At 61.2% G+C, this 56548-nt stretch carries 51 protein-coding genes, 4 tRNA genes and 1 riboswitch (2 of these 56 cut by a window edge); of the genes, 33 read left to right on the top strand and 22 right to left on the bottom strand.

What is annotated here, in order from left to right; translation table 11 throughout:
- On the bottom strand, window positions 1–308 hold the 5' end (the start) of the coding sequence (locus AA105894_RS10155; RefSeq protein ID WP_267311604.1) for a tetratricopeptide repeat protein. Its footprint begins 649 nt before the window's first position; the window shows 308 of its 957 coding nt (coding positions 1–308); the start codon lies at window positions 306–308; its stop codon lies beyond the left edge, outside the window.
- 193 nt (window positions 309–501) lie between these two features.
- On the opposite strand from AA105894_RS10155, the gene AA105894_RS10150 reads away from it, so the two are divergent.
- The 3 genes from AA105894_RS10150 to AA105894_RS10140 all read left to right on the top strand — a co-directional run bounded on the left by AA105894_RS10150 (window position 502) and on the right by AA105894_RS10140 (window position 3373).
- Window positions 502–576 (top strand) — tRNA-Gly (locus AA105894_RS10150).
- A 322-nt stretch (window positions 577–898) separates the two neighbouring features.
- Window positions 899–1828, top strand: coding sequence for a hypothetical protein (locus AA105894_RS10145; protein WP_188425505.1), 930 nt, complete (start codon window positions 899–901; stop codon window positions 1826–1828).
- Between the two features lie 33 nt (window positions 1829–1861).
- Window positions 1862–3373 (top strand): APC family permease, encoded by a 1512-nt coding sequence (locus AA105894_RS10140; protein ID WP_267311603.1) that lies wholly within the window; start codon window positions 1862–1864, stop codon window positions 3371–3373.
- 13 nt (window positions 3374–3386) lie between these two features.
- On the opposite strand, the gene AA105894_RS10135 is transcribed toward AA105894_RS10140, so the two are convergent.
- Window positions 3387–3461 (bottom strand) — tRNA-Thr (locus AA105894_RS10135).
- A 92-nt stretch (window positions 3462–3553) separates the two neighbouring features.
- Here AA105894_RS10135 and AA105894_RS10130 point away from each other — a divergent pair.
- From AA105894_RS10130 to AA105894_RS10120, 3 genes are read left to right on the top strand one after another with little or no spacing between them, the layout of a single operon-like run.
- On the top strand, window positions 3554–5029 hold the full coding sequence (locus AA105894_RS10130; RefSeq protein ID WP_267311602.1) for a paraquat-inducible protein A: 1476 nt from the start codon (window positions 3554–3556) through the stop codon (window positions 5027–5029).
- The gene (locus tag AA105894_RS10125; protein ID WP_267311601.1) at window positions 5026–6711 is read left to right on the top strand and encodes a PqiB family protein; all 1686 of its coding nucleotides are present in this window, start codon (window positions 5026–5028) and stop codon (window positions 6709–6711) included. Before AA105894_RS10130 ends, AA105894_RS10125 begins: the two co-directional genes overlap by 4 nt.
- 1 nt (window position 6712) lies before the next feature.
- The gene (locus AA105894_RS10120; RefSeq protein ID WP_267311600.1) at window positions 6713–7357 is read left to right on the top strand and encodes a PqiC family protein; all 645 of its coding nucleotides are present in this window, start codon (window positions 6713–6715) and stop codon (window positions 7355–7357) included.
- A 117-nt stretch (window positions 7358–7474) separates the two neighbouring features.
- Here the strand turns inward: AA105894_RS10120 and nusG are convergent, their stop codons facing one another.
- The 3 genes from nusG to AA105894_RS10105 form a co-directional block, all read right to left on the bottom strand.
- On the bottom strand, window positions 7475–8005 hold the full coding sequence (gene nusG / locus AA105894_RS10115) for a transcription termination/antitermination protein NusG (RefSeq protein WP_023979810.1): 531 nt from the start codon (window positions 8003–8005) through the stop codon (window positions 7475–7477).
- Window positions 8006–8016: 11 nt separating this feature from the next.
- The gene (gene secE, locus AA105894_RS10110; RefSeq protein ID WP_229719543.1) at window positions 8017–8301 is read right to left on the bottom strand and encodes a preprotein translocase subunit SecE; all 285 of its coding nucleotides are present in this window, start codon (window positions 8299–8301) and stop codon (window positions 8017–8019) included.
- An 86-nt stretch (window positions 8302–8387) separates the two neighbouring features.
- Window positions 8388–8464 (bottom strand) — tRNA-Trp (locus AA105894_RS10105).
- Window positions 8465–8648: 184 nt separating this feature from the next.
- Between AA105894_RS10105 and AA105894_RS10100 the strand changes: the two genes are divergently transcribed.
- Window positions 8649–8722 (top strand) — tRNA-Gly (locus AA105894_RS10100).
- Between the two features lie 62 nt (window positions 8723–8784).
- Here AA105894_RS10100 and AA105894_RS10095 read toward each other — a convergent pair.
- Complete coding sequence (locus AA105894_RS10095; protein ID WP_267311599.1) at window positions 8785–9336, bottom strand: cupin domain-containing protein; 552 nt, start codon at window positions 9334–9336, stop codon at window positions 8785–8787.
- A 335-nt stretch (window positions 9337–9671) separates the two neighbouring features.
- Between AA105894_RS10095 and atpH the strand changes: the two genes are divergently transcribed.
- The 5 genes from atpH to atpC are packed head-to-tail and all read left to right on the top strand — an operon-like array spanning window position 9672 to window position 14584.
- Complete coding sequence (atpH, locus tag AA105894_RS10090; protein WP_229719545.1) at window positions 9672–10259, top strand: ATP synthase F1 subunit delta; 588 nt, start codon at window positions 9672–9674, stop codon at window positions 10257–10259.
- Complete coding sequence (gene atpA / locus AA105894_RS10085; protein ID WP_188425509.1) at window positions 10259–11794, top strand: F0F1 ATP synthase subunit alpha; 1536 nt, start codon at window positions 10259–10261, stop codon at window positions 11792–11794. The genes atpH and atpA overlap by 1 nt, the downstream gene beginning before the upstream one ends.
- Window positions 11795–11803: 9 nt before the next feature.
- Window positions 11804–12679, top strand: coding sequence for a F0F1 ATP synthase subunit gamma (locus AA105894_RS10080; RefSeq protein WP_188425510.1), 876 nt, complete (start codon window positions 11804–11806; stop codon window positions 12677–12679).
- Window positions 12680–12705: 26 nt separating this feature from the next.
- Window positions 12706–14160 (top strand): F0F1 ATP synthase subunit beta, encoded by a 1455-nt coding sequence (atpD, locus tag AA105894_RS10075; protein ID WP_188425511.1) that lies wholly within the window; start codon window positions 12706–12708, stop codon window positions 14158–14160.
- A gap of 4 nt (window positions 14161–14164) precedes the next feature.
- On the top strand, window positions 14165–14584 hold the full coding sequence (atpC, locus tag AA105894_RS10070) for an ATP synthase F1 subunit epsilon (RefSeq protein ID WP_267311598.1): 420 nt from the start codon (window positions 14165–14167) through the stop codon (window positions 14582–14584).
- A 113-nt stretch (window positions 14585–14697) separates the two neighbouring features.
- Here the strand turns inward: atpC and queF are convergent, their stop codons facing one another.
- Window positions 14698–15168 (bottom strand): preQ(1) synthase, encoded by a 471-nt coding sequence (gene queF, locus AA105894_RS10065; RefSeq protein WP_188425513.1) that lies wholly within the window; start codon window positions 15166–15168, stop codon window positions 14698–14700.
- A gap of 29 nt (window positions 15169–15197) precedes the next feature.
- Here queF and rnd point away from each other — a divergent pair, with 29 nt between their 5' ends.
- Window positions 15198–16385 (top strand): ribonuclease D, encoded by a 1188-nt coding sequence (gene rnd / locus AA105894_RS10060; RefSeq protein ID WP_267311597.1) that lies wholly within the window; start codon window positions 15198–15200, stop codon window positions 16383–16385.
- Between the two features lie 203 nt (window positions 16386–16588).
- A complete protein-coding gene (locus tag AA105894_RS10055) occupies window positions 16589–17254 on the top strand; it encodes a GcrA family cell cycle regulator (protein WP_267311596.1) in 666 nt (221 codons plus the stop codon).
- An 82-nt stretch (window positions 17255–17336) separates the two neighbouring features.
- Here the strand turns inward: AA105894_RS10055 and AA105894_RS10050 are convergent, their stop codons facing one another.
- Window positions 17337–17852, bottom strand: coding sequence for a bactofilin family protein (locus AA105894_RS10050; protein WP_267311595.1), 516 nt, complete (start codon window positions 17850–17852; stop codon window positions 17337–17339).
- A 475-nt stretch (window positions 17853–18327) separates the two neighbouring features.
- Between AA105894_RS10050 and AA105894_RS10045 the strand changes: the two genes are divergently transcribed.
- The 3 genes from AA105894_RS10045 to AA105894_RS10035 all read left to right on the top strand — a co-directional run bounded on the left by AA105894_RS10045 (window position 18328) and on the right by AA105894_RS10035 (window position 22055).
- On the top strand, window positions 18328–19305 hold the full coding sequence (locus AA105894_RS10045; protein ID WP_267311594.1) for an adenosine kinase: 978 nt from the start codon (window positions 18328–18330) through the stop codon (window positions 19303–19305).
- Between the two features lie 326 nt (window positions 19306–19631).
- Complete coding sequence (gene typA / locus AA105894_RS10040) at window positions 19632–21455, top strand: translational GTPase TypA (RefSeq protein WP_188425518.1); 1824 nt, start codon at window positions 19632–19634, stop codon at window positions 21453–21455.
- Window positions 21456–21764: 309 nt separating this feature from the next.
- A complete protein-coding gene (locus AA105894_RS10035; protein ID WP_267311593.1) occupies window positions 21765–22055 on the top strand; it encodes a hypothetical protein in 291 nt (96 codons plus the stop codon).
- A gap of 284 nt (window positions 22056–22339) precedes the next feature.
- On the opposite strand, the gene AA105894_RS10030 is transcribed toward AA105894_RS10035, so the two are convergent.
- Genes AA105894_RS10030 through AA105894_RS10020 form a run of 3 tightly spaced genes read right to left on the bottom strand, consistent with a single transcriptional unit; the run spans window position 22340 to window position 25821 of the window.
- Entirely contained in the window at window positions 22340–23599 is a 1260-nt protein-coding gene (locus tag AA105894_RS10030; RefSeq protein WP_188425520.1) for a D-amino acid dehydrogenase, read from the bottom strand.
- A complete protein-coding gene (gene alr / locus AA105894_RS10025) occupies window positions 23596–24741 on the bottom strand; it encodes an alanine racemase (protein WP_267311592.1) in 1146 nt (381 codons plus the stop codon). The genes AA105894_RS10030 and alr overlap by 4 nt, the downstream gene beginning before the upstream one ends.
- Window positions 24742–24798: 57 nt before the next feature.
- On the bottom strand, window positions 24799–25821 hold the full coding sequence (locus AA105894_RS10020) for an NAD(P)/FAD-dependent oxidoreductase (RefSeq protein WP_267311591.1): 1023 nt from the start codon (window positions 25819–25821) through the stop codon (window positions 24799–24801).
- 149 nt (window positions 25822–25970) lie between these two features.
- A riboswitch (SAM-I-IV-variant riboswitch) is annotated at window positions 25971–26083 on the top strand.
- Between the two features lie 51 nt (window positions 26084–26134).
- Between AA105894_RS10020 and AA105894_RS10015 the strand changes: the two genes are divergently transcribed.
- The 5 genes from AA105894_RS10015 to addA all read left to right on the top strand — a co-directional run bounded on the left by AA105894_RS10015 (window position 26135) and on the right by addA (window position 34848).
- Window positions 26135–27160 carry a threonine aldolase family protein gene (locus AA105894_RS10015; protein WP_373316760.1) on the top strand — a complete coding sequence of 342 codons (1026 nt, stop codon included), beginning with the start codon at window positions 26135–26137 and terminating at the stop codon, window positions 27158–27160.
- Window positions 27157–27795 carry a trimeric intracellular cation channel family protein gene (locus AA105894_RS10010; protein ID WP_229719555.1) on the top strand — a complete coding sequence of 213 codons (639 nt, stop codon included), beginning with the start codon at window positions 27157–27159 and terminating at the stop codon, window positions 27793–27795. The genes AA105894_RS10015 and AA105894_RS10010 overlap by 4 nt, the downstream gene beginning before the upstream one ends.
- 125 nt (window positions 27796–27920) lie before the next feature.
- A complete protein-coding gene (tsaE, locus tag AA105894_RS10005; protein ID WP_267311590.1) occupies window positions 27921–28355 on the top strand; it encodes a tRNA (adenosine(37)-N6)-threonylcarbamoyltransferase complex ATPase subunit type 1 TsaE in 435 nt (144 codons plus the stop codon).
- Window positions 28352–31333 (top strand): double-strand break repair protein AddB, encoded by a 2982-nt coding sequence (addB, locus tag AA105894_RS10000; RefSeq protein ID WP_267311589.1) that lies wholly within the window; start codon window positions 28352–28354, stop codon window positions 31331–31333. Before tsaE ends, addB begins: the two co-directional genes overlap by 4 nt.
- A complete protein-coding gene (gene addA / locus AA105894_RS09995; RefSeq protein WP_267311588.1) occupies window positions 31330–34848 on the top strand; it encodes a double-strand break repair helicase AddA in 3519 nt (1172 codons plus the stop codon). The genes addB and addA overlap by 4 nt, the downstream gene beginning before the upstream one ends.
- Window positions 34849–35030: 182 nt before the next feature.
- On the opposite strand, the gene AA105894_RS09990 is transcribed toward addA, so the two are convergent.
- Window positions 35031–35297, bottom strand: coding sequence for a spore coat protein (locus AA105894_RS09990; protein WP_188425876.1), 267 nt, complete (start codon window positions 35295–35297; stop codon window positions 35031–35033).
- Window positions 35294–36298, bottom strand: coding sequence for a VOC family protein (locus tag AA105894_RS09985; protein ID WP_267311708.1), 1005 nt, complete (start codon window positions 36296–36298; stop codon window positions 35294–35296). Before AA105894_RS09985 ends, AA105894_RS09990 begins: the two co-directional genes overlap by 4 nt.
- Window positions 36299–36476: 178 nt before the next feature.
- On the opposite strand from AA105894_RS09985, the gene trxA reads away from it, so the two are divergent.
- A complete protein-coding gene (trxA, locus tag AA105894_RS09980; protein WP_025840568.1) occupies window positions 36477–36803 on the top strand; it encodes a thioredoxin TrxA in 327 nt (108 codons plus the stop codon).
- Window positions 36804–36836: 33 nt separating this feature from the next.
- Here trxA and hpnK read toward each other — a convergent pair whose 3' ends face one another.
- The 4 genes from hpnK to AA105894_RS09960 all read right to left on the bottom strand — a co-directional run bounded on the left by hpnK (window position 36837) and on the right by AA105894_RS09960 (window position 41096).
- Window positions 36837–37694, bottom strand: coding sequence for a hopanoid biosynthesis-associated protein HpnK (gene hpnK, locus AA105894_RS09975; RefSeq protein ID WP_267311587.1), 858 nt, complete (start codon window positions 37692–37694; stop codon window positions 36837–36839).
- 23 nt (window positions 37695–37717) lie between these two features.
- The gene (hpnJ, locus tag AA105894_RS09970; protein WP_127103072.1) at window positions 37718–39142 is read right to left on the bottom strand and encodes a hopanoid biosynthesis associated radical SAM protein HpnJ; all 1425 of its coding nucleotides are present in this window, start codon (window positions 39140–39142) and stop codon (window positions 37718–37720) included.
- 109 nt (window positions 39143–39251) lie between these two features.
- On the bottom strand, window positions 39252–40439 hold the full coding sequence (gene hpnI, locus AA105894_RS09965; protein ID WP_267311586.1) for a bacteriohopanetetrol glucosamine biosynthesis glycosyltransferase HpnI: 1188 nt from the start codon (window positions 40437–40439) through the stop codon (window positions 39252–39254).
- A gap of 54 nt (window positions 40440–40493) precedes the next feature.
- Complete coding sequence (locus AA105894_RS09960) at window positions 40494–41096, bottom strand: ABC transporter substrate-binding protein (protein ID WP_373316766.1); 603 nt, start codon at window positions 41094–41096, stop codon at window positions 40494–40496.
- A gap of 570 nt (window positions 41097–41666) precedes the next feature.
- Between AA105894_RS09960 and hpnH the strand changes: the two genes are divergently transcribed.
- From hpnH to AA105894_RS09940, 4 genes are all read left to right on the top strand, one after another.
- Complete coding sequence (gene hpnH, locus AA105894_RS09955; RefSeq protein WP_188425529.1) at window positions 41667–42854, top strand: adenosyl-hopene transferase HpnH; 1188 nt, start codon at window positions 41667–41669, stop codon at window positions 42852–42854.
- 154 nt (window positions 42855–43008) lie between these two features.
- On the top strand, window positions 43009–44301 hold the full coding sequence (locus tag AA105894_RS09950; protein ID WP_267311584.1) for a hemolysin family protein: 1293 nt from the start codon (window positions 43009–43011) through the stop codon (window positions 44299–44301).
- Window positions 44302–44367: 66 nt separating this feature from the next.
- A complete protein-coding gene (locus tag AA105894_RS09945) occupies window positions 44368–45633 on the top strand; it encodes a hypothetical protein (protein WP_267311583.1) in 1266 nt (421 codons plus the stop codon).
- Window positions 45630–46253, top strand: a complete 624-nt coding sequence (locus AA105894_RS09940; protein WP_267311582.1) for an ATP-binding cassette domain-containing protein — start codon at window positions 45630–45632, stop codon at window positions 46251–46253. Before AA105894_RS09945 ends, AA105894_RS09940 begins: the two co-directional genes overlap by 4 nt.
- Window positions 46254–46268: 15 nt before the next feature.
- Here AA105894_RS09940 and AA105894_RS09935 read toward each other — a convergent pair whose 3' ends face one another.
- Both AA105894_RS09935 and AA105894_RS09930 read right to left on the bottom strand, forming a co-directional pair.
- Window positions 46269–48275, bottom strand: coding sequence for a transglycosylase SLT domain-containing protein (locus tag AA105894_RS09935; protein WP_267311581.1), 2007 nt, complete (start codon window positions 48273–48275; stop codon window positions 46269–46271).
- A 181-nt stretch (window positions 48276–48456) separates the two neighbouring features.
- Window positions 48457–49242, bottom strand: a complete 786-nt coding sequence (locus AA105894_RS09930; RefSeq protein ID WP_267311580.1) for a uracil-DNA glycosylase — start codon at window positions 49240–49242, stop codon at window positions 48457–48459.
- A 51-nt stretch (window positions 49243–49293) separates the two neighbouring features.
- Here AA105894_RS09930 and AA105894_RS09925 point away from each other — a divergent pair, with 51 nt between their 5' ends.
- The 3 genes from AA105894_RS09925 (at window position 49294) to AA105894_RS09915 (ending at window position 52517) form a co-directional block, all read left to right on the top strand.
- Complete coding sequence (locus AA105894_RS09925; RefSeq protein WP_267311579.1) at window positions 49294–51099, top strand: tetratricopeptide repeat protein; 1806 nt, start codon at window positions 49294–49296, stop codon at window positions 51097–51099.
- Window positions 51100–51107: 8 nt separating this feature from the next.
- Entirely contained in the window at window positions 51108–52001 is an 894-nt protein-coding gene (locus tag AA105894_RS09920) for a 4-(cytidine 5'-diphospho)-2-C-methyl-D-erythritol kinase (protein WP_267311578.1), read from the top strand.
- 129 nt (window positions 52002–52130) lie between these two features.
- Entirely contained in the window at window positions 52131–52517 is a 387-nt protein-coding gene (locus tag AA105894_RS09915) for a hypothetical protein (protein WP_188425537.1), read from the top strand.
- On the opposite strand, the gene AA105894_RS09910 is transcribed toward AA105894_RS09915, so the two are convergent.
- From AA105894_RS09910 to AA105894_RS09900, 3 genes are read right to left on the bottom strand one after another with little or no spacing between them, the layout of a single operon-like run.
- Window positions 52514–53515 carry an SDR family oxidoreductase gene (locus tag AA105894_RS09910; RefSeq protein WP_267311577.1) on the bottom strand — a complete coding sequence of 334 codons (1002 nt, stop codon included), beginning with the start codon at window positions 53513–53515 and terminating at the stop codon, window positions 52514–52516. The two genes, AA105894_RS09915 and AA105894_RS09910, sit on opposite strands and share 4 nt — an antisense overlap.
- 20 nt (window positions 53516–53535) lie before the next feature.
- Complete coding sequence (locus AA105894_RS09905; RefSeq protein ID WP_267311576.1) at window positions 53536–54114, bottom strand: YqaA family protein; 579 nt, start codon at window positions 54112–54114, stop codon at window positions 53536–53538.
- A 48-nt stretch (window positions 54115–54162) separates the two neighbouring features.
- A complete protein-coding gene (locus tag AA105894_RS09900) occupies window positions 54163–54489 on the bottom strand; it encodes a YnfA family protein (RefSeq protein ID WP_267311575.1) in 327 nt (108 codons plus the stop codon).
- Window positions 54490–54585: 96 nt separating this feature from the next.
- Between AA105894_RS09900 and AA105894_RS09895 the strand changes: the two genes are divergently transcribed.
- The 3 genes from AA105894_RS09895 to AA105894_RS09885 form a co-directional block, all read left to right on the top strand.
- Window positions 54586–54990, top strand: a complete 405-nt coding sequence (locus AA105894_RS09895; RefSeq protein WP_267311574.1) for a hypothetical protein — start codon at window positions 54586–54588, stop codon at window positions 54988–54990.
- Window positions 54991–55134: 144 nt separating this feature from the next.
- The gene (locus tag AA105894_RS09890; protein WP_267311573.1) at window positions 55135–55950 is read left to right on the top strand and encodes a MetQ/NlpA family ABC transporter substrate-binding protein; all 816 of its coding nucleotides are present in this window, start codon (window positions 55135–55137) and stop codon (window positions 55948–55950) included.
- Window positions 55947–56548 carry the 5' portion of a methionine ABC transporter ATP-binding protein gene (locus AA105894_RS09885; RefSeq protein WP_267311572.1) on the top strand. 430 nt of this gene lie beyond the right edge of the window, so 602 of the gene's 1032 nt are visible here — the first part of the coding sequence; the start codon lies at window positions 55947–55949; the stop codon falls past the right edge of the window. The genes AA105894_RS09890 and AA105894_RS09885 overlap by 4 nt, the downstream gene beginning before the upstream one ends.

Genomic DNA, 56548 nt, shown 5'->3' with positions numbered 1-56548 from the left:
GACTGAATGGGCAGGCCGATCTGTCCGAGCTGTGCAGCCAGCGCCGCATTGGCTTCGACATCGACCTTGACCAGCTTGACCCGGCCGCCAGCCGCCGTGACGGCGCGTTCAAGAATGGGCGTGAGCTGTTTGCACGGCCCGCACCAGGGGGCCCAGAAATCGACCAGTACCGGAAGCTGGCGGCTGGCCTCCAGCACTTCTGGCATGAAGCTGCGCTGGTCGGCATCGACGATCATGGCGCCAGCATTCTGGGGGGCGCCCGTTACACCCTGCGGCTGGGGAGGGTTCTGCCCGATGATGTAATCCATGGATTCTCTCTGTTCTAAGGCGATGCCGGTGAGGGGCTTTCCGCCCGGTAAGCTTGGCTACAAGATTGTTCTGAAGCCCTTGGGAAGCAAGTCCGACAGGGCCTGACGCAGGGAAAGTGAAAAAAAACGCGTTTTTTGAAAAAACCCTCTTGCGCCATAACGCTGTAGGCAATATTAACCCGTCCAACGGAACGCGGGCGTAGCTCAGGGGTAGAGCACAACCTTGCCAAGGTTGGGGTCGTGGGTTCGAATCCCATCGCCCGCTCCAGACAAGACTTTCATTTGTCTGGAGCGGCGCTTCCGAAATCCAAGATAAAATCCAATACACCAAAACGAGTTGCAGTGATTACTTTCTCACTTTCGCGTGAGGCGGTTCCTGTATAACCCTTGCCTGTTAATGAACCTGTCTCCCTGTGCAGAAAATACCGCCAGGATAACGGTTGCGTTCATAAAATAAGAAATTAAACCGTTGCGAAGAAACAAAAGAACAGCACGGCGTAATTTTGAGACAAAATCCCACTTTTGCAAAAATAAGTCGTCCAGTCTTGGCTGGATTGCCTCGCTTCTTCGTGATCGCTTTCGCTTTTTGCATGACGATTTCGGCGCGCGCCTCTGATGACGAGCCGCAACCTAAACGCGAGCAATGGTATACTGGCTCGCTCATCTCGCCATCTGGTCCGCAATTCAAGGCGGGTGTGCTCGGGATCGAACCGTATCTTACCTATAATCAGGCAGTCGATTATCTCGGGGCCAACGGCTCGAGTGCGCCGATGGATGGTGGACAGAGAACCATCAGCAACTCGACCATGGTGAAATATGGTCTGACCGATCATATCAGCATCCAGATCTTCCCCGCGATCAGCTATGGCTGGAAGAAGCATGACGGTAATACGAGCGGGCTCAAATTTGGCGATATGCCTGTCGATTTCCTGTGGCGCTTCCTAGACCCTGATCCTAAACGCTATATTCCGGTCATGAGCCTTTTTGTCGGCATGCTCATGCCGACAGGCGATTACTCGCAGCTTGGCCGCAGCCAGGATGGTGTAGGCAATGGCGCCTATGTCTTTCGTACGGCCCTGGTCGAGCAATCGACCTATGAACTGCCCCATGACTATACGCTGCGTCTGCGCATGTGGGGCACATTCCGGCGTGCGGTTTCCTCCGCGCAGCTTCAGGACATGACGAGCTATGGCACGACCAAGGGCTTTGTCGGGCGCGGGCGCCCTGGTATGAACGGTCAGACCGGCTTTTCGCTCGAGTTCGGTTTCAACCAGCGTCTCGTGCTGGCGGTCGATATGGTGCGCGACTGGTCCAACGGGTCGCGGGTCTGGGGCTCCTATCGTGACGGAAGACGCATCGACCGTATCGGGGCCTCGTCAGGCGACTGGATGGTGGCGCCAGCCCTCGAATACAGCTGGTCACCACGCTTTGGCGTGATTGCAGGCGCCTCGACCTTTTTCGCGGGCCACAACACCAGTCTGACCGTTTCGCCACAGATTGCCGTCAACATGATGTTCTGACGGCGTCAGCCGCCGTTTGCCGGGCTTGTGGGCTTGCCTTGCGACAGGGAGCGCGTCACGCTTCCTTTTGTTCAAGCTCTTGAGGAAAACGGCATCATGGCGGCTGAAGGCAAGTCTCGCATCCTGCATCGTCAGCTCGGGCCGTTCAGCCTGCTGATGATGGGTATCGGCAGTGTGGTCGGTGCCGGTATCTATGTTCTGCCCGGTATTGCCGCCGCCCATTATGCCGGGCCTGCCGTCTCTCTCTCATTCGTTCTGGCCGCCATAAGCTGCGGCTTTATCGGCCTGTGCTATGCCGAGCTTGCTTCCGCCCTGCCCGAAGCCATGGGGGGTGCCTATGGCTATTCGCGCGCTATTCTGGGCATTGGCCCTGCGTGGTGGGTCGCCTGGATGCTGGTGCTTGAATATGCTCTGGCTGGCTCGGCCGTGTCGGTTGGCCTGACCGGCTATCTTTCCGGTCTGCTGGCATCCTGTGGCCTGACCCTGCCTGGTGCTGCCACCAATTCGACGGTCATCTGGCATGACGGGGGTTTCCACCTGGCTGGCCAGATTAACGCGGTCTCGCTCTGTCTGGTTCTTGTGCTTGGCCTGATCCTGTCTCGGGGCATTCGTCAGGCGAGCCGGGCGAATGGCGCTTTCGTTCTGCTCAAACTGGCCGTTCTGGTCGTTTTCGTCTCCGTAGGCTGGAGCCATGTCAGGCCTGCTCTGTGGCATCCTTTCCTGCCGCAATCCGAGGGCGGGTTCCATTTCGGTCTGGCGGGTCTGTTGCGTGCCGTCGCGGTTGTGTCCTTTGCCTATCTCGGGTTTGACTCGATCTCGATTGCTGCATCGGAGGCGCGCAATCCGGGACGTGATGTGCCTTTCGGTCTGATCGGTGCGCTGGCGATCAGTGCGGTGCTCTATGTGATGGTGTCGCTGGTCATGACCGGGCTGGTGCCGTTTCGCGCGCTCGATGTCGCAAGCCCTGTCGCCCTTGCCGTACAGGCCCTCGCCATGCCGTCTCTGGGATTCGTTCTGCAATTCGGATCGGTGATCGGTCTGGGGTCTGTGCTGTTCGTCAGTCTCTATGGTCAGTCACGGCTCTGCCATATCCTGGCTCATGACAGGCTGATCAGTGAGCGGTTCAGTCTGGTCGATCCGAAAAGCGGCGCACCGGTTCTGGCGATTGCCATGACGACGGCGCTCACGGCCCTGACCGCAGCCCTGCTGCCCATCGCGCTTCTGGCCGATCTGGTCAGTATCGGCACCATGATCGGCTTTGTCGTGATTGCAGTGGCGGTCATGAAGCTGCGTGGCGATGCCACACGCGCTCCGGCGCGTTTTCGCGTACCTTTGCCCGGTCTGCGCGTCGGGACTCTCTGGATCGGTATTGTGCCCGTGCTGGCGATCGTGACCTGTCTGGTCAATCTGACCACTGTGCTAAGTGATCTGGTTGCACAAAGCCTGAGAGGCGACTGGATCCCGCTCGGGTTTCTGGCGTTATACTGTATCGCAGGCTGGGTGCTCGGGCGTCGAAGCGCGAGGGCGATCCACAAGGCGGGATGATGCAAGGGGAAAGTGGTGCCGACACTCGGAATTGAACCGAGGACCTACTGATTACGAATCAGTTGCTCTACCCCTGAGCTATGTCGGCGTCCTTGGCGCGGTGCTATAGCCGAGACTGCGGGGGACTGCAACAGGGCAAACACCTATCTCTCAACGGAATCGTTCGCTACACTATGATTCATGTCTGATCGCTTCCATAAGCGTCTGTGGCGCAACGCCGTCACGATGACTTCTTCCGTGACGCCTTCTCCGACGCTGAAAGTCGTGGAGGGTGTGCGCGAATGCCCTTATTGCGGGCTTTTCCAGACAGTGCCGCGTCTCAAGCGCGGGCAGGTGGCCTTCTGCACGCGGTGCGATGCCCAATTGGCCCGGCGCAGGCGCACGGCGCCTATCGCTGCCCCCACGGCCTTCTGTCTTGCCTCGGCAGCGCTCTATCTGGCGCTTCTCATCACCCAGTTGCTGACCATCAATGTTCATGGTCGCGTGAACACGGTCACGATTCTGACAGGGCCGATCGAACTCGGCAGAGAGGGGTTTGGCGAAATCGGCGTCATTGTCGGTCTGACCACGCTGGTCATGCCGGGCATCGTGATTGCGCTCATGGGGGCCATTCTAATCGGGGCCAGCCGGCGGCATATGCCCGACTGGGCGCCGCGCCTCATGTCCTGGTACGACAGGCTGCGCGAATGGTCGATGATCGAGGTTTATATTCTCGGCGTGTTCGTCGCCTATACCAAGCTCATCGATCTGGCGATTGTCGATCTGCAGGCTGGCGTGTTTCTGATCGCGGCGCTCATGTTCACCATGGCCGCCACTGATTCCACACTCGACGTCGAGCGTATCTGGCATAACCGCGACATTCGCGAAGAGATGGCTGATGGTGAGGGACGTATCCTGCCAGTCGAGCATCTGACAGCAACTGAAGAATTCATGCCATCGCTGCAGCATATGCTGTCCTGCCATTCATGCGGGCTGGTCATGGCATTCGATCATCCTGTCTCGCGTGAAGGCGATATGGGCGATTGCCCGCGCTGCCATCAGATCCTGCGCCGACGCAAATCCAACAGCCTGACCAATGCCGCCGCCCTGCTGATGGCCGGGATTATCTGCTATATTCCGGCCAATCTCCTACCGGTCATGACCTATACGAAGATGGGTCAGCCCGACACCAGTACCATCATCCATGGCGTGATCGAGCTCTGGCAGTCCGATCTGATTCCGCTGGCGCTGCTGGTGCTTTTTGCCTCGATCACCGTGCCGGTGCTTAAGATCGTCTCTCTTGCCGTCATGGTTATCGGCACATGGCGCAAGCAGAAAAGGGGCCTGCGCAATCTCACCAAGCTATATCGACTGATCGATCTGATCGGACGCTGGTCGATGATCGATGTGTTCATGATCTCAATTCTGGTTGCGATCGTACATTTTAATTTTCTCGCCAATGTTCTCGCCGATCCAGGTGTGGTTTTCTTCACAATCGTCGTCATTGTGACGATATTTGCGGTGCATAGCTTCGACCCACGCAGCATGTGGGACGCCGCAGGGGAAAACGGCCCGGTTCCGGCTCCCGACGAGGCAAGACAAAATTCCGCACCGGGAGGGATCTCCGAGGGCGGTACTTCATTTCCTCCTCACGATATGGAGCCTGAGCGCGCGTGAGCGACCAAAACGATCAATCCCGTCAGAATTCACCCGCCCCCAAACAGGCCGGGGTCAGAAAGACGCGTTTCTCGGTCATCTGGCTGATTCCGATCCTAGCGATCGTGATTGCCGGATGGCTTGCCTGGCGGAGCCTTGCCAATCGCGGGCCGGACATCACCATCACCTTCGATACGGCTTCAGGCCTGACTGCGGGGCAGACCCAGGTCAAGAACAAGGCCGTGACGCTGGGTACGGTGCAGGACATCAGCCTGACGCCGGATATGCGCCGCGTGATCGTGCATGTGCGCATGAATGGCGATACCGAGGATATTCTGACCGATCATACGCGCTTCTGGGTCGTGCGCCCGCGTATCAACGGTGCCAGCATCACCGGTCTCGAAACGCTGCTGTCCGGGGCTTATATCGCGATCGATCCGGGCGAGAAGGGTGGTCGCTACGAGAGCAATTTCACAGGGCTTGAAGCGGCCCCTGGCGTGCGCTCGGACCAGCCCGGTTCCACCTTTATGCTGGTGACGCCTACGCTTGGCTCTATTGGTGAAGGGGCGCCGGTCTTCTTCCGTGACATGTCGGTGGGTGAGGTACTGGGTTACACCATGCCGCCGGGCGGCGAAGGCCCGATCATGGTCCAGGTCTTTGTCAAGTCGCCCTACGATCATTACCTGCGCACCGATACGCGCTTCTGGAATGTCTCTGGCGTTCAGGTCGGGCTCGGTGCAGGTGGGCTCAAGGTTCAGCTCACCTCGCTTCAGGCGCTGCTTTCGGGCGGTGTGGCCTTTGGTCTGCCGACAAGACGCCTCAAGGTGGATGCGCCCCAGGCGCCTGCCAATTCGGTCTTCAGACTATATGGCAGCCAGGCTGAGGCCGATAACGCGCGCTATCATCAGAGAATAAAGGCCGCCACCTATATCGACAGCTCCGTCAAGGGCCTCACAAGCGGGGCAACGGTCAGCATGTTCGGCATTCAGGTGGGCAGCGTGACCGATGTTTCGCTCAAGGTGAACGAAAAGGATGCTTCGGCCCGCGTCCGTGTCGAGATGGAACTTGAACCGGAGCGTGTCCTGAACACCGAAGACAGCTCACGCGATGCACGGCACAAGCTGCTTGAAGCATTTGTGGCGCGAGGGATGAGGGCTTCGGTCGAAAGCGCCAGCTTCCTGACCGGCGAATCGATGATCGGCCTGCAATTCGTCAAGAATGCCAAGCCCGAGAGCCTGACCTATGAGGATGATGTCGCCATTATTCCGAGCCAGCCTGGCGGTATCGACGGCATCATGGCCTCCGCGGCGACGACCATGGACAAGGTGGCGGCCATGCCGCTTACCCAGATCGGCGAGCATCTGAATGATCTGCTGGCACATGCTGATCAGCGCCTGGCGAGCCCGGAAGTGAAGCAGTCGATTGTCGCTCTGCGCGATTCGCTGCGTCATATCTCCGAGCTGACCCAGAATGCCGATCAGGGCATGAAGCCCCTGCTCAAGAAGCTGCCCGCCATGAGCGATGCGCTTCAGGGTACGTTGAAGAACGCGCAGGTGGTGCTGGCCAGCTATGGTGACGATACTGATTTCCATCGCGATCTGCAGGCCATGATCACCCAGCTCGGCCAGGCGGCGCGCTCCATACGCTTCCTGACCGACTACCTGAATCATCATCCTTCGGCACTGATTACGGGACGCCACTGACGTGAAGATACTGCTCTCTATCCGCCCGCATCGCGCCATGCGCCGTCCCGTCGCTGTTGCTGCCCTGTCGCTTCTGACAATGACGGGGCTCTCGGCCTGTGGCAGCGATCCGACACTTTACTCCATCGCGCCCGTACCCGGCGTCGCCCAGCAGGGCGGCCCGGTTGTAGTCGAGGTGCGCACGCCTGTCGTGACCGCCAGCCTCGATCGCGACGAAATCGTGCGTCAGGACAAGGACTACAAACTGGGCATCGCGAAGGGGAATGCCTGGAGCGAAGGGATCGGTGACATGATCGGGCGTGTTCTGACGCAGGATCTGGCGCAGCGCCTGCCGGGAACGACCGTTTTTGCCCAGAACGACGCGGTTTCGACCAAGCCTCTCGCTTTCGTCGAGCTGACGGTTACGGCCTTCAATGCTGATCAGCAGGGGAATGCGTCCCTTGTCGGATCGCTTTCGGTTCATGGCGAAAAATCCGGCATTGGTCCGAATCTCACGATTCCGGTCCAGCTGCAGACCCATCTCGAAAACAAGCAGGCCAACACGCTGGTGGCTGGTCTCAGCACCCTGACAGGGCAACTGGCCGATCTGGCAGCACAGAAGATCCGCGCCCTGCCGGTATTGCCAGTGCTTACCGCCACGCCCTGAGAATCTGCTATGGCTTCTCCCCTGTTTTCAGGGAGGAGTCTTTCGGGCTCTGCCAAACAGGCACAAAAAAACCCGCTTCCTTTCGGAGGCGGGTTTTTCTGGCTCAGAGCCGAATAATCAGAGCTTCTCGACCTGTGTGTAGTCGAGTTCCACCGGTGTGGAGCGACCGAAGATCGAGACGCTGACCTTGAGGCGCGAACGCTCTTCGTCCACTTCCTCGATGACACCGTTGAACGAGGTGAACGGACCATCGGCCACGCGGATCTGCTCGCCGATCTCGAAGGTAAGAGCCGAACGCGGACGCTCGACACCTTCTTCAGCCTGCTTGAGCATACGCTCGGCTTCCGCCTCGGTGATGGGCGAGGGACGGTTGCGCGTGCCCAGAAAGCCGGTGACCTTGGGGGTATCCTTGACCAGATGCCAAGCATCGTCGGTCAGTTCCATTTTCACCAGGACATAGCCCGGGAAGAACTTGCGCTCGGCGTTGATCTTGCGACCACGGCGCACTTCGGTCACGTCCTCGGACGGTACTAGAACTTCCTCGAACTGATCGCTCAGACCTTTCTGAGCTGCCTGTTCCTTGATGTGGGTGGCAATCTTCTTCTCGAACCCGGAATAGACATGCACGACGTACCAACGCTTAGCCATGGTTGTTCGTCTTAGCCTCCAATGCCAAAGAGTTCGCGCACGCCAAGCCCGATGACCTGGTCGACGACGAAAAAGAAAACAGAGGTGAGGGCGGCCATGGCCAGCACGGCGCCCGTTGTGACCAGCGTATTGCGGCGAGTCGGCCAGGTGACCCTGGTTGCTTCCGCGCGGACGTCTTTCAGGTATTGCACCAGATTGAAACGGATTGCTGGTTTTGCAGAGGGTTTCGGGGCGCCACCCTTAGAGGGCGAAGACTGCTGCGACCCGTTTTTGGGGGTAGTGACCGACACCGTCATCCTCATGTTTATCTGAAAGCCGCGCGTGGCGGAATACCGCGCCCGACTCCGCTCGCTGACTTTATCAGCCAGCGGCTGCGGCGTGGTGGCAGGGGCGGAGGGTCTCGAACTCTCAACCTCCGGTTTTGGAGACCGGCGCTCTAGCCAATTGAGCTACACCCCTAACGTCGTCCGCCTGGTCAACCATCACAGATGAAACATCCGGTCCGGTTGGGTCATGACGAGACCACTTGCGGCGTAATGCGGCGCCGGAGCGCTTAAGTCAAGAGATCATTTGCAGTTTTTCGGCCAAAACTGTCACTTGCCTCGCGCCGGGATCGGCGTTAGGGAGGGGTATCAGCTGAAGCGCGGGCGTAGCATAGTGGTAATGCAGTAGCCTTCCAAGCTTCTGAGGAGGGTTCGATTCCCTTCGCCCGCTCCAGCCGATCCTCTCCCAGAAAAAATTACGTCAGAGCGCCTTTGTTCAGGCGCGTGTTGGCGTACTCACTCTGTCAGGCAGGGTTTGTGGCTGGGCGTTGCTGACGCAAACTGCGTGATCATGAGCGCGACAGGCGCATCGCCCACATTGCCCGAGAGATGGCCGATATGACCGTCCCTGTCGGCTTTGGCGCCAACGTCCTCACTCAGCAGGGCGTCGCCCGGGTTCAGTTCCACCCGTGTGCCATCCATGCTCTGGACAAACCACACGCCCTGAATCGGGATGATCCATTGCACGCTCTCCGGCGCATGCCAGCCGCCCTTCCAGTGGGCAGGCTGCACACTGGTCACCATACGGGCCTGCCCCTGCTGCGCGTGATTGACCCATTGCGGGTCCGCATGGGGTGCCAGTTGCCTGAGAGTGAAATTGCGCAGTTTGCATTTTGTCAGATGGCTCACGCCCTGCTCATCGGTCCAGTTATCCCAGTAGGGCACACCTGCAGGTTGTTCCGGTGGGGCTGCGGCCAGCGCGGGTGAGGAGAGAATCGCCAGAGAGCAGACAAGCGGGGCGAGACTGCGTCGGAAGGGAATGAGAGAGGCGCAGGAAATGAATGACATAAGTGTCCTTGTTTTGAGCAGGGAGAAGCGCCCGGTTGTGGCAAAAACCGCCGCGAGAGTGCAAATCCGGAACAAAGCGCTTGCGGAAGGTCTGGTGAAGCCGGGAAGGTTTCTGTCCGTGGCCTGCTTTGCACCAGAGTGTCAGTTGCACAGGGCGCTAGACGCGTGCTAGACGCCCCGCGAGGCCTGATCCGTTATTGCGGAATCGGGATGAACAGTCTCGTTACCTGAGTCATGATCAATCGGTTGCATGAGTGGTGCGTTGGGGCAAAGCCCTGCACGGCTCCCCCGTTGGTCGTCAGGATGTTTGTGTAATTGGGGTGGGAACGCCAGACGTGACAGTGGTCGAAACAGCCGAAGCACCGCAGGTCAGCTTGGACTCGCCAGGAGGCGTGGCCCATCGCTACGCCCTGGCGCTCTACGAGTATGCCGAAGAGAAGTCGGTACTCCCTGAGGTGCTCGATCAGGTGCGTGCGCTGCGCAAGCTGATTGTGGAAAGCGCGCCTCTGCGCGACTTCCTCACCGACCAGAGTCTTGATTCCCGTCAGGCTGGCCAGGGACTCGGCGCCGTGCTGAAGGCCCAGGGTTTCAGCGAAACGCTTCAGCGTTTCATTGGCGTCATCGCGCGCAACCGTCGCGCCGCACGCCTCGATGATATTCTCGGTGCGGTTATCGCTCTTGACGCCAAGCGTCGTGGTGAGACCGTGGCCGAAGTGCGCAGCGCACAGCCGCTCAGTGCGGCACAGCGCAGCGCCTTGCAGACTCGCCTGGCAGAAGCGGGCTATGCCCGTGTGTCCATGATCGAACGCGTCGAGCCCGAGCTGATCGGTGGCCTTGTCGTGCAGATCGGCGCCAAGCTATTTGATACCTCCATTCGCGGGCGTCTGACCCGCATCCAGAATGCCATGAAGGGAGCCGCGTGATGGATATCCGTCCCGCAGAGATTTCGGACATCCTCAAGCAGCAGATCGCGTCCTTCAATGACGATGCGCAGGTCTCCGAGACGGGCACGGTCCTGTCGATCGGTGACGGCATTGCGCGCGTCTATGGCCTGTCCAACGCCATGTCCGGCGAAATGGTCGATTTCCAGACCACGGGCGACCGTGGCATGGTGCTGAACCTTGAAGAAGACAGCGTCGGCGTTGTCGTGTTCGGCGATGGTGATGGCATCCGCGAAGGTGACACCGTCACCCGTACGGGCGCTGTGGTCGAAGTGCCGGTCGGCAAGGGGCTTCTGGGCCGCGTTGTTGACGCGCTCGGCAACCCGATCGACGGCAAGGGGCCGCTGACCGACGTCGTCATGAAGCGCGCAGAGGTCAAGGCGCCCGGCATCATGCCGCGCCAGTCCGTTTGCGAGCCGATGCAGACCGGTATCAAGGCCATTGACGCCCTGGTGCCGATCGGTCGTGGCCAGCGTGAGCTCGTGATCGGTGACCGTCAGACCGGCAAGACCGCCATTCTGATCGACACCATCGTTGCCCAGAAGCCCGTCAACGCCACGGGTGACGAGAAGCAGAAGCTCTACTGCATCTATGTTGCCATCGGCCAGAAGCGTTCGACCGTTGCCAACCTCGTTCGCACGCTGACGGAAGAAGGCTCGATGGAATACTCCATCGTTGTCGCCGCGACGGCTTCCGACCCGGCACCGATGCAGTATCTTGCTCCGTACTCGGCCTGCTCGATGGGTGAGTTCTTCCGCGATAACGGCATGCATGCCCTGATCTGCTATGACGATCTGTCGAAGCAGGCCGTGGCCTATCGCCAGATGTCGCTGCTGCTCCGTCGTCCGCCGGGCCGTGAGGCTTTCCCGGGTGACGTGTTCTATCTGCATTCGCGTCTGCTTGAGCGCGCTGCCAAGATGTCCGACGAGTTCGGCGGTGGTTCGCTGACGGCTCTGCCGGTCATCGAAACGCAGGCAGGTGACGTTGCCGCCTACATCCCGACCAACGTGATCTCGATCACCGACGGTCAGATCTTCCTTGAGACCGATCTGTTCTACAAGGGCATCCGCCCTGCCGTGAACGTCGGTGGTTCGGTGTCGCGCGTCGGTTCCGCAGCCCAGATCAAGGCGATGAAGCAGGTTGCCGGCAAGATCAAGCTGGACCTGGCCCAGTATCGTGAAATGGCTGCGTTCGCTCAGTTCGCTTCCGATCTCGACCCCGCAACCCGCAAGCAGCTGGAACGCGGCGCCCGTCTGACCGAGCTGCTCAAGCAGCCGCAGACCTCGCCGCTCCCGGTTGAAGAGCAGGTTGTGGTGCTGTTTGCCGGCACACGTGGCTTTGTCGACGTGGTGAAGGTCGATCAGGTCGTGCGCTACGAAGCCGCTCTGCTTGCCGAGATGCGTGGCCCAGGCAAGGACATTCTCGACGCCATCCGCAATGATCGCCAGATCAAGCCGGAAGTCGAAGCCAAGCTGACCGAGCTGCTCACGGCGTTCAACAAGCGCTTCGAAGCCTAAGGACGGATCATGCCCTCGCTGAAGGAACTGCGCGCCCGGATCGCGGGCGTGAAATCACAGCGCAAGATCACGAGCGCCATGAAAATGGTTGCAGCGTCAAAGCTGCGCCGTTTTCAGAAGCATGCCGAGGCCTCGCGTCCCTATGCTGCTGCCATGCGTCGCATGCTGGCCGAGCTGGCTGTTGCAACAGCCGGTCAGGGCGAGTTGCCGATCCTGCTCGAAGGCGGCAAGGGCTCGACCCATCTCGTCGTTCTTCTGACCAGCGATTTCGGTCTTGCCGGTGGCTTCAACGCCAATCTGGTGCGCGCAACGCGTCAGATCGTGGCGCGTCTCGAGGCACAGGGCGAAACGGTGCGCATCCTGCCCGTCGGCCGCAAGGGCGGCGATGCCATGGCGCGCATCTTCCCCACCAAGCTTGTTGACCGTATCACGGGCACGGGCGGCCGCGAGGTGCAGTTTCAGGCTGCTGCCGAGCTTGGCGAGCGTGTGACGGAATTGCTGACCTCGGGTCAGGTCGATCGCGTGACGGTTGTGTTCAACCGCTTCGTGAACGCCATGACGCAGACACCGACAGAAGAGGCCCTGGTGCCCCTGACGGTGCCCGAGAATGACAACCAGACAGAATATAGCGCTCAATACGAATTTGAGCCCAATGAAGCCGAGCTGCTCGCTCAGCTTCTGCCGCGTAACATCCAGGTGCAGTTCTACGCAGCGCTTCTCGAAAGTGCAGCTGGCGAGCAGGGCGCGCGCATGACCGCCATGGATAACGCGACACGGAACGCAGGCAAGGCGATCGACGAATTGTCGCAGCGCTACAACCGCACCCGACAGAGCAACATCACCAAAGAACTTATCGAGATCATCTCCGGCGCTGAAGCCGTCTGAGACTTTTACGCAGGAGCCGAAATACGATGTCCGAAACTCTGTCGTCTGCCAGCAGCAACGTCGTGGGTCGCGTGACGCAGGTCCGCGGTCCCGTGGTCGATGTCCAGTTCGAAGGCACGCTGCCGCATATCCTCAATGCGCTGCACGTCCAGATTGGCGACCAGACCCTTGTGCTCGAAGTGGCACAGGAAATCGGTGAGCGCGAAGTGCGCTGCATCGCCATGGACAGCACCGATGGTCTGGTCCGTGGCAGTGCCGTCAAGGATACTGGCGCGCAGATCACCGTTCCGGTTGGTCCGGCCACGCTTGGCCGCATCCTGAACGTCATTGGCGAGCCCGTCGATGAGCGCGGCCCGGTTGTATCCGACAAGCATTATCCGATTCACCGCAAGGCGCCGTCCTTCGAAGACCAGGCTGCTGCGTCCGAAATTCTCGTGACCGGCATCAAGGTTGTCGATCTGCTCTGCCCTTACCTCAAGGGTGGCAAGATCGGTCTGTTCGGTGGCGCCGGCGTCGGCAAGACCGTTATCATTCAGGAACTGATCAATAACATCGCCAAGGCCCATGGCGGCGTGTCCGTTTTTGCCGGTGTCGGCGAGCGTACGCGTGAAGGCAACGACCTGTATTTCGAAATGCAGGATGCCGGCGTGATCAAGATCGGTGAAGACGGCTCGACGGCTGGCTCCAAGGTGGCGCTGGTCTATGGCCAGATGAACGAGCCGCCGGGTGCCCGCGCCCGCGTCGCCCTGTCTGCCCTGTCTCTCGCAGAATATTTCCGCGATGAGGAAGGCCAGGACGTGCTGTTCTTCGTGGACAACATCTTCCGCTTCACCCAGGCCGGTTCGGAAGTTTCGGCTCTGCTGGGTCGTATTCCTTCGGCCGTTGGCTATCAGCCGACGCTGGCCACCGAGATGGGCGCCCTGCAGGAGCGCATCACCTCGACCAAGAAGGGCTCGATCACCTCGGTTCAGGCCGTTTACGTGCCTGCCGACGATCTGACCGATCCGGCTCCTGCCGCGACCTTCGCCCATCTTGACGCCACGACCGTGCTGAACCGCTCGATCGCTGAAATGGGTATCTACCCGGCTGTCGATCCGCTCGACTCCACCTCGCGTTCTCTCGACCCGAAGATCGTCGGTGAAGAGCACTATCAGGTGGCCCGTGACGTGCAGCGTATCCTTCAGACCTATAAGGGCCTGCAGGACATCATCGCGATCCTGGGCATGGACGAGCTTTCGGAAGAGGACAAGCAGGTCGTGGCACGCGCACGTCGCATCCAGCGCTTCCTGTCGCAGCCGTTCCATGTGGCTGAAGTCTTCACGGGTTCGCCGGGCAAGCTCGTTGCGCTTGACGACACCGTGCGCAGCTTCAAGGCGATTGTGGCCGGTGAATACGACCACCTGCCGGAAGGCGCTTTCTACATGGTCGGCCCGATCGACGAAGCGATCGCCAAGGCCGAGAAGATGAAGGAGTCGGCGTAAGCCCATGCCGGTTCAGGTCGAAATCATCAGCCCGGAGAAGCTGCTCTTCCAGAAGGAAGTAGACATGGCTGTCATCCCGGGCGAGGAAGGCGATATCGCGGCCATGCCGGATCACGCGCCGATCATGCTGCTGCTGCGCGGTGGCGTCGTCAGACTCTATGAGAATGGCGTCGTTACCGAGCGTTTCTTCGTCTCCGGTGGTTTCGCCGATATCACGGCCGATCGCTGCACCATCCTTGCGGATGAGGCGCTTCCGATCGAGGATATCGTTCTGAGCGAAGCAGAGAGCCGCCTCGAAATGCTGGAAACCCAGCTGACGAATGTGGCCGCTGACGACATCGCCGATCAGGATCGTCTGTCTCGCAAGATTCAGGCGACCAGAGCGGCCATCGAGGCTGCCGAAGCGACCCACCCGCTTCACTGAGTTCTTGCAAAAGGCCGGTTCCCTCTCAGGGCACCGGCCTTTTTCATACCGGAAAGCGATTTTTTACGATCGCTTCCATTCCGCCCCCGTCCTGGGGGCGATGGTTGCGTGAGCTAGCCGCGACCGCGATAGCCGGGCACGTCCTGAGCCGGAATCCAGACACCCTTCGGTGCTTCACCCGTCTGCCAGAAAACGTCGATGGGAATACCACCGCGCGGATACCAGTAGGCGCCGATACGCAGCCATTTCGGATTCAGGATCTCGACCAGTTTCACGGCGATACTGACCGAGCAGTCTTCGTGGAAAGCGCCATGATTGCGGAAGCTGGTCAGATAGAGCTTCAGTGACTTGCTTTCGACGATCCATTCGTCTGGAATATAATCGATCACGATATGTGCAAAATCGGGCTGGCCCGTGACGGGGCAGAGCGAGGTGAACTCCGGTGCCGTGAAGCGCACGACGTAATCGCGGCCTTTATGCGGGCTCGGTACGCGTTCAAGCGTTGCGGTTTCCGGGCTATCCGGCTGGGTTGTCTGACGGCCGAGCTGGCTAAGCGCCGCCAGATCGTTCTCTGATGTGGTCATGATGGTCTGCCCTGATGTATGGAAGGGAAATGCAAGTGTCTCAAGCCGGTTTCCCAGCCCCAGTCATCGTGTCTTCTACAGAAGATTTGGCGCAACTTTGCGCCCGACTCAAGCAGGAGCCGTTCGTTACGATCGATACGGAGTTCGTGCGCGAACATACATACTGGCCTGAGCTTTGTGTGGTGCAGCTGGGTGGTGTGTCCGATGTGGCCGTTATCGATACGCTGGCGCCCGGGCTGGACCTCGCACCTCTTGCCGATCTGCTGGCGACAGAAAGCTGCGTGAAGGTCTTCCACGCAGCCCGTCAGGATCTCGAGATCTTCCTGCATCTCTTCGATGCGCTGCCCCGCTCCATTTTTGACACGCAGGTGGCCGCCATGGTCGGTGGCTATGGCGATCAGGTCGGCTATGACACGCTGGTCAATGCCATTACCGGCGCAAGCATCGACAAGACGCATCGTTTCAGCGACTGGGCAGCCCGCCCCCTGTCGAAGGCGCAGATCGCCTATGCAGCGGCAGACGTCACCCATTTGCGCAATGTCTATCTGACCCTGCATGACGAGCTTGAGAAGCAGAACCGCCTGCGTTGGGCCGACGCCGAGCTTGCTGTGCTGAATGATCCGGCAACCTTCCGTCCCGATCCGCGCCGCCAGTGGGAGCGCCTCAAGGCGCGTACCAATAACCGGCGCATGCTGGCCGTGCTGCGTGAGGTTGCCGCCTGGCGCGAGACCGAGGCGCAGGCGCTGAATATTCCGCGTCAGCGTCTGATCCGCGACGAGAGCCTGCTGGAAATCGCTGCTGTTCGTCCTCAGGATTCCGAGGCGCTGTCGCGTGTGCGTGGTGTCTCGCGTGGTTTTGCTGAAGGCAAGGCCGCACCGGGGCTGCTCGCTGCCATACAGACCGGCATTGATCTGCCGGAAAAAGACCTGCCCCGCCCGCCGCGCAAGTCGGATGGGGCCAAGCCATCTGCTGCGCTCGTGGCGCTGCTCAAGGTGGTGCTGGCCGCAAGCTGTGAGGCCAATCGCGTGGCGCCCAAGCTGGTCGCGACGAGTGATGATCTGGACAGCCTCGCTCTGGGCGAGACCGACAGCCCCGTCCTGCAGGGATGGCGTCGCGCCGTTTTTGGCGAAGACGCGCTTGCTTTGCTCAAGGGAGAGATCCATCTCGTGGTCGAGGGGCGCAGTGTTCGGCTCGTCAGGTCCCCCAGCGCGGCGTGAATGGGCATAAGTGGCGATGCCTTCTGCATCATGACAGCGGCTCGCCCCTCATTCTTTGGTAATTCGTGCGGGTTCAGATTGACTTGAGCAAGAGCTCCGTGTTTATCCGCCAGTCTCATCATAGAAAAATCCGCTTTACGGATTGAGCAAGTCGTAGCGACACCCTAGTTTTACGTCACAGGACTGAATGAGGAGCACGGGCGATGGAATGGACTGACGAAATAATCTCCCGTCTTCAGACGCTCTGGCAGGAAGGACTATCCACTGCCGAGATTGGCAGGCAATTGTCGATCACGAAAAATGCCGTTGTCGGCAAGGCCCATCGCCTGGGTCTGCCACCGCGCCCATCGCCGATCCGTGCGACGGCCAAGCCACGCAAGGACGCTGCAACTGAAGCTGCGGCCGCGCCTGTCGCCGACGAGACGGTAACGGTAGCTCCGGCTGCGCCGCAGACCGCGCCCGTCAGCGAGGTGAAACCGTCAGTCGCAGCTGCACCCGCAGCGCCTGTCGCTGCCGAGCCGGTCGCGCCGCCTGTTTCCAGACCGGAACCGGTTGAAAAACCCGCCGCAAGCGCCAGTTCTGCAGTGCCTGATAACGCTGCGCCTGCTGCCAGCAAGCCCAGCCCGACCCGCAAACCCGCCGAGGCCAAAACCATGTCGCCAGACCTGATGCTTCGCCCGCTTCTGCGCCCGTTGACGACAGAAACCTCACCGCGCCGCGGTCCGGCCTGCTGCTGGCCGAACGGTGATCCCGGCACGCCCGGCTTCCATTTCTGCGGTGCCAAGCCCGTTCCCGGCAAGCCTTACTGCGCCGAGCATTGCGCAATTGCCTATGTGAAGCTGCGCGATCGTCGCGAGAGCGTCGGCTGATCCTTCCAGCTTCAGGCTTCGTCCTATAAAAAAAGCCCGGTCATCAAGGACCGGGCTTTTTTGCATCTGGTCCCTTGCGGGCTCAGACGGAAGGGGTCGTTTCTTCCGACTTCTCGACAGCCGGAGCCGACGTTTCGAGCGAAGCGGGGCGCGGCGGCATGTCACCCGTGATCATTTCGAGATGACCCGTGATCTGGCCACCATCTTCGACCTGCAGGCGGCGGCAACGCGTCTTGCCGATCAGCTTGCCGGTAGCGCGCACGGTCAGATTGCCGCGCACGGTCAGCGTGCCGTCGATCGTGCCGGCCAGATCGGCATCTTCCACTTCGATCTCGCCGCGGAAAACACCGCCCGGTGCAACGGAAAGCTCGGCAGCCTGAAGCAGGGAGGCTTCAACCGTCCCTTCGACCACGAGACGCTCTGCGTCCTGAATCGAGCCCTGAACCGAGATGCCGCGTCCCACGACGAGCGTACGGCGATCAGAGGTTTCACGACGGCCACCGGGGGCCGCCGCAGCTGCTGCTGCGGGGCGTGCCGGAGCTGCCGGTGCCGCAGGCGTGGCGGGAGAGGGAGGGGTGGGGAACGGCGAACGACCCATCGCGGCAGAATCCTTGATTTGAGAGGCTGGTGAAGCGTCGGCTGCTGGGGCCGGACGCTCAGGAAAGAGCGAAGCGCTGCCCGAGCCGGGAGCAGTCGCTTTTTGACCAATACTGGCCGAAGCACCTGAAGATTGAGGAGCTGTATCTTCTGGTTTGCGTCGTTTGAACAAGAGAACCCCGCTGCGCGTTCAAAGAGGTGGCGGTTCGGGTGCCGCTGGCGGCTTGGGACAGGCGAGATGCCAGCAAAACAGCACCTCACGCCCTTACCCGGCTTACACGTTAAGATGCGCAAGCGACAAGCCGATAAACGGCAGGTTTTCGCGGTTTTTGACCCTGACCGAGTCTTGTGTCATGGCCTTTGGCGAAGAATGCCGAACCTGTCGTTCACGCAGCGTTACGATCGCGATTGATCATGTTGATTTCATGGCGTGAATAAGGGTTCTTCCGCTTTAATTCATCTCTTCTGGAGACTTCATGACTGCGCCTGCTCTTGATCTGCTCTGCATCGGCAATGCCATTGTCGATATTCTGGCCCCGGTTTCCCAGGAGACGCTGACCGCGCTCGGTTCGCCCCTGGGCAGCATGACCCTGATCGATGCCGCCCAGGCTGCAGAAATCGAAGCGAAGATCACGCCTGAGCAGGTTATGGGTGGTGGCTCCGCTGCCAATACCGCCGTTGTTGCCGCCAGTCTTGGCGTCCGCGTGGGCTATCTTGGCAAGGTTGCCGCCGACGAAGCCGGCCTTGGCTATGCCAGAGACCTGACCGCGCAAAACCTGCTTTATCCTTCTGTTCCGGTCGAGGGTGCAGACCGCCCGACGGCGCGCTGCATCATTCTGGTCACCCCTGACGGGCAGCGCACCATGCATACCTATCTCGGCATCTGCACCGAGTTCGGGCCTGAAGATGTCGATCAGCAAGCTGTCTCCAGCGCTGCCGTGACCTATATGGAAGGCTATCTCTTCGACAAGGATCGCGCCCAGGCCGCCTTCATCCTTGCCGCCGAGACTGCTCACAAGGCAGGGCGCCGCGTCGCGCTCACCCTGTCGGATACGTTCTGCGTTGCCCGTCACCACGATGCTTTTCGCGCTCTCGTGGCTGGCCATATCGATATTCTTTTCGCCAATGAAGCCGAGATCTGCGCCCTCTACGGCACCAATGATTTCGATTCCGCCTCGGCCCAGGCAGGCGCCGATGCCTCCCTCGTCGTGCTTACCCGCGCCGAGAAGGGCGCTGTTATTCTCTCCGAAGGTCAAAGGCTCGTCGTGCCGACCGAACCGGTCAAGGTGGTCGATACCACGGGGGCTGGCGATGCCTTTGCTGCCGGTTTCCTTGCCGGTCTTGCTAAGGGGCACAGCCTTGAGGCCTGCGCCAGGCTCGGCAACCAGTCGGCCGGGGCTATCATCACCCGCATGGGCGCCCGCCCTGCAGAGGATTTCGCGCTCAAGGCGTGAGGTCTTCATGGGGCTCTGCCCCATCCCCCGCCAAAGGGCAGTCGCCCTTTGGAAACCCTTTTGAAATCAAGCGGGGATGAAAGGAGCTTGCTCCTTTCCGGGGCGCGGGGCAGCGCCCCGTATACCTTGCCCGCTGGAAGTCCAGCCCCTCGAGCAGGCACGATTTTACCATGTGATGCCTGAAAAACCCGTCTTTTCGGAACCTTTCATTGCACTCTGACGGGAAATTGTGCAGAACACGGCCATTCTGTCAGTCCCGGCTTTGTGTCGTTCCCAGGGAGCGATCCGGCAGGGCGTGACCCTGCAAGCCCGATCAGGACCGCTTCATGGAAATCCGTAACATCGCCATTATCGCGCACGTCGATCATGGCAAGACCACCCTTGTTGACCAGCTTCTCAAGCAATCCGGCTCGTTCCGCGAAAACCAGCATGTTGCTGAGCGCGCGATGGACAGCAACGACCTCGAGCGCGAGCGTGGCATCACCATTCTTGCGAAGTGCACCTCGGTCGTCTGGAACGAGACGCGTATCAACATCATCGATACGCCAGGCCACGCCGATTTCGGTGGTGAGGTCGAGCGTATCCTGAGCATGGTGGACGGCGCGATCATCCTGGTCGACTCGGCTGAAGGCGCTCTGCCGCAGACCAAGTTCGTGCTCGGCAAGGCGCTGGCCCGTGGCCTGCGTCCGATCGTGGTCGTGAACAAGATCGACCGTGGCGATGCCCGTCCCGATGAAGTTCATGAGGAAATCTTCGACCTGTTCGCAGCTTTGGGCGCCGACGAGCATCAGCTCGACTTCCCGATGCTGTACGCTTCGGGCCGTCAGGGCTGGGCCGATCTGGAAATGAACGGCCCCCGCAAGGATCTGTCCCCGCTGTTCGACCTGGTGCTGCGCCACGTGCCGACGCCGGGCCTCGACAAGGAAGCCCCTTTCGGCATGGTTTCGACCATTCTCGAGAGTGACAACTTCCTGGGCCGCATCCTGACGGGTCGTATCGAGCAGGGCCGCGCCCGCGTGAACATGCCGGTGCGCGTGCTGCGCCCCGATGGTACGATCGTGGAAACGGGTCGTCTGACCAAACTGCTGTCGTTCCGCGGTCTGGACCGTGTGCCGGTGGATGAAGCCGAAGCCGGTGATATCGTGGCTGTGGCCGGTCTGTCCGACGCAACCATTCCCGACACGATTGCAGACCCGGCTCTCGATGCGCCGCTGCCCTCCACCCCGGTCGATCCGCCGACCCTGACCATGACCTTCCGCATCAATGACGGCCCTCTGGGCGGTCGTGAAGGCAAGAAGGTGACGTCGCGCCAGATCCGTGACCGTCTGTTCAAGGAAACCGAAGGCAACGTTGCCATCAAGGTGACCGAGAGCGCCGAAAGCGAAGCCTTTGAGGTTGCCGGCCGTGGTGAACTTCAGCTTGGCGTGCTTATCGAGACCATGCGTCGCGAAGGCTTCGAGCTGACCATCGGTCGTCCGCGCGTTCTCTTCCGTAACAACGAAGAGACTGGCGAGCGTGAAGAGCCGTACGAAGAGGTTCTGGTCGACGTCGACGAGCCCTATTCGGGCGTGGTTGTCGAAAAGATGTCGATGCGTAAGGGCGTGATGCAGGACATGCGTCCGTCGGGTGGTGACAAGGTTCGTCTGACCTTCCTCATCCCGTCGCGCGGCCTGATCGGCTATCACGGCGAGTTCCTGACCGACACGCGCGGCACAGGCATCATGAACCGTCTCTTCGCGGGCTATAAGCCCTATGCAGGCACGATCGAAGGCCGTCGCAACGGCTCGCTGATCTCGGCAGAAGACGGTGCGACCACGCAGTATGCCCTGTTCTCGCTGCAGGATCGCGGTACGCTTTTCGTCGATGCTGGCGAGAAGATCTACACGGGCATGATTCTCGGCGAGCATTCGCGTGAGAACGATCTCGATGTGAACGCCGTGCGTGAAAAGAAGCTGACGAACATCCGCGCCGCCGGCAAGGACGACGCGCTGCTTCTGACCCCGCCGCGCAAGATGAGCCTTGAGCAGGCCATTGCCTATATCGAAGACGACGAGCTGGTCGAAGTGACGCCGACTGCGGTGCGTATCCGCAAGCGCTACCTCGATCCGAACGAGCGCAAGCGTATGTCCAAGGTCAAGTCTGACGTCTGATAAGGACATGTATCCTGACCGGTTGGCACCAATCGGTCAGGCGGCATTCTGACAGGACGACAAGGCCGGTTCACAAACGAATCAGCCTTCAAAAAGGGTCACCGGCAGCGGTGGCCTTTTTTATGATCGTGTCGCGATTAAGGCGAATATGCGCCTTTACCGTGCGATTACATTCATTTTATCTAATTTCTTTCGAGACGATTTGAGAAAATACTGTTAGCGTCCACGAGGTCATGAGTTCAGACGGCCCTTTTCTTCGGACTGACTGACGCCTGTGATTATGTGAATTCGTTTTCTGGAGCTTGTTTCATGCTCGTTTTCAATCGTCGCCTTCTCACCGGTGTTGCCGCTCTTGCCATGACGCTGAGCGTTCCTGCTTTCGCTCAGGACGCCGCTCCGGCTGGGCAGGCTCCTGCCGCTGCTGCGCCGGCCGCTCCTGCAGCTCCGGAAGCCACCGCTCCGGCTCCGACGTCTGAAGCTGCTCCGGCGGCATCGACCGACGACAAGGCTGCCAAGCACAAGCATAAGGGCAAGCACAAGCACAAGCACCACAAGAAGGGTGCAGAAGCTGCCGCCGAGAAGGACGCTTCCGGCAACTGATCAGTCCTGAGACTGGTTACGGAAAAGGGGCCGTTTTCGGCCCCTTTTTTTATGCCCGATGCGCCATGTCCCGAGAGGTATGAGGCGATGGCCCACAAGGCCTGCTTCAGCTTGTCGGTCAGGCTGCTGGAAATGCACCAAAGCTGACGGCCTCCTGTAACGAAAGACCGAGCAGAGCTGTTTGTATTGTGCAGTCATGCCGCCTGAAGATCGGATCGCGATCTTCAGGTTGGGGTGAAGGGGGCAAGCCCCCTTCCGGGTTCAGGGCAGAGCCCTGAAGCACCTCAGGAAGTATAGCGATCCAGCGAGAGATCGAGCGCCGGGATATCCGTGCGTTTGCCGCTGATGCGGTCGGCCAGGATACGGCCCGAGCCACAGGCCATGGTCCAGCCCAGCGTGCCATGACCCGTGTTGAGCCAGAGATTGCTGTAACGGCCGGACGGGCCGATCACAGGCGTACCATCGGGTGTGCAGGGGCGCAGGCCGGTCCAGTAGCGGGCGCGGCTGAGATCGGCGCCGCCATACATCTCGTTGAAAGAGAGTTCGAGCGTTTCGCGACGATCCTGGCTCAGCTTGAGACGCCAGCCAGTCAGTTCTGCCGTGCCGCCGATACGGATACGGTCGCCAAGGCGGGTCATGGCCACCTTGTAGGTCTCGTCATTGACCGTCGAGGTCGGCACGCGGCTCTCATCGGTGATCGGCGCCGTGAGCGAGTAGCCCTTGACCGGATAGACCGGCAGGTCGAGCTCGATCGGCTTGAGCAGACGCGGCGAATAGCTGCCAAGCGCCAGCACATAGGCGTCGGCAGTCAGGCGGCCAGCGCTGGTGCGGATGCCATAAATGGCATCGCTAGCTGCCTCGATGGCCTGGATTTCGGTGCGGAAGCGGAAGCTCACGCCTTTTTCCGCGGCCATGGCGGCCAGGCGCTGGGTGAAGAGATAGGCATCGCCCGACTCGTCGCCCGGCAGACGCAGACCGCCCTTGAGCAGATGACGGGCGCCACCCAGACCAGGCTCGTATTTCAGCACCTCGTCCATGCCCAGAAGCTCATGCGTTACGCCGCTTTCGGCCAGCAGACGCATGTCTTCGTGAGCATGCTCAACCTGCTTGTCGGTGCGGAAGAGCTGGATCAGCCCCTTCTGGCCATCATCATAGGTGATGCCGGTCGAGCGGCGCAGTTCGGCCTGACAGTCGCGGCTGTATTCCGCAATACGCAGCATACGGCTCTTGTTGATGTCATAGGCATGATGCGTGCAGTTGGTCAGAAGCTGCGTCATGAAGCGCAGCATGGGCGCGTTGACAGCCGCTGCGCGCACCACGAGCGGCGCATGTTTCTGGAACATCCAGCGCGCTGCCTTGAGCGGCAGGCCCGGCATTGCCCAGGGGGTGGAATAACCCGGCGAGACCTGACCCGCATTGGCAAAGGAAGTTTCGAGGCCGACACCGGGCTGGCGATCGATGACCTCAACCTCATGGCCCTGTTCGGCGAGATACCAGGCAGTAGTGACGCCGATCACACCGGCGCCCATGACGATGATCTTCATTGTGAACTCTCAATGTATTCACGATGGAAGCGCTTCCCGAGACTGGTCAGCAGCTCATATCCGATCGTATCCAGCGCTGAGGCCAGTTCGTCCAGCGGACGGTGGGGGCCGATCAGCTCGAAACCCGTGCCGGGGGGCAGATCCATATCTCCCAGCGCGGTGACGTCCAGCGCCATGCAATCCATCGAGATCCGCCCTACGACAGGGAGCGAAATCTCGGGTCTTGCAGGCAGGACCGCGCTGGTGAGGCCACCGGCGCGGCGATGAAAGCCGTCGGCATAGCCGACGGAAAGCGTGGCAATACGTGTCTTCTGTGTGGCCACAAAGCGGGCACTATACCCGACTGCAGTCTCTGGGGCGATCCACCGATCCTGCACCAGCCCACCCAGCATGGTAACGACCGGGTGCATCGGGTTGGGAAGGGCAGGGGTCGGGTTGCCGCCGTACAGCGCGTAGCCAGGGCGAACCAGAGAGAAGTGAAATTCTTCGCCCAGAAAGATACCGCTCGATGCCGCCAGACTGGCAGGCAGGGCAGGGAGCTTGCGCCGCAGCGTTTCGAATGCCCGGCGCTGCCCCTCATTGCGTGACGAGGTAGCATCATCCGCGCAGGCGAGATGACTCATGACGAAGGCGATATCGAGCGCATCGGGCAGATCCTCTGCGCAGAGCGTGTCGAGATCCCCTTCCGAAAGACCGAAACGCGACATGCCGCTATCAAGCTGAAGCAGACAGGCTGCCTTGCGCCCTGTTTCCCGGCAGAGCGCCGCCCAGCGCCGCGTCTGGTCGAGGCTGTTCAGGACAGGTGTCAGGCCCGAGGCAAGAAGAAGCGCTTCGCTGCCCCGGGGCGGACCGTTCAGAACGCAGATGGCCGCATCTGCGGACAGGAGCGGACGCAGACCCAGCCCCTCGTCAACCGTTGCAACAAAGAAGCGACGGCAGCCCGCACGGTACAGGGCCGGGGCGACACGCGCCACGCCCAGCCCATAGGCATCGGCCTTGACGGCAGCGCCCACGGCAATTTCTCTGCCCACCTTCTGTTGCAGCAGAGCGTAGTTCTGCTTGAGGGCATCAAGGTCGATTCGCAACCACCCTCCGGCGCGCTGTTTTGCGCCTGCTTCCACCTCGCTCTGCTGTACTGTCATCAGGGTCTGCGTCTTTCGATCATTTCGGAATCATTCTAAACCGCGCCCTGCCGTCGCTCAAGAGCCTGCGGGCACACCCTTGCTGGTGGAATATTCGAAATGCAGCGCCTGGTCAGGATGAACGATGGGGTGGATGGCATGAGCGGCCATCGCGCCCTCGCTGAAGCCCTGTAAAATCAGTTTGAGCTTGCCGGGATAGGTCGCCACATCGCCAATGGCAAAGACGCCGGGCAGGCTGGTTTCCATGGTCGAAGGCGTTACCGGCAGGGTGCTGCGGATTGTGTCGATATTCCAGGTGGCAATCGGGCCAAGATCGGTCGAAAGCCCGTAGAAAGGCAGCAGCGTATCCGCCTCGATACGGCGCACCTGCCCGTCGAGATCGATCACGTCGACGGCTGACAGGGCGCCATTGTCACCCTGAAGCGCATGAAGCTGATAGGGCACCACCTTCTCGATGCGGCCTTCTGCAACCCGAGCCTCGATCTGAGCCAGTGTTTCCGGCGCCCCGCGGAAGCGATCGCGGCGATGCAGCAGATAGATCTTTTCAGCGATATCCGAGAGCGACAGCGCCCAGTCGAGGGCAGAGTCGCCACCACCAGCCACGACAATGCGCTTGCCGGCAAAATCGGCGCGCTTGCGGACGTAATACTGAACGGCTCCGCTGGCCTCGTAGGCGTCAAGCCCCTCCAGCGGCGGGCGATTCGGCCCGAAAGCACCGGCACCGGCTGCAATGATGACAGCGCGTGCCGTCACGACCTGGCTCTTGTCCGTCTCGAGCGTGAATGCACCACGGGCGCCAGAGAGCTTCTCGACACGCTGGCCAAGCAGACGCGGCACAGCGAACGGGGCGATCTGGGCATCAAGCGCCGCAATCAGTGCGCCGCCTTCGATCGAGGGATGGCCCGGAATGTCATAGATCGGCTTCTCAGGATAAAGCGCCGCACATTGGCCACCGATCTCTCCCAGAGCGTCGATCAGAACGCAGGAGAGTTTGAGCATCCCGCATTCGAAAGCCGCAAAAAGGGCGGTCGGCCCTGCACCGATAATGGCGACATCGATGTCGAGAGGAGTCTGGCCCATAAGCGCGTTCAATCCTGTCTGTTATGTCCTGTGTTCCTCATAGCAGCTAACAGAAACCGCGAGGCTCGCCCAGAGCCGGAGGATGGCTTGCGTTAGCGCCTGTCGGACAGAAGCACATTGCGCGACACTCATGGCTTTGATACGAAAGCCGCCAGCATCAAGAGCCGACAGGTCCTGTCGGCGCCAACCTGCTCCCGGGCAAGGTGGTATCTCCGGTTTCCGCCGGAGAGATGTGGCCGCTCCGGCAATCTCGGGACACGCCACACCCCCCTTTCGCACGGAGCCCCTGTACGTCCAGAAAGGACCGATCATCGTGGCCCAGCAATTTGCCAGTGACAATTATGCCGGTATCTGCCCCGAAGTCTGGGATGTGATGCAGCAGGCCAATGCGGGTTCAGTGCCGGCTTATGGCGATGATGAATGGACAAACCGCGCCTCTGACAGTTTCCGCGCGCTGTTCGGCACCCAATGCGAAGTGTTCTTTGCCTTCAACGGCACGGCAGCCAATTCGCTGGCGCTGGCATCGCTCTGCCAGTCCTATAACAGTGTCATCTGTTCATCTTTCGCCCATGTCGAAACTGATGAGTGTGGTGCTCCTGAATTTTTCTCCAATGGCTCCAAGCTGCTGGTGGCCCGTACGGACCACGCCAAGCTGTTTCCGGAAGACATTCGCGCTCTGGCGACGTGTCGAAGCGATATCCACTATCCCAAGCCCAAGGTCGTGACGATCACCCAGCCGACCGAGACGGGTGAGGTCTATTCCCTGGCGGAGATACGCGCCATTGCCGATACCTGTCGCGAACTGGGGCTGCGTCTGCATATGGATGGCGCCCGCTTTGCCAATGCCTGCGCCGCTCTGGGCTGCACGCCCGCTGAAATGACCTGGCAGGCAGGGGTGGATGTGCTGTGTTTTGGCGGTACCAAAAACGGAATGGCCGTTGGCGAGGCGATCCTGTTTTTCGACCCGGCCCTGGCCGAAGGCTTCGATTATCGCTGCAAGCAGGCCGGGCAGCTGGCATCGAAAATGCGCTTCATCTCCGCACCCTGGGTTGGTCTGCTGGAGAGTGGCGCCTGGCTGCGTAACGGCCAGTACGGCAATGACAGCGCCAGAGCGCTGGCGGAGCGGATCACGGCAGTTCCCGGTCTTACCCTGATGTTTCCGGCACAGGCCAATGCCGTGTTTCTCAAGGCACCGGAAATCGTGCTCGAAGGGCTGCGCGAGCGGGGATGGCGTTTCTACACATTTATCGGTGGGGGGGCGCGCTTCATGTTTGCCTGGGATGCCGCCCCCGAACGCGTGGCACAACTCGCCGCCGATATCGAGGCGCTCGCCGCGTGAGTCCTGCCACTCTTGCCAGTATTCATGCGCTCTCGGCATCGACATTGTCCGATCTCGATATGGCGGGCACGGCTGTGTTTGCGATTTCGGGCGCGCTTGTTGCTGCAAGGGCAAGGCAGAACATGGTCACCTTTGCCTTCTTCGCGGCCATGACCGGCGTTGGAGGCGGCACGCTGCGCGATCTGCTGATCGGCGCGCCGGTATTCTGGATGCATGCCACGGCGCCGATTGCCGTCTGTCTGGGCATCGCCCTGCTGGTCTGGTTTACGCCTCATCGTGTCTGGCATGAGCGCGCCATCGACTGGTTCGACGGGCTGGGGCTTGCCTCTTATGCTGTCTATGGCGCCGCCAAGGCCACAGCCTACGGCATTCCGTGGCTGCCAGCGGCCATCATGGGGGTGGTCACGGCCTGTATGGGCGGCATTATCCGTGACGTGCTGGCAGGTCTGCCCTCCATCGTGATCCGGCCCGAGCTCTATGTCACCGCCGCAGCCCTCGCCGCAGGGTTATATGTTGGTCTGGATGCTGTCGGTCTTCCTCCAATCGCTGCAGGCGCGATTGCCGTAGTGCTGGGCTTCTGCCTGCGCGGCTATGCCATCCTCGGCAAGGTCGACCTGCCCGCCTATCGCCGGTAAGGGCTTTCCCTTCGGCCCTTTTTTGAGGTCCTTCCGGTCAGATCTGCCAGAAGCGTCAGACATATCGGGCTCGCTCGCTTGTCAGACCCCTACCCATCCAGATAGCCGGGCTTTACACTGTCAGTATGAGCCAAATCGACCTGCCCGATCAGCCCGCCACCGAAGCTTTCGCCGCCCGTCTGGCGGGTCTTGCGCAGCCGGGGGATGTGATCGCGCTGCATGGCGAGATGGGCATGGGCAAGAGTGTGTTTGCCCGGGCCTTTCTGAGAGCACTGGCGCAGGATCCTGCACTTGAGGTGCCCAGCCCCACCTTTTCGCTGGTCCAGACCTATGACACAGCCAAAGGCGCTGTGGCGCATTTCGACCTCTGGCGTCTTGATGGGCCGGACGCTCTTTGCGAGCTCGGCTGGGACGAGTTGCAGGAGGGCATCATGCTGGTTGAATGGCCCGAACGTGCAGAAGACGAACTGCCCGATCATGCACTGCATCTCACCCTGACCGAAGGGGAGGCAGAAGAGGCGCGCAGGATGACCATCAAGGGCTGGAGCGACAGGCTGTGATTCTCGCGACCATCCCCGCAGACCGTTCCTTTCTTGATGACGTGGCACGACGCTGGCTTGAGGGGGGCGCGGCTCAGGACGATGCCAACGCGCTGCTTCTCGTGCCTGGGCGTCGTGCGGCACGCAACCTCACCGAGGCGTTTCTGCGTTGCCTCGATGGCAAGGCGGCCTTGTTGCCGCGCATCCTGCCAGTGGGCGATGTGAGTGAAGACGATCTCGCGCTTTCGGGTGTGGAAGCGTTTTCCTTTCCTGCCGCGGTTGATCCGCTGCGTCGTCTGTCGGTTCTGGCGGCGCTGGTTCTGCGGGCGAAGGGCGTATTCAGCGCGGAACTGACGCTCGAACAGGCCTGGCCTCTGGCCTCGGCTCTGGCGGAGTTGATGGATGATGCCGAGCGTGTGGGGGTCGATCTGCGCGAGCGCCTGCCCGATGCCGCCGAGCCGCGCTTTGCCGATCACTGGCACAAGACGCTGCAGTTCCTGCATATCGTCACCGAAGCCTGGCCCGCCTGGCTGAGCGAAACCGGTCTGATGAACCCGGTGGCGCGTCAGGTAGCCGTGCTCCGGGCGCAGGCCGAACGCTGGACGCAGGCACCCCCGCAGGGAAGGCTCTGGGCTGTCGGGTTCACCGATGGCATGTTTGCTGTCTGCGCCATTCTTCGCGCCGTGCTTGATGCGCCTCAGGGCTGCGTCATCCTGCCCGGTGTCGATCTGGATCTGCCCGATACGCTGTGGGCAACCCTGCCGGAAAGCCATCCGCAATCGGGCTTTCGGCGTCTTCTCGATGATCTGGGTGTTTCCCGTGAAACCATCACACTCTGGGATGACGGGGTGTTACCGCAAGGGATGGTTTTTCGCGAAGCCATGCAGGACCGCATAAAGCTGGCAAGCCTGATGATGCGCCCCATGGAGGGACTCTCTGCCTGGGGCGAAAATGCGGCATCTCTGCCTCTGACCGGAATCACCCGTCTGGATGCGGCAGATCAGCAGCAGGAAGCCGCCAGCATCGCCATGATCCTGCGAGAGGCAGTCGAAACTCCCGGCAGAACGGCATCGCTTGTCACCCCGGACCGCGCTCTGGCCAGACGCGTCGCGACCGAATTGCTGCGCTACGGCATCGTGGCGGATGACAGCGCAGGCGAGAGCCTCGCGCTCAGCCCGGCTGCGATCCTTCTCCGCCTTCTGGCTGAGGCCGCTGCCGAAAATCTGGCGCCGGTGGCGCTTCTCGCTCTGCTCAAGCATCCGCTCGTGGCGCTTGGCAGCACACCCGGTAATTGCCGGGCAACGGCGCGCCGTCTCGAGCGTCTGGTGTTGCGCGGGCCTGCACCACCACCGGGCATGAAAGGCCTTCGTCAGGCGCTTGATCGTCAGGACCAGAGCGAGGCCGAGAGTGCCGATCGCCCCGATCAGGCCGAGCCGCTCGATCTGTTTCTGGATCGTCTCGACGCGGCTGTCTCGCCCTTGCTGAATTGCGGCGCCCTGCCTCTGCCAGAACTGCTGACACGCCTCATCAGGGCGGCGGAAGCTCTGGCCAGCACGCAGGAGCAACCGGGTGAAGAGCGTCTCTGGATGGGCGCAGAAGGCCATGCCCTGTCACGTCATCTGGTCGGTCTGATGACGCATGGCGCAGTTCTGCCGCCCCAGAGTCTGGTGGGACTGCCCGCATTCCTGCTGGCGTCGATGGCCGGAAAAATGGTGTTCGGTCAGCGCGTTCTGCAAGGGCGCGATGGCGAGGCGCTGCATCCCCGCGTGTCCATTCTGGGTGTGCTTGAAGCGCGTCTGCAATTTGCCAATCTGGTCATTCTGGGTGGGTTGAACGAGGGCATCTGGCCCCCCGCGACCGATCCCGGGCCGTGGTTGAGCCGCCCCATGCGCATACGCGCCGGCCTGCCTTCGCCGGAGCGGCTGATCGGCACCGCAGCGCATGATTTCACCACGGCCTTTCTCTCGGGTGAGGAAATCGTGCTGTCGAGTGCGGCCAGACGCGATGGCGCCCCTGCCGTTCCGGCGCGCTGGCTGGTGCGTCTCGAGGCGCTGCTCGAAGGGCGAGGGCAGAAGCTGCGCGCCCATCCCGCCCTGATCTGGCAGGCCGCCATGGATCAGCCTGCAGGGGCAGCGCGCCCCGTGCTGCCGCCCGAGCCTCGCCCGCCCGTCGCCCTGCGTCCGCGACGGCTTTCCGTGACCGAAATCGATTCCTGGCTGCGTGATCCTTATGCGATCTATGCGCGTCATGTGCTGAAGCTGAAGGCACTGCCCGCGCTGGAGGAAGCTGCTGACCGCTCCGATATCGGTGTGGTGGTGCATGACGGGCTCGATCGTTGGCTGGAACAGGGACAAAAGGGCGGCAGGGCCTTGCATGAATGTCTGCTTGCGGTGCTCGAAGCCCGTGAGTTGCGCCCGGCCCTGGCTGCCTGGTGGCGCCCGCGTGTGTTACGCATTGCCGACTGGGTGTGCGAACGCGAGGCACTGCGTGAGAAACCTGCCATGCTGAAAACCGAGCAGAAAGGCACACTCACCCTGACGCCGCCTTACGCCCCGTTCCGGCTGACGGCCCGCGCCGATCGGATCGAGATCGGTCAGGACGGACGCGCCACGATCATCGATTACAAGACGGGCTCTCTGCCCAAGGTCAGCGATGTGGAGGCCGGGTGGAGTTCGCAGCTTGTGCTTGAGGCGGCCATGCTGCGTCTGGGTGGATTTGCCGGTCTGCCGGCGGCGGAGACCGCCTCACTGCTTTACTGGCGTCTGACGGGCGACCGTCATCGCGGTCAGGAGCTCAGCGTGCCGCGCAAGCCCGAAGATCTGGAGCCTCTTGTCGATTCTGCGCTCGACAGGCTGCGTCGACGTGTCGAGGTATTCGATGATCCTGAGACGGCCTATCGTTCTCATCCTCACCCCGATTATGTGCCGCGCTACAGCGATTACGCCCATCTGGCCCGTGTGTCGGAATGGAGCGCCGCGCGTGAGGAGGGCGGGGAATGAGCGATCTGGCAAAGCTGAATTCGCAGGTCATTGCCACAGCCAATAATATCCAGAGACAGGCTTCCGATCCGCTGGCATCGGTTTTCGTCTCGGCTTCGGCGGGAAGTGGCAAGACCAAACTGCTGATCGACCGGTTGTTGCGCCTGATGCTGCCGGTGCTGATGCCCGACCCCGAGACGGGGGTGCCGGTATTGCTGCCGGGGAGTGACCCGGCACGTATCCAGTGCCTGACCTTTACCCGTGCGGCGGCGGCGGAGATGGCCAATCGCCTGCAATCCCGTCTGGGACGCTGGGTGTCTCTGCCCGATGAGGCCCTTGATCGGGAGTTGCACGGGCTCAGCGTGCCGGTATCGCCTGAAACCCGTCAGGCGGCTCGTGCCCTCTTCGTGCGCGTGCTCGATCTGCCGGGAGGCATGAAGATCGGCACGATCCATGCATTCTGCCAGTCGCTGCTCAGGCGCTTCCCGCTGGAAGCGGCCATCAACCCGCATTTCACCCTGATGGAAGAGACGGATTCGAGCCTCGCTCTGGCCAATGCCATCGAGCAGACGCTGTCTCGCGCCAAGGGTGACCCGTCAATGGAGGCGCGTCTCACCCTTCTGGCGGGGCAGGTCGGGCTGGAAGATTATCTCGATCGCATCAGGGCGTTGCAGGGCCGTGTTTCGCGGTTGAGGCAGAGTTTTGCGCGCTGGCAGATCGAGCCTGGCGCCATCGAGCGGGCCTATCGCAAGGCTTTTGGCGCCGAAGATGAGGTCGATCTGGCTGATCTCGAAGCCCAGCGCTGCGCCTCACCGCAGGAAGATGTCTTGCGCCGTTGCGCGCAGGAGGCTCTGCCTCTTGGTACCGCCACCATGCGGGCGGCCCTGACCAGGATGCTCGACGCGCTCTCGCGCCCGGCAGTCGAGCGCGATCCTGCGCTATGGGGCGAGTTCTTCGTGACCGGCACCGGCACGCCGAGGGCCGCGCGGGCTTTTGTCCCCGCTGCCATCGCCCGCGATCGGCCTCATATCATGGAGGCATTCACCGCCGAGGCCGAGCGGCTCATCGCACTGGACCAGGCGATTGCCGTGCAGCGCCTGATTGCGCTCAATCTGGCCCTGTTTGCTCTTGCGGCCCCCACGCTCGACCGTTACGCGCAGGACAAGACGCTGCGCGGTCTGGTCGATTACGACGACCTCATCGCCAGCACGCGGGATCTGCTGCGCGACCCGGGTGCTTCCTGGGTGTTGTACAAACTCGATGGCGGTCTCGATCATCTGTTGCTTGACGAGGTGCAGGATACGTCCGCCGCGCAATGGGAAATTGCGACGGCGCTGATCGAGGAATTCTTCGTGGGTGAGGGCGCCCGCGAGATGGAAGGCCGCCCGCGCACGGTTTTCGCGGTGGGTGATTTCAAGCAGTCCATCTATGCCTTTCAGGGCGCCGATCCTCAGGGTTTGTTCGGCGCAAGAGATCGCTTCCGCGAGATGGTTCTGGGTGCGGAGCAAGACTGGCGCAATCCTGAAATCGGCGTGTCCTTTCGTTCTGTCACGCCAGTGCTCGATCTGGTCGATGCGGTCTTTGCCAGCCCCCTTGCCGCTGATGGCTTGCGCGAGCCGGGGCGTGACTCCCTGCCGCCGCATCGTTCTGCCCGCCCCGGTCAGGGTGGGCGCGTCGAGCTCTGGCCTCTGGTTCCGGCTGATGAGAAAGACGCCATTGACGACCCATGGGCGGCCCCTACCGGCAATGCGGGACAAAGCCGTGCCCCGCAGAAACTGGCCGATACGCTGGCTCAGTGGATCGCCCGTCAGATCGGCAAGCCGCCCCAGCCGGGCCAGGCGCCGCTGCGTGCGGGTGAGGTTCTGGTTCTGGTGCCACGCCGTTCGGCCTTCCTGCGGGCGCTCATTCGCGCATTGAAAGGTCAGGGCGTCGAAGTGGCGACACTCGTCGGTGTCGGGCTGACCGATTCACTGGCGGTGCAGGATATGATGGCGCTGTGTCATGCGCTGCTTCTGCCTCAGGATAATCTGACCCTCGCCACGGCGCTGACTTCGCCTTTCGGTGGGGTCAGCGATGCCTCGCTCATGGATCTGGCGATGGAGCGTGGCGAGCGCCCTCTCTGGACAGTCCTGCGGGAGCGCCATCTCGAACGACCCGAATGGCAGAGTGCGTGGGAGCGGCTCTCCGCGCTTCAGACCCGTATCGATTTTGCCACCCCCTATCAGATTCTGGCCGATGCGCTGGGTCGTCATGAAGGGCGCGCCCGGGCACTGGCCCGTCTTGGGCCGGAGGCGGCAGAACCGCTGGATGATCTGCTTTCTGCAGCGCTGCGCTTCGAGGCGCTGCACGCGCCGTCGATGCAGGGCTTCCTGCACTGGCTTGCTTCCAGCAGCCTGACCGTCAAGCGCGAGGCCGAGTCCGAGATCGATGCCGTGCGCATCATGACCGTTCACGGCTCCAAGGGATTGCAGGCCCGCCTCGTGATCCTGCCCGACATGACGGGCGAGGTGCAGGGCGAGACGAAGCTTCTCTGGACGCACCAGAACGGGCTCGATCTGCCGGTGTGGATGCCGGGCAGGGAATTGCCCTCTAGGCTAGGAGACAGACTCAAGGAGCAGGAAAAGGAGGCAGCTCAGGCAGAGCGTAACCGCCTGCTCTATGTCGCTCTGACACGTGCCAGCGACTGGCTGGTTGTGTGTGGCTGGGAGCCGCGACGCAAGCCGAGCGAACATTCCTGGTATGCGCTTTGCGAGGCCGGGTTCACCCAGCTGGGCGCATCCGCCTGTCCCTTCGAGGGCGGGTGGGATGGCGAGCGCCTTGTGATCGAGGCAGAGCCTGAAAACGCCCCTCAGGCAGCCAGATTGCACGCTCCTGCTTCTCCTGTACCGATGCCTGCTCTCTTCGGTCATGCTCCGGACTGGCATGCGCAGCCTGCACCACATGAGGCGCCGCTCACGCGGCCTCTGGCACCCAGTCGGCCGGATAATGCCTCCTATGGCGCGGCACCGCCGGCCCTGTCGCCTCTGCAACTCGCTGCAGGGCAGGAGAGCGGGCGAAAGCGCGCGCTCGATCGCGGCACGCTGGTCCATCGTCTCCTGCAATGGCTGCCCGACCGTGACGAGTCGGAATGGCGTTTTCTTGCAGAGGATTTTCTGTCCCAGCCTGCCCATGGTCTTGCGCCTGACGCCGTAGAGCGTCTGGTGACGCAGGTTCTGGCTATCCTGATGGATAAGACGCTCGCCCCGCTTTTCGCGCCGGGCAGCCTTGCCGAGCAGCCGATCACAGGCCTTGCTTTCGGTCAGGTTGTGCTTGGTCAGGTCGATCGTCTGCGTGTGACCGAGAACTGCGTGATGCTTTGCGATTTCAAGACAAATCAGCACCCGCCCCGCCCCGGTCAGGCAGTGCCTGCCGCCTATCGACGCCAGATGGCGGCCTATGGTGCCGTGCTCAGGCAGCTCTATCCGGAGCATGAACTCGTCATGGCACTGGTCTGGACCGAAGGCCCGACCATCAGCCTTGTTCAGACGGAGGCGTAGCGCCGGAGCGTGACGGATGACTGACGCTTCATGGGGCCGAGGCTCGTGAGAAGCGCAGCTGCCCGTTTCGGTGACGCGGGGCGCTTCGAAGGAACTCCCTGAGGCCTGGGTGCAAGAACCTTATAGCGCGTCAGATTGTCCACCCTACGCATCGCGGTCGGACCGCTCAGGCAAGGCCCGCATCAATGATGGTGATGATCGCCGCCATGATTGCCGTTGCGCGGACCACGATCGCCACGCCGGTCATCATAGCGCGGGCGATAGCCCCGGCCCCCCCAGCCGCGCCCGGTATAATGCGGCCCGACGGCGTAGCCGCCATTCCAGCCCTGGCGTCCCCAGCCGCCGGGATAGCCGTAATAGCCGCCGCCATAGCCATCATAGCCGCCACAGCCTGACAAACCGAGAGAAGAGATCACCGCGAGGGCGAAAAGGGCGGATGCTTTCTTCACCGGGGCAGCGCTCCTTCAAGCATGTCTTTCTGGGTTTCGATAACACCGAACACGGCACCATCCGGATCGGCCAGAACGGCAATCTGGGCGCCATCACGGTCGACATGCGTCGGCACAATCACCCGACCGCCCAGCTTCTGCGCTCTGTCAGCAAGGCTCGCGCTGTCATTTACCTCGACGAACTGCACCCAGCGCGCCCTGTCACGCGGCTCGATGCCCGGTGGCAGCGTGTTGATGCTGGCGCGCTCCTTGTCCTGTGCGGTGAGCATGTAATGCTGGGGACTATCGGCTTCGGGAGAGGCGACGATCCTGTAGTTGAACAGGAGCTGATAATAGCCAGCCGCCGCTCTCGGGTCCGGGGAGAGCAGCGTTGCCCAGGACCAGCCGTTCAGCGTCGGGTCAGTGTCATGGTCAGCCGGATCGCCTGACTGGGCGCTGAGGGCGGCATAGAGGCCATGCTGCGGGTCGGAAACGATTACCGCCTGCCCCAGACCGGCTATGGGTTTGGGACCGAAAATCGTCTTGCCACCATGCTGCTTCGTGACCCGAGCCACGGTCGCGGTATCCGAGGTCGACAGGAACGGCATCCAGAACGGAACATCACGTTTGGGGTCATCGAGCTTGTGCGCCACCATCATGCCGACCGGCTGGGTGCCAAGTGTGATTTCGACACGGGGTGTCCTGCCATCGCCGACCGGACGGAAACCCCAGCCGAACAGCCCGCCATAGAAACGTTCCGCACGGGCGAGGTCGGGTGTGACCAGCATCGAAAACACGATCTTGCCCGGTAGCAGGCGATGTGTTGCGGGCACGGTCAGCGCGTCGAATGCGCCGGGTGCAGCAGGCGCTACGGTGGCAGAGGGGACATGTTCGGGGGTATAATTCTCGGGGGCAGGCGGCAGGGGTACCAGCATGGGTTGAGCCAATGCGGCAGGCACCGCCGTCAGGAGACTCGTGCTGCACAGCACGGATAGCCAGAATACGCGCGAGACATGACGCATCGACAAAAGAACCTCTCCGGTAACGTGATGACCTTGCTTCATAAAACGCGTCGGGAGGAACTGTGTTTCTTGATGCGGGGCGATTCCTGCTTCACTAGCTCTTGAACGCTTTGCCTGAACTGCTGATATGTCGTGTTGAGACGGACCCGAACGGTCTGCATTGCGAATGGAGAACAGGATGAGCGACAACACCGTAGCTGTCAGCGACAGCGGTTTCGAAAAGGACGTGCTGCAGGCCGAAGGCCCCGTTCTGGTCGATTTCTGGGCAGAATGGTGCGGCCCCTGCAAGATGATCGCGCCTGCGCTCGATGAGATCGGCGGCGAATACAAGGGCCGTCTGACGGTCGCCAAGATCAATATCGACGAAAATCCCGAAGCACCGACGCGCTTTGGCGTGCGCAGCATCCCGACGCTCATGGTCTTCAAGAACGGTGAAGTCGTCGCCCAGAAGACTGGCGCCCTGCCCAAGAGCGCGCTCAAGGCATGGGTCGACTCGGCACTCTGAGTGATGTGGAGAGCCTTCTAGAGACGAAGGCTCTCAGGCACGGGGCAAGCTATCTCCTGCCCAGTCGCTCAGCATAATCTCTGCTGAGCGTACAGCCTGACGCAGTTCGGGGCTTATCAACGCATCGAACTCGCCACGCTGGTCATAATCCGGCATGAGGCGCTGCAACAGCGCGTTCTGTTCCAGTGCCGGATGAAAATAAAGCTCCGACAGACCTTCGGGCAGATGCGGTATCAGCCCTGCCACACGGCCCGGTCGCATCTGGCCGCTCCAGGCGAGGCCGAAACAATGGTCGTTGGTCGTCATGCCTGCCCGCGAGATCTGATGGCGCAGCACACCGCACCAGCGACGCAGCGCGGCAGCCCCCAGCGAGTCGAAATGGGTCTCAGCGGCGGCAAGCGGTTCGGGCGGTTCACAGGGCGTGCGCACATGGCGCAAACCGTAATGCTGTCCGGTTTCGATCATCATCCGCCCAATGGTGGGATGGAGATGCATGTGCTTGTGCGCATTGGCATGATCGAGACGCAGGCCTGAGGCCATGAAGGCCCGGAACTGGGCTTCGATCTCGCGTGAGAGAGCACGCCTCGCGGCTGGACGAAAGAAATAGGACACCCCGAGACCAAGCTGGCTGGTGCCAAACTGGTCGTCCGGGGTCGCAATGGCGCCGATGCTGGCGCCGGGCAGGGCAGTATCGCCCTCGATGACAACCAGATGCAGCCCGACACGCAGATTGGGCATCCGGCGCGCACGGCGCACGGCGTCCATGCTTGCCGGGCCTGCCACCATCAGGCTGGCCGTCGAGAGCAGCCCGTCACGATGGGCGATCTCGATGGCCTCGTTGACTTCCTCGCTCAGGCCGAAATCATCGGCCGAGACAATCAGACGACGCATGGGAATAAACGACGCCTGAGTGATCAGGCGGCGTTACGGCCCTTGAGGAACTGGAAAAACTCCACACCCTCGCGCAGACGACGCTTCATCATCTGCGGGCTGCGAACCATCTCGTTGACGATCGAGGCGATCTTTGGCGCGCGGAAGTAGAACTTGCGATAGAATTCCTCAACCGAGTTGAAGATCTCGGTATGAGACAGATGCGGGTAGTGCAGCGGGGCAATCTGCACGCCGTTTTCGTCGATCAGCTCGGCTTCAGCTTCGTTGAACCAGCCATTCTCGGTAGCCTGCTTGTGCAGCGCCGTGCCGGGATAGGGAGCTGCCAGCGAAACCTGCAGCGTGTGCGGGTTGATTTCACGGGCGAACTGGATGGTTTCCTGAATGGTCTCCTTCGTCTCGCCGGGCAGGCCGACGATGAAGGTGCCATGGATCTTGATGCCCAGCTTGTGGCAGTTCTTGGTGAACTCGCGTGCCGTCTCGACGCGCATGCCCTTCTTGATGTTGTGCAGGATCTGCTGGTTGCCGCTCTCATAGCCGACCAGAAGCAGGCGCAGCCCGTTTTCCTTCATGATCTTGAGCGTTTCATAGGGCACGTTCGCCTTGGCGTTGCACGACCAGGTTACGCCCAGCTTGCCCATTTCACGTGCAATGGCTTCCGCACGGGGCAGATCGTCTGTGAAGGTGTCGTCATCGAACATGAACTCCTTCACCTGCGGGAAATACTGCTTGGCGAGACGGATTTCGGCAGCCACGTGCTCGGGGCTGCGCGTGCGGTAGCGATGGCCACCGACTGTCTGCGGCCACAGGCAGAAGGTGCAGCGCGACTTGCAGCCGCGGCCGGTATAGATCGAGATATACGGGTGCATCAGATACCCGATGAAGTAATCCTCGATCTTCAGGTCGCGCTTGTAAACTTCCGTCACGAAGGGCAGGGAGTCCATGTCCTCGATCATGGCGCGGTCACGGTTGGCGATGATCTCGCCATCCTTGTTGCGCCAGGTGATGCCGTCCACGTCCTTCAGGTCGCGGCCTTCGGCAATTTCCTTGATCGTGAAATCGAATTCGTTGCGCGCCACGAAGTCGATGGGGCTGCCCTTGGCCATCGATTCGTCAGGCTGCACCGCCACCTTCGCGCCGACCATGCCGATCATCAGCTTGGGATTGGCGTCCTTGAGCATCTGCGCAACGCGTACGTCAGAGGCGAAAGACGGTGTGGAAGTGTGCATCACCACGAGGTCGCGATTCATCACGTCCTTCAGGATCGGCTCCATGCCAATGCCAGCCGGCGGGGCATCGATCAGGCGTGACCCTTCGACCATGGCGGCAGGCTGTGCCAGCCAGGTCGGGAACCAGAAGGAGCGGATTTCGCGCTTGGCCTGGTAACGCGAACCGGCTCCGCCATCGAAACCGTCGAATGAAGGGGGCTGAAGGAACAGCGTGCGCATCATGGTGAAGAAAATCCTTGGGTAAACCGTCGGATCGCAGGATCCGCAAAGGTGAAAGGCTCAGATATTTCTGACGAATGCCCCAGCATATGAGGCCGAAACACTAAAAAGTCTAATCTCCGGGTTCGACCGGCTGTATTGGCGGTGTAATCGGCGCTGCCCGACGAATATGCAGCGTCTGTCCGCGCCAGGCGACACGCTGGCCTCTGGCGCTGCCGACCATGATTGCGGCCGACAACCATTCACGCAGGGGAAACAACGCGTAAACCGCAGGTGTGAGCCGGCCCAGAGAGCGGTCGATGACCAGCGCCGAAAGCCCGCGCACAGCCCAGGCTGCGATGAAAAACCACAGAGCCCAGCGTGCCGGCCAGCAGCAGAACAGCATCACACTCGACCAGAAGAGCGGAAGCTGGATGGCGGAAAGCCCATAACCGACCGGCTCGACATTCTTGACCGTCCGGCCCCAGCGGAGCTCGTGCGCGATCATGTCGCCCGCCGTGGCCTCTGCGACCGTGGTCCAGGTCATGCAGGGGGCGAGGGCGATCTTTTTGCCATGAGCGCGGACGAGCTGGCCGAGAATGGCGTCATCGGCGACATGATCGGCCAGAGCAGCCAGCCCGCCGACCCGTTCGAGCAGCGAGCGTTTCAGGGCCATCGTGGCGCCGAGGCAGTCCTGACGTCCGAGCAGACGCGACATCATCACGCCCGGCATGAAATTGTGATTGATCTGGGATGCGGCAAATTCCCTGACCAGCGAGGTCGAGGCAGGAAGACCCGCATAGAGTGTGGTGACGAGACCTGTATCCGGCTGCTGGATCGTCGATACCACGTCGCGCAGATAATCGCGCTGCACATGGATATCGGAGTCGGAGATGACGAGAATATCGTGCTTCACCGAAGAATACATGTTGATCAGATTGGCGATCTTGCGGTTGGTACCGTGCTGCGTACCATCGATCACAAGCGTCATGTCCCGCTCGGGATAGTCGGCGATCAGTCGTCTGACGATTTCTATGGCGCTGTCGTCGTGACGCTGGACACCGAAGACGATCTGATAGACCGGATAATCCTGCTCGCAGAAGCTGCGCAATGCGTCTTCAAGAAGCGGTTCGTCCCCATGCAGGGGCTTGAGGACGGTTACCGCAGGCTGCGGCCCTGGCGAGGACGGTATTCTGGCGATGCGTCGCTTTTCACTGCCCCGAAAGGCAATGATCAGCCCGGCGCCGATAGCCGATTGGGCGCAGCCAGCCACCGCAAGGGCAGCCGATGCATAGCCTAGCCAGTTCAGAGCGAGAGCCACGTGACCCCTTTTCCCTTTTCAGGGTATGCTATCTGGGGAAACTGGCCACGCATCTTAATTGTTCATGAACTTTGCGGTCTTGTGGTTGAGCAGGGTCACGAGAGCATCAACGCCGCCGCGGGCCAGGGTCGAGCTGAAATCGGCACGCTGAGCGGCGACCTGGCTGATATGACCATTGAGAAGAATGTCGACGATGCGATATCCGCCGCCCGAGGGCATCATCACATAATTGATAGCGGTCGAGGAATCGCTGCCATCACCGATCGTGGTATTGACGATCGTGCTGCCGCCGGTGGGTGCCGGGCGCGTGGTCGGGCTGATGGTGAACTTGGCGTCGCCACCCTTCTTGAAGCTTGAAACGTAGCGGGCAATCGTGAACTGGCGGAAAGCCGCCAGCAGCTTGCTCTGCTCATCGGCTGAGAGCGTCGTGTAACGCATGCCGACAGAATTGTGCAGAATGGTCGAGAGGTCGAAGCTGCGGTCGATGACCGGCGCAATGATCTGCGCACGGGCTTCGGAGGTGCCGCTACCCGAAGACTGGATCTGACCAAGAGCAGCATAAAGATCGTTGATCGGCGTGACTGCGGCAGACTGGGCAAAGGCCGGGGCGATCAGGGCGGGTGAGGAAAGCGCGACGGGGCCAGAAAACAGGGCCATCAGTCCCAGAACGGCGCGCCTCGTGCGCGCTGTACGGGCGGTCTCGGGCACTCTGCTGGGGAACTGTGTCATGCTGCGTCCTCAAATCTGTCCCGCCAATCGGGAGAGACATATGTCTGGATCCGTAGTCGGAAAGCTGGGGAGACTACCTGCAAAAACAAGTCATCCGGCGTTCAACTGCGGCGGCATATGTCCGACATAACGTCGAAAAGTGCAATCTTCCCGCCGTCCTGCAATAACGAAGGCAGCGAATTCGCCCATCAGCAGGGGGCGCGCAACAGATTTCAGCTTAAAATTTGGTTAGCTGGTGAAGATAAATGTCGCCAAAATGACACAGTAGGCGCTACGAAGCGCCTTCGATATTGAGGCGTGGCCCATGCGCGGTGTATAGGCCACGTTTTACCAGCCCGCGCATATCATTTTCAGTCTTGCACACCACCCCTTATTCCGGTGTTGTTTTTCGAAATCATATGACCAACGGGTCTTACGTATGACGGCGACGCGGTATTCATGTCGGGCCTTTTCTGACACCGCGCCCGCACGTCATCTGGTGTAGGAGCATAGAGATACATGGCCGTTCCATTGATGCAGGCCGTCCGTGTCGGACGCTATGTGGTCAAACAGCATCTGCTGGGTCGCAAGCGCTATCCGCTCGTTCTGATGCTCGAGCCGTTGTTCCGATGCAATCTGGCCTGCTCGGGCTGCGGAAAGATCGACTATCCGGCACAGATCCTGAACCAGCGCCTGAGCCTGCAGGAATGCCTGGATGCCGATGCCGAAGCTGACGCCCCCGTCATTGCCATCGCCGGTGGCGAGCCTCTTCTGCACAAGGAGATGCCCGAGATCGTCAAGGGTCTGACGGCACGCAAGAAATACGTCTACCTGTGCACGAACGGGCTTCTGCTCGACAAGAAGCTCGACGATTACGAACCCAATCCGTTCTTCTCGTGGGATATCCATCTCGACGGCGACAAGGCGATGCACGATTCGTCAGTCTGTCAGGAAGGTGTTTACGAGCGCGCCGTTGCCGCCATCCGCAAGGCGAAGGAGCGCGGCTTCCGCGTTTCCATCAACTGCACCCTGTTCGATGGCGCCCAGCCCGAGCGCGTTGCACGGTTCTTCGATGAGGTCATGGCGCTTGGTGTCGATGGTGTCATGACGGCACCGGGCTATGCCTATGAGCGCGCACCGGATCAGGAGCACTTCCTGAACCGTCAGAAGACCAAGCAGCTCTTCCGCGACATCTTCCGTCTCGGCAAGGGAAAGAAGTGGCGCTTTACCCAGTCGCCGCTCTTCCTGAACTTCCTGGCAGGCAATGAAAACTATCATTGCACGCCCTGGGGCAAGCCGCTGCGCACCGTGTTTGGCTGGCAGCGCCCCTGCTACCTGCTTGGCGAAGGCTATGCCAAGACGTTCAAGGAGCTGATGGACGATACGGCCTGGGATCAATACGGCACCGGTGCCTACGAGAAATGCGCCGATTGCATGGTGCATTCCGGCTATGAATCGACGGCTGTCATGGATGCCGTTAAGCGTCCGTGGCACATCGCCAAGGTTGCGCTGTTCGGCCCCGAGACCGAAAAGCCGATGGTCCCCGAGATCTCTCTCGCGAACCAGCGCAAGGCCGAATACAAATATGAGGCACAGGTTGCCGAGCAGGTGACTCTGCTCGAATCACGCAAGCCGGCTCGTGGCCCGCGCGTGCGTGTGCACAAGGCGGAAGACAAGCCGGTCGAAGTGGCTGACGCCGCAGACTGACGTCTCATTTCTATAAGGGGGTGAGGCCCCGGGAGGGTCGGGCTGGTGCCCGTTCTTCAGCGCTCTGGTCAAACAGGGCGCGACAGCTTTATCCTGAAAAGGCGGACATACGATGTGTATGTCCGCCTTTTCTTTTTTCCGATCGAAGGACCCCATGCTCACCCCCATTCTGGTCATCTGCCTTCTCATTGCGCTGAACAGCATTTTTGCCATGGGCGAAATGGCGCTGATCTCGGCCAAGCGGCCGCGCCTGGCAGCGCTGGTCAAGCGGCAGGTGCGCGGGGCAGAGCGGGCGCTGCGTCTGGCGGATGAGCCCCATTCCTTTTTGCCGACCGTACAGATCGGCATGACGCTGGTCTCGATTCTCGAAGGCGCGTTCGGTGGCAGCCAGATCGAGGAAAATCTGGCGCTTCTGTTACGCCGCAGTGATCTCTTGCGCCCTTTCGCCAATGAGCTGTCCATCGGCATTGTGGTGATGGGCATCACCTTCGCCATGCTCGTCTTCGGCGAACTGGTGCCCAAACAGATCGCCCTGCAGCAGCCGGAAAAGATCGCGGCGCGTCTCTCGTTCATTCTCTCGGCGCTTCTGACCATCTCCCGTCCGGTCGTGGCTCTACTGAGCGGAGCGTCATCTCTTGTGTTGCGTATGTTCGGCGTCGGCCGCCTGACACGTGCGGCCATTACCGAAGAAGAGCTGCGTGCCATTCTGGCTGAAGGGGCGCAGGCTGGCGTGCTCGAGACCGAAGAGCGCATCATGATCGAACGCCTTCTGCGCCTGGCCGATCGTCCCGTGCGCGCCATCATGACACCACGTAATGAGCTTTTCTGGGTCGATCGCCATGCGAGCCGCGATGCGCTGATCGTCAAGCTGCGTCAGTCGACCTATACGCGCATTCTGGTTTGCGAGGGGGATGTCGATCACCCGGTCGGTGTCGTTCTGGCCAAGGATCTCATGGATCGCCTGCTTCAGGGGTTGCCTGTCTCGATCGAGGCGGCGCTCCGCCAGCCGATCGTGGTGCCTGACAGCCTGACCGCGCAGGACATGATCGAACGCATGCGTGGCGAGCGCCTGGGCATTGCTTTCGTGCTCGACGAATATGGGTCATTTGAAGGGATCGTGACGCCTTCCGATATCTTCGAGGCCATTGTCGGTGACGAAAACGCCGAGAAGAACAAGACCGAGCGTGAAAATCCGCAGCGGCGGGATGAGTATGTGCTCGACGGGTTCATGCCTGCCGATGAGGTGCGTTCGGTGCTCGATCTGCCGGATCTGCCTGCCGCGGGCAGTTACCATACGCTTGCCGGTGCCATTCTCGCCTTGCTGCGCCGCGTGCCGGCCAAGGGTGACAAGGTGGTGTTCGCCGGATGGCTGTTCGAAGTTGTCGAGATGGAGCAGCGCCGCGTGACCAAGGTGCGTGCCAGCCGTCAGGTTCTGGCGGAAAATTAATCAGAACTCGTTTGTTACCCGCCGAATTGTAACGCTATCATTCTGAATGAATGAGGCGGGGGACAAATGTCAGGCTTGAGATCGACCCGTGCAAGATCGGGTTCCACGTTCTTTCTCAAGCTGCGGGCCCGTTATCTGCTTCATGCTGCAAAAGCGTCGCTCATGCAGCGCTGGATGATGTTGGTGGGGGCCATACTGGCATCCCCTTCCATTCCTTTCGTGGCCATTTTTCTGCAACTGGGCCATTTATCCATGGCGGTGCTGGCGGGCCCACAAGGCTTTCGGGCGCATCTCATAGCAGTTTTTGCGGCTCAAACCGGTTTCGTAGCCTGGTCCCAGGGGTTGCGTCGCTTCGTGCGCGGTGGAAATTTTCGCCCCTTTCTCGATACCCTGCCCATCACGCCACAGACCCGTCTGCTGACAGCAGGCGCCTTGCTTGCGGCACTCGATCTGCCGCTTTTCCTGCCTTTTTTGATCGGTGGCGTCCTGACCGGCGCGGCGTCGCTGTCAGCCCTGTGTCTCTATTGTATGGCGCTGATGGTTTTTGCGGGGCTGGTCCTGCTTCTTCAGGCAGCGCTCGTTGAGCGCCTTATTCCTCTCTGCATCGCAATTTTTGTAGCAGATTTTCTGCTCGCTGGCGGTTGTGTAACGCAGCCAGTCTGGTCGAGGGTATTGTACCTTTTTGGCGCAGCCGGATCTGGCGCAGCCGGATTTGTTCTGGCCGGTCGAGAGCCCGGAATTGGTGCTCTTTCGGCATGGCTGTCTGCGCATCGGAGGCTCCCGCGCCATGTCAGAGCCAGGCCGGTCGACAGGCTGGCGCGGCTTTCTCCCGTACTGCGTGTGCAGCTGCGCAGCTGGTTGGAGCCTGGAAGTGGTGTCGGGGTGTTGCTCGTCATCACCCTTCTGCTGCCGATCGGGTTATGGGTGCTGTTATCGGTCTTTGCCTATGATGGACGATCCATTCCGGTGATGATTGTCGGGATGGCCGTCGTCTCGCAATGCAGCCTTGCGCCATTCGTCGCGCTCGATACTGCGCATCGTCGGGCGAAGGCTTTTATTGCAACACTTCCGCTATCGCGCTCTTTCTGGATCAGGCGCGATCTTGCGCTCGTGCTGACCGTCTTTGCGCCCTCTGCTTTCGTCTTTGTGCTGCCTCTGTGTCTGCACGCGCTCGTTTCTCCGGTCGCGCTGATCGTGATCGTGGTGTCCTACGCCCTGCTGCTTGTGGCGATGCGATCGAGCCTGCGCATCGATACGCGCTGGCGGCCCATGGCCAGTGTGACCCTGAGCATTCTCTGGGTCAGTTTCATTCTGATGGAGGTGACGGCATGACCGCCATCCTGCGCTGTTCGGACCTTTGTGTGGCTTATGGAGGGCGACCCGTTCTCTCTTCGGTCAGCCTCTCGCTCGGTGTCGGATTCCATGGTCTCTGGGGAGCGAACGGCACCGGCAAATCGACCTTGCTGCGCATGTTGTCCGGCTCGGCAAGGCCCGATCATGGCGATGTCTGGATCAATGGAAAGCACCTGGTGCGTGACGACGTTGCGGCGCGGCAGGGCCTGGCCTATGTGCCCGACGAGGCAGCGGTTTATCCCTTCATGACAGGCCATGATCTGATGGCGTTGTGCGCTTGGGCACGCAAGGCGCCGGATATAGCCCCTCAAATAATAGAGGGGTTCGGCCTCGCGCCGCATCTCGACAAGCGTTACGACGCGCTGTCGCTGGGCACGAGGCGAAAAATGCTGATCGCCTCCGCCTTTATCGGTGAGCCGTCGCTTCTGTTGATGGATGAACCGGCAAATGGTCTCGATGCACGATCGCACGCTTTTTTCGGCGCGCTGCTGGCCGAGAAATCCCGGACAGCCTGCGTGCTCTTGTCAACGCATGACGGGGCGTTTCTCGAGACGATGGGCGCTACGATCATCCGTCAGGAGAGTCTTGGTGCCTCCTGACATTAGATAATGCGGTCAGTGATAGGTCACAGGCCGCGCACTGGCGATTTCCTGCTCATCAGCAAAGCGCGGCCACTGGGCGCGCGCAAGAGCATGAAGCGACGGGGCGGGCAGGCCCAGCTTGTCGGCATAGATCCAGAGATAGGCAAAGGCGTGATGAACATAATCGCGCGTCTCGCCATTGGGCAGCAGTTCCATGAAGAGCAGCGGATCGTGAATCTGTCCGGCTTCACCCGGTGCGCCACTTTCCCAACGCGCAATGGCGCCCGGCCCGGCATTATAGGAGGCGAGGGTGTGAATGAGATCGCCCCCCTTCGGTGCTTCTTCCGAACGCTCCGACAGACCGGCGAGATACTGCACATAGAGCTGACCGATTTCGAGATTGACGGCCGGATTGTGCAGACGCCCGACCATATCGGCCGGTACGTTGATGATGGCAACGCCATGGGCGTCGAGCGCAGGCTTGGGGCCACTGACAAAGCTGGCGGTCAGGGGGCGGATCTGCATCAGCCCATGGGCACCAGCGCTGGATGACGCCTTGGGATCGAAATTCGATTCCAGACGGGTCAGCGCGTAGACCAGTGCCGGGTCCATTCTGAACCCGTGACGCGGGGCAAGCTGCGGCATCGGGAACCCGGCCAGATGGGCGGGGCGACCGTCACGTGCAGCCAGAATGGTGGCAATCTGCTCGGACAGATCGTGCAGACCGGCCGCCGCCGCCACGAGCTGTACCGAGTGACACAGAGCGGTGTCCGACGTGATGTCGGGCCACATGCGGCGCAGCAGGGCTTCGGCACGCGAGGTTTCGCCGATCTGCAGCAGGGCGAAGAGACGGTGACCCTGAGGGGTGGCCGCAACGGCCTCGACATCGATTTCACCCATGACCGGAATCGGGTTCTGCAGCGCCGTCGTGTCATCGGCAGAGATGCCGTCATGCCCGTCTTTTTGCGTTGGGTCCTGGCCGGGGGTCATGCCGGCATGATGCAGTCCCAGCATCTGTCGCGCCAGAATACCATAGAATGTGCCTGGTTCGGCGGCGGCGCGCTGCAGCCAGGAGGTGGTCAGGGTCGGCGCATTGCCGAGATGACGATGGGCACGTGACGCCCAGTAGGCGGAGGCGGCGCGCAGTTCATTTGTGGTCGTGCCTGCACGTGAAGCCTGTTCGAAATAGCCCAATGCCTCGTGCAGGGCGCCCTGACGCCAGGCGGCAAGCCCGGCGACATATCCGGCATAGCCGAGTTGATGTGCGCTCTGGGCAAAGCCGTCACGAGCGGTTTGCAGGGCAAAGGCGGTTTCGCCTGCGCTGAGCATGCCCAGCGCAATCTCGGCCTTGAGCTGACCCGCATAGAGTGGCGTCATGCCGGGGGTTGAGTTCACCAGTTTGACGGCGCTCTGACCGCCCTTGAGACCCCAGGAAAGGCGCTCGCTGATCGTCCGGTCGAGCAGGGGATTGCGGTTGAGGAGATGCGCCAGAGGATCCGGCGCTGCCGTTGTGCCCGTCGATGACAGATCCGATGGCGCGAGTGGTGTCGGGAAGTTCTGAGGGGCAACGCTGCCCTTCGGGCTGATCGAGACCAGCAGGTTCTGGATGGCACCGGCATCGGCCAGACTGGGAAAAGTCTTGAGCCACAAGCGCAATTGCACGGGTTCGGGATGGTAGGCCGGGTTGAGATAGCGCTCGGCGAGCAAATCGCCGATGAGCACGTTGTCATGGGCCGCACGGGAGCGGGCGATTGCGGTTTCGAAATCGCCGGAACGCTGGGCGCGGAAAGCCTCTTTCAGAAGCGCAGCATCTGAGGCGGAAAGGGGATGGGGAAGACCATTCGAACCACCAGGCGCAGACGAATGCGGCGTTGCAAACGCCGTTTCCTCGCTCTGGCTGTTGTCATGATCGGCAGGGTTAAGCGTCGATTTGCTTTCTTGGGCACGAAGCGGATTGAACGTCGCTCCCGCCACAAGCACAGCGCACAGCATCAACGCACGGGCACTGTTACTCGACGCGAAATAAGAAATTCCTCGCATGGTGGAGATGCTGGTAGCCCCCCTTGCTCGATAAAGCAAGAGTGGCCAAAAGGTCACACCAGAGGAGTTCGCTATTCTAAGATCGTTTCTCGAATTCTACCAGAGGGATAACACTAAAAAACCGCATTTTCCGGGGCTAAAATCGTTTTTTTTTATGACGCTCCTGAAACCAGATGCGCGCTCACGAAGACGAGAGCGTTTCTGCCAGAAAAACAAGGTCTTTCCACATCTCCCGGCGGGCTCTGGCGCTGGAAAGCAGCTGCTGGGGGTGCTGCATGGCCAAGGCCTCGACCATGGTCCCGTCATCGAGTCGCACCTTGTGCCAGGCGCCACGTGACCGTGCCATGCTCGCCTGCTCGTCAAGCAGGAGTCGCAGAGGGGTCAGACCGAGCAGAACGAGGCGTTCGGGGCGGGCCTTGACGATGGCGGCATTGAGCAGGGCGCGGCACTCGCGACTTTCTATCAGCGAGACAGCGCGGCCGCCTGGCGGGCGCCAGGGCAGGGCAGGCGCCTGGGAGAGGCTGGCGCGATCGAGCCCGATACTGGGAAGGATCATGTCAAGCAGGCGCCCCGTTTCTCCGGCAAACACCTCGCCTGAGCGGTCTTCATCAGCATCCGGCGCATCGCCAATCAGCATCAGGGAGGCACCGGGTACGATGCGTGGTCGCACACTGGTCGAGGCCGTGCGCGCAAGGGCGCATTCCGGGAATATTTCCACCCCCCAGGCCTGGGCGGCCTGCGCGTCGATCGGGGCCTGACGCGGCTGGGCGGGCGAGGGGGGGGCTGGTCTCGCGGCAGGCGCGCGCGCCGGGCGTTGCCGCACTCCCTGAGGCAGTGCGAGAGACGCCGCCCGGTCGAGCCTGTGCGGCGCGACCTCGTCGAGAGCACAATCGACTCCCCAGTCCCGATACAGGTCCAGCAGGGCAAGAATCTCGGAGCGGTCCTGACCGGACAGGGAAAGGGACATGGTTTCTTATCAGTTTGGTGTCTGAACGGGTTCAGTCTAGATTGTCACACGATGCAAACCAAGCGCTCTCCGTCCCGGCTCGTTCTTCTTGCCTGTCTGGCCTCTGTTGCCGGTGTGCCTGTGACCAGGGCCGTGGCTGCCGACACTCAGGGCGGTGTGGCGCTTATGGCGCCCGATTATTCCCTGACGGGCAGCCTGCTCGGCAGTATCGTCTCGGTGCAACGCAATAATGTGAGCGATGCCGATCATGCCCTCTATGAGGCCGTGATGCAGGGCTATCGCGATCCCGATTTCGTGCTGATGGCCCTGCGTTTTGCCGCGATGGATGCCGGGCCGGACTCTGCCGCGCGGGCAGTCACACTGGCCAAGCTGATGCCACAGCAAAATCTGGCGCGTCTTGTTCTGGGCACGGCAGCGTTTCGTGATCGTCACTGGAAGAGCGCCGAGGGTTTTTTCGCCCTGCACAGCAAGGAGACCGATGGTCTGCTGCGCATGGCAGGGCGCGGCCTGCGTGACTGGTGCCATTACGGGGCAAATCCCGCCAATGGACAGGAAGACGACATCACGCTTCCTCAGGGGGGGATCGACCCGGTAACCTGGCTTGCGCTGTTGCAGCAGGCGCGTATCGCCTCGCTGCGCGACGAGGCGCGCACGGATAGTCTGTTTGCCCAGCTCGATCGTAGCGCGGTCGCCGTGCCGCCTCTGGTGCGGGTTCAGGCATTGCAGTTCGAGGCGGACTGGCTGGCCTTTCGTCATCACGATACCGAGGCGCGCCAGAGGCTGAAGAATGTCGGTGGTCTTCTGCCCGCCTTTCAGCTTGTGGCCGGGCGTCTGCGTCCGGGCAGGATAGGCACCGATTTCTCTCCCAATCAGGGACTGGCCGAATTCTATATCGGTGTGACCGCCCTTCTGGGCGATACAGCATCGCATGACAGTGACAATGGCGGGGCGCCCAACCCGGATGACGACAAGCTCAAGGATCTGCGTCAGCTCAAGATTCTGCTGCTGCGTCAGGCCCTGTTCCTCGCCCCTGATCTGACACTCGGCAAGATCCTGCTGGCCGAAGAACTGCGCAATGACGGCCAGCTCGACATGGCACAATCCGCGCTTGACGGCGTGGCGGAAGACGATCCTCTGGCACCGCTTTCCGATCATGCCCAGGCGCAGGTCGCTCTCAAGCGTCACGATCTCAACGCGGCGCTCCATGCGCTGGAGCGGGTGGTCAAGGCCAACCCCGACAACCCCGATATCCTGAACGAACTCGGTTCGGTTCAGGACCAGCTTGGCCATTCCGATGCCGCCATAGAGACCTTCACCCATGCGCTCAATAAGGTGAGCGTCATGGAATCGCGGGTCTGGCCGCTGCTTCTGGGGCGCGCCATTGCCTGGGACCACCTCAAGCGTCGTGACAAGGCTCAGGCCGATCTCGATCGCGCTCTGGCTCTGGCCCCTGCCGAGCCTGTTCTGCTCAATTACGCGGGCTACTCGGATGTCGAGCATAATGAGCGCCCCGAACAGGCCCTGCTGCTGTTGCGTCGTGCCATGGACATGGCGCCGGACGATGCCGAGATACGCGACAGCTATGCCTGGGCACTGCTCAAGCAGAAGGGCGATCTGGCCCAGGCGCTGCCATTGCTTCTCTCCGCAGTCAATGCGGCCCCCGCCGATGCAGAGATCGCCTATCATCTGGGCGTCGCCTACTGGTATCAGGGCCGCCAGCTCGAAGCCCGCGATCAGTGGAGCCAGGCGCTCAACAACAAGCCCGAGCCCGAGACAAAGGCGCTGATCGATGCCGCTCTTGCCGGTGGGCCGGATCTGCCCGTCATGCGCGGTCGTGCCATTCCCTCGCCCCGATGAGTTCGTCGATGTTACCTGCCCGTTCGCTGGCACATGCCAAGATCAATCTGTTTCTGCACATCACCGCACGTCGCGATAATGGCTATCACGAGCTGGATTCTCTGGCCGTATTCGCCCAGACGGCCGATCTGCTGACACTCGAGGCGCCCTGTCCTGCTGAGCAGGGTATGAGCCTTGCCATCGACGGGCCGTTTGGTGCCGGGCTCGAGGCCGGGTCGGATAATCTGGTGCTGCGTGCTGCATCGGCCCTGCGTCTGGCTGCCTCCCTTTCTGACACGCTGCCTGCCTGGCAGATGCGGCTCACCAAGAACCTGCCTGTGGCCTCAGGTATTGGCGGGGGCTCCGCTGATGCTGCCGCTGCCCTGCGTCTGCTCGCTTCGGCCTGGCAGTGCGAGGATGTCGACCTGGCGCCGATCGCTGCCTCGCTCGGGGCAGATGTGCCGGTCTGTATTGCCCAGAAATCCCGGCGTATGCAGGGTATCGGTGAAATTCTCGTCGCTGCGCCACGCCTGCCACGCTGCGCCATGGTGCTGGTCAATCCCGGTGTCGCCGTGCCGACTCCTGCCGTTTTCCGCGCATGGAAGGAGTCCGGTGCAGCGTTTCGTCCTTCTGCCACGCTGCCAGCGCAATGGCATGACGTGGCGGCTCTGGCCGAAAGCCTGCGATCAACTTCGAATGATCTTCAGGCCCCGGCGATTGCTCTCTTTCCCGTAATCGGTGAAGTCTTGAGCCATCTGGAGCGTTCGGAGGAATGTCACTTTGCCCGCATGAGCGGTTCGGGAGCGACCTGTTTTGGCCTTTATGCCGATCTCGATGCGGCATGTAGGGCGGCAGAAAGCCTTCGTGCTCAGGGATGGTGGGCAGACGCCGGATGGGTTCAGAACACAGAGGATCGTCGCTAGATCGCCCGGTATGTTTCCGGGTATTCCGATCGGGTTCCAACCCCGCAAGAAGACATAACCTTTTTTGGTCCGGCGGCTTCTGCGCGTCGGTCCGCCTTGGGAAGATGCGATAAGAGGGAGCTTCCGGTCATGGGTGCAAGAATGCAGGTCATCCAGAAAGAGGATGGCACAGGGGCGACGCTGCGTTTTCTTGAAGGGAGCGGGATCGAGGGGGAAATAGACCTCACGCTCGACCAGCTGAGCCAGCTCATCACAAGCCTTGGTCGCGTGCGCTACGCCATGACGGCCAGTCAGCCCCAGCCTGCGATCGGCAATGTGCCTTTTCTGCCCGTATACAGCACGAACTGGGCATTACAGATCGACGCGCTGACCGAGGGTTCAACGCTTGCCTTCCAGCATCCGGCCTATGGGCCGGTGGGGCTGGTTCTCGCCCCTGAGGATAGCGAAAAACTGGTCAATGGCCTCAAGCAGCACCGCGCCCTGATGGCAGCCGGCACGTCGCGCCAGCCGAGCTAGCCCTTGCGACGCAGGGCTGCCCAGCCGAGCAGCACCCCTGCCAGAGACAGAAGCGTAGCGCCAAAACCGATCCGTCTCGGAATGGTCAGCAGCAGCGGCTTGCGTCCCTGATCGCGCAGGGGGATGCCTTCATAGGGGCCATGGGCGGCATAAGCGCCGGGCAGGCTTTCGTTGAGCGTGTCGCTTTCTGTTTCCGCCTTGCCCGCTGCGTATTGGGCGACAATGCCTTTCCTGGCGAGGTAGCGGTCACGCAGCGACGGCGCGATGCCATTGATCAGGCTTGGCAGGATCGACGAGGCGCCGACCCAGATATCGCGATGATGACCCAGTACGGCCTGACCAATCGCGTGAGCCGCCACTTCCGGCTCATAGATGCGACCAGGAGGCTTGAGCGCATGGCCAGAGCGGTTGCGGCTCCAGCCGAGGCGTGGCGTGTTGATTGAGGGCAGATGCACGACTGTCAGGTCAATGCGGTCTGAAAGCGCACGGATTTCGGGGCGGACACTGTCGCAAAAGGCGCTGATTGCAGCATGGGCGCCATTGATGGCTGCCTGAAGCGGCAGGCCACGCAGCGGGTGGGCGAGCCCCAGATTGACGATCGTGCCACTGCCGCGTCGGCGCATGCAGGCCAGGGCTGCCTGTGTGCCGAATACCGAGCCGAGATAGGTCACGTCCGTTACGCGCCTGAGCGTTTCGGCATCAAGCGAGAGGACCGGCCCTATGGCCGCCACACCTGCCGCGTTGATCCAGACCGTAATCGGGCCGAGCTCGCGCTCGACACGTTCGGCTGCGTCGAAGACCGCTTTTGCGTCCGAGACATCGACCGGCACGATAAGTGTGCGAATGGCGCTGGTTTCGAGCTCATCCGCAGAATCCTGCAGGCGCTGCTCGTTCCGGCCAAGCAGGGCGATATCGAAACCATAGGAAGCCAGCATACGCACCGTGGCGCGCCCGATACCGGCTCCGGCGCCAGTGACGACGGCAATCTGGTTGGGCATGGCGGCAATCCTCATAAGGTCTACAGAAGGGTGACAGCCAGAATGCCAGCGATGACCAGAAAGAGAAAGCCTGTCATGACCAGTGTCAGGCGGCGCTCGATGAAGTCCTTGATCGGGGCGCCGTAGAACCAGAGCAGGGTTGCCACCAGAAAGAACCGCGCGCCGCGCGTGACCAGACTGGCCGCCAGGAACGGCAGAATGGCAAAATGGGCGGCACCGGCAGCGATGGTGACAATCTTGAACGGGATCGGTGTCAGGCCCTTGAGCAGGATGATCGCCACCCCGTACTGCCTGAATTTTTCCTGAAGTGCCGCGAGGCTATGCTCGGCATGATAGAAATGCACGATCGGCATGGCGACATGCTGCAGCAGAACCGCACCGATCACCCAGCCCAGCATGGCCCCCATGACCGAACCGGCGGTACAGATCGCAGCCAGCACGAAGGCCCGCTCGCGCGCCGCCAGCACCATCGGGATGAGCATGAGATCGACAGGGATCGGAAAGAACGAGGCTTCGGCAAAGGCAACGGCAAAAAGCCACCAGCCAGCATGAGGCGAGGCCGCAAGGGCGAGCGTGCGACGATAGAGCGGCTGGAACACGAGAGGCCTCCGGAATTCAGGAAACCCGTCAATGGCCCAAGCCGCGTTTTATGTCGAGCGTGGTCCCCAGAGGATGAGTGCTGCCCCGCACAGGCAGATCGCCGCGCCTGCCAGCTCCCATCGGTCCGGGCTGCGACCTTCGAAGAGGCGCATCCAGATCAGCGAGGCGGTGATATAGACACCGCCATAGGCCGCGTAGGCCCTGCCTGCACTGTCGCTGTCGATGCGGGTCAGAATGAAGGCAAAGAACATCAGGCTGAACAGCCCGGGGATGATCCACCAGATTGACCGGTCCAGACGCAGCCATGCCCAGAAGGCAAAACAGCCGGCAATTTCGGCAAAACCTGCCGCAAGATAGAGACACAGGGTCAGCATAAGGCGCGTCCGTCAGGGTGGTTTCACAGGATGGGTTGTTTGAGCAGCATTCCGGCCCGAGGGCAAAAAAGCGCTGCAGGACAAGAGGAGAGAGCGATGAGTGAGGCCTTGTCTGTTGCAGGGCAGTGGGATGGGCAGTTTACCTATCCCCGTGATTATGAGCCGGAATTCTTCCAGGCGGCGCTTTTTGAGGCGGAATCCGTGATTGGTGGCACCATCACCGAGCGAGCCCATGCCAGCACGGAAGATTCGGCCTGCTTTGTCGCCCTTGTCAGCGGGACACGTCAGGGGCGGCATGTGCAGTTTCGCAAGACCTATCAGACAGATCGCCGCAATCACGTCGTGCTTTATGAGGGCATGCTGAATGAGGCAGGGGACGAAATTGAAGGCACATGGGTCATAACGGGCAGCTGGCAGGGCGCCTTTCTCATGATCCGGCGCAAGAGGGACGCCGTGGCCAATATCGTCAAGGTTTCGGCGCAGATCGACGGCGACATCTGAGGGGGCTAGCCCAGATCGATCATTGATTTATGGGGCGTTCTGTATAAAACACGGATAAATCGTTGAATGCGTCGAGACTGTTTATAATAACGATTGATAATCGTTCAATTTACTGACTCGCGCCAGAAACCGGGTGCTCCTCTCATGTCTTTCGCTTCGCTGCCGCGTCGTTCGGTGTTGTCCACGCTTCTTGCCGCGCCTCTGGCCCTAGGCCTGCGCTCCGCGCGTGCAGCCGACAAACCGATCCGTGTCGGTATCATGGCGGGTGAAGATGAGGATATCTGGCGTCTTGTCAGCCAGAACGCGCAGAAATCCGGGCTGACTTTGAAGATCGTCACATTTTCCGACTACTCCACGCCCGACGAGGCGCTGGCATCGCATGATCTCGATGCAAATTCGTTCCAGCACATGCCGTTTCTGAAAGCCCAGAATGAAGGGCACGGATTCAAGATTGTGCCCGTAGGCAACACCTATGTCGCGCCGATCGGGCTGTATTCCCGCAAATGGAAGACGCTCGCTACCCTTCCAAAGGGCGCGGTCATCGGTGTACCGAACGACCCGAGCAATGAAGGGAGGGCGCTCCTGCTGCTTCAGTCGCTCGGTTTTATCAAGCTTTCGCCTTCGGCGGGCCTGCTGCCGACACCGCTCGACATCACCGAGAACCCGCATGACTTCACGATACGGGAGCTGGATGCCGGTGTGGTAGGGCGCGCACTGCCCGATCTCGACGCCGCTGTGATCAATACGGACTGGGCGCACAAGGCGGGTGTGGATGTGGTCCACGAGCGTCTGGCCCGCGAAGGGGTGAAGGACAATCCCTATATCTGCGTGATTGCCGTTAACAGCGATCAGGCGCAGGCCCCCTGGGTCAAGCCGCTGGTGAGCGCCTATCAGCAGCCCAATATCCGTCAGGCCCTGATCGACGTATACGCCAATACCGTGATCCCTGCCTTTCCATGAGCCTTCTTGACGTTTCGGGTCTGTCCTGCCGTTTCGGGTCACAGACGGCGCTGAGCGATATCAGCTTTCAGGTCGACAAGGGTGAGATCATCGGGGTGATCGGCAGCTCGGGGGCGGGAAAATCCACGCTTCTGCGCTGCCTCTGCGCGCTGGAACGCCCGACCGAAGGCCATATTCTGCTTGATGGCGCTGATCTCACGCAGCTTTCCGAGCGTGATCTCGTGGCAGCCCGGCGCAAGGTGGGGCTCGTTTTCCAGCATTTCAACCTGCTGAATTCCCGCTCGGTCGCTGCCAATATCGCGCTACCGCTCGAAATTGCCGGCTGGCCGAAACCGCGCATCGCGGAACGCGTCGAGGAACTCCTCGCGCTCGTCGGGCTCGAGAACCACGGTCACAAACGTCCTTCCCAGCTTTCCGGCGGTCAGAAACAGCGTGTCGGTATTGCACGGGCCATTGCCAATTCGCCCTCGCTTCTGCTTTGCGACGAGGCAACCTCGGCGCTCGATCCGCATACGACCGCCTCCATTCTCGAGCTGCTGGCCGATATCAATCGCACGCTTGGCCTGACCATCATTCTCATCACTCATGAAATGGAGGT

The sequence above is a fragment of the Asaia spathodeae NBRC 105894 genome, from assembly GCF_025994195.1.
In the GTDB taxonomy this organism is placed as follows: Bacteria; Pseudomonadota; Alphaproteobacteria; order Acetobacterales; family Acetobacteraceae; genus Asaia; species Asaia siamensis.
This window is presented reverse-complemented; position numbering and strand designations above follow the sequence as displayed.

Coding starts and splice junctions, on each gene's coding strand:
- AA105894_RS10045 (WP_267311594.1), top strand. CDS start 18,328: ATGACTGCGCCTGCTCTTGATCTGCTCTGCATCGGCAATGCCATTGTC.
- atpC (WP_267311598.1), top strand. CDS start 14,165: ATGCCGGTTCAGGTCGAAATCATCAGCCCGGAGAAGCTGCTCTTCCAG.
- trxA (WP_025840568.1), top strand. CDS start 36,477: ATGAGCGACAACACCGTAGCTGTCAGCGACAGCGGTTTCGAAAAGGAC.
- hpnJ (WP_127103072.1), bottom strand. CDS start 39,142: ATGATGCGCACGCTGTTCCTTCAGCCCCCTTCATTCGACGGTTTCGAT.
- AA105894_RS09890 (WP_267311573.1), top strand. CDS start 55,135: ATGTCTTTCGCTTCGCTGCCGCGTCGTTCGGTGTTGTCCACGCTTCTT.
- AA105894_RS10020 (WP_267311591.1), bottom strand. CDS start 25,821: ATGGGCCAGACTCCTCTCGACATCGATGTCGCCATTATCGGTGCAGGG.
- atpA (WP_188425509.1), top strand. CDS start 10,259: ATGGATATCCGTCCCGCAGAGATTTCGGACATCCTCAAGCAGCAGATC.
- typA (WP_188425518.1), top strand. CDS start 19,632: ATGGAAATCCGTAACATCGCCATTATCGCGCACGTCGATCATGGCAAG.
- AA105894_RS10080 (WP_188425510.1), top strand. CDS start 11,804: ATGCCCTCGCTGAAGGAACTGCGCGCCCGGATCGCGGGCGTGAAATCA.
- AA105894_RS10145 (WP_188425505.1), top strand. CDS start 899: ATGACGATTTCGGCGCGCGCCTCTGATGACGAGCCGCAACCTAAACGC.
- AA105894_RS10095 (WP_267311599.1), bottom strand. CDS start 9,336: ATGTCATTCATTTCCTGCGCCTCTCTCATTCCCTTCCGACGCAGTCTC.
- hpnK (WP_267311587.1), bottom strand. CDS start 37,694: ATGCGTCGTCTGATTGTCTCGGCCGATGATTTCGGCCTGAGCGAGGAA.
- atpD (WP_188425511.1), top strand. CDS start 12,706: ATGTCCGAAACTCTGTCGTCTGCCAGCAGCAACGTCGTGGGTCGCGTG.
- hpnH (WP_188425529.1), top strand. CDS start 41,667: ATGGCCGTTCCATTGATGCAGGCCGTCCGTGTCGGACGCTATGTGGTC.
- rnd (WP_267311597.1), top strand. CDS start 15,198: ATGCAAGTGTCTCAAGCCGGTTTCCCAGCCCCAGTCATCGTGTCTTCT.
- AA105894_RS10130 (WP_267311602.1), top strand. CDS start 3,554: ATGTCTGATCGCTTCCATAAGCGTCTGTGGCGCAACGCCGTCACGATG.
- AA105894_RS09915 (WP_188425537.1), top strand. CDS start 52,131: ATGGGTGCAAGAATGCAGGTCATCCAGAAAGAGGATGGCACAGGGGCG.
- AA105894_RS09910 (WP_267311577.1), bottom strand. CDS start 53,515: ATGCCCAACCAGATTGCCGTCGTCACTGGCGCCGGAGCCGGTATCGGG.
- AA105894_RS09895 (WP_267311574.1), top strand. CDS start 54,586: ATGAGTGAGGCCTTGTCTGTTGCAGGGCAGTGGGATGGGCAGTTTACC.
- AA105894_RS09930 (WP_267311580.1), bottom strand. CDS start 49,242: ATGTCCCTTTCCCTGTCCGGTCAGGACCGCTCCGAGATTCTTGCCCTG.
- alr (WP_267311592.1), bottom strand. CDS start 24,741: ATGACAGTACAGCAGAGCGAGGTGGAAGCAGGCGCAAAACAGCGCGCC.
- AA105894_RS10055 (WP_267311596.1), top strand. CDS start 16,589: ATGGAATGGACTGACGAAATAATCTCCCGTCTTCAGACGCTCTGGCAG.
- AA105894_RS09985 (WP_267311708.1), bottom strand. CDS start 36,298: ATGCGTCATGTCTCGCGCGTATTCTGGCTATCCGTGCTGTGCAGCACG.
- tsaE (WP_267311590.1), top strand. CDS start 27,921: ATGAGCCAAATCGACCTGCCCGATCAGCCCGCCACCGAAGCTTTCGCC.
- AA105894_RS09950 (WP_267311584.1), top strand. CDS start 43,009: ATGCTCACCCCCATTCTGGTCATCTGCCTTCTCATTGCGCTGAACAGC.
- AA105894_RS09960 (WP_373316766.1), bottom strand. CDS start 41,096: ATGGCCCTGTTTTCTGGCCCCGTCGCGCTTTCCTCACCCGCCCTGATC.
- AA105894_RS09920 (WP_267311578.1), top strand. CDS start 51,108: ATGTTACCTGCCCGTTCGCTGGCACATGCCAAGATCAATCTGTTTCTG.
- secE (WP_229719543.1), bottom strand. CDS start 8,301: ATGACGGTGTCGGTCACTACCCCCAAAAACGGGTCGCAGCAGTCTTCG.
- AA105894_RS09935 (WP_267311581.1), bottom strand. CDS start 48,275: ATGCGAGGAATTTCTTATTTCGCGTCGAGTAACAGTGCCCGTGCGTTG.
- queF (WP_188425513.1), bottom strand. CDS start 15,168: ATGACCACATCAGAGAACGATCTGGCGGCGCTTAGCCAGCTCGGCCGT.
- AA105894_RS10050 (WP_267311595.1), bottom strand. CDS start 17,852: ATGGGTCGTTCGCCGTTCCCCACCCCTCCCTCTCCCGCCACGCCTGCG.
- AA105894_RS09945 (WP_267311583.1), top strand. CDS start 44,368: ATGTCAGGCTTGAGATCGACCCGTGCAAGATCGGGTTCCACGTTCTTT.
- AA105894_RS09900 (WP_267311575.1), bottom strand. CDS start 54,489: ATGCTGACCCTGTGTCTCTATCTTGCGGCAGGTTTTGCCGAAATTGCC.
- AA105894_RS09940 (WP_267311582.1), top strand. CDS start 45,630: ATGACCGCCATCCTGCGCTGTTCGGACCTTTGTGTGGCTTATGGAGGG.
- AA105894_RS09925 (WP_267311579.1), top strand. CDS start 49,294: ATGCAAACCAAGCGCTCTCCGTCCCGGCTCGTTCTTCTTGCCTGTCTG.
- AA105894_RS10030 (WP_188425520.1), bottom strand. CDS start 23,599: ATGAAGATCATCGTCATGGGCGCCGGTGTGATCGGCGTCACTACTGCC.
- nusG (WP_023979810.1), bottom strand. CDS start 8,005: ATGGCTAAGCGTTGGTACGTCGTGCATGTCTATTCCGGGTTCGAGAAG.
- AA105894_RS10035 (WP_267311593.1), top strand. CDS start 21,765: ATGCTCGTTTTCAATCGTCGCCTTCTCACCGGTGTTGCCGCTCTTGCC.
- addA (WP_267311588.1), top strand. CDS start 31,330: ATGAGCGATCTGGCAAAGCTGAATTCGCAGGTCATTGCCACAGCCAAT.